We start from the raw sequence: 57671 nt of genomic DNA, 5'->3' as shown, positions 1-57671 counted from the left end.
GATCCGGTCGACGCGCTGGATGCGCGCGTGCTGCTCGCCGACCGCGCGGACCGGTCGCTCGACCTTCAGTACTACATCTGGCACGACGATCTGACCGGGCACGAACTGGCCGACGCGATCATTCGCGCGGCCGATCGCGGCGTGCGCGTGCGTGCGCTGCTCGACGATCTCGGCACGAACGCGGACGACCGCAAGCTGCTCGAGATCAGCTCGCATCCGAACATCGAGATCCGGCTGTTCAACCCGGTGGCCACGCGCAACTTCAAGAAGATCGGCACGGTATTCGAGTTCTCGCGCGTCAACCGGCGCATGCACAACAAGGCGATGATCGCGGACAACCAGGCGGCGATCGTCGGCGGCCGCAATATCGGCGACGAGTACTTCGGCGCATCGTCGATGCTGGAGTTCGGCGATCTCGACGTGGTCGTCCACGGCCCGGCCGTGAAGGATATCTCCACCGAATTCGACACGTTCTGGAATTCCCCGTACGCGTATCCGATCGATGCGCTGGTCGGACACGACGCCGCGCCGGGCGGGCTGGACCGGGAGCGCGAACGCTTGCGCGACTACCTGAGGGCGATGGAGGACAATCCTTACGTGCTGGAGGCGAGGCAACGGCTCGACCAGATCGTGCACGGGCAGGGCACGGAACTGTCGTGGGGCCGCGCGACGGTGCTGTACGACGACCCCGCGAAGATCGCCCGCGCGCCGAAGGACAGCGACGGGCACCTGATGCCGCAGTTGCGGGCGCTCGCGCTGCAGCCCGAGCATGACCTGCTGATCGTGTCGCCGTACTTCGTGCCGGGCAAGGACGTCGTCGAGCGGCTGCGTGCGCTCACGGCGCGCGGCGTGCGCGTGACGGTGCTGACCAACTCGCTCGCGTCGACCGACGTGGCGGCCGTGCATGCCGGCTACCGGCGTTACCGGGGCGATCTGGTGAATGCCGGCGTGCGGCTGTACGAGCGACGGCCGTCGGGCGACAAGAGCATTTCGAAGCAGGTCATCATCGGGTCGTCACGTGCATCGCTGCATGCGAAGACCTACGTGTTCGATCGCAAGAGCATCTTCATCGGCTCGATGAATCTCGATCCGCGCTCGCTGAATCTCAACACGGAAATCGGCGTCTACTGCGAGTCTCCGGCGATTGCCTCGCAGGTGGCCGACAATCTGGAGTCGCGACTCGACCGGATCGCGTGGCGGGTCGAGCCGGGCGCCGATGCGGCGGGAACAGGGCGGCTCAAGTGGATTCAGACCGATTCGGACGGCACGGTCACCGAGTTCGATCACGAACCGGAAGTGTCGGCCCCGCGGCGGATGGAAGTCTGGTTCCTCGGGCTGTTTCCGATCGAATCGCAACTGTGAGCGACGAGGCGCCGCACGGCGCTCAGCCGTGCGTGCGGTCGAGCTGTTCGATAACGGCGGCGAGCTGCGTCGTCGCGGCTTCGATCGTCGTGCCGGTCAGCCCGGAATATCCGAGCACGAAGCCGTTGTACGGGCGGCCGTCGCCGACGCGGTAGCTGCTCAGCGGCTGAAGCAGCAGGCCATGCGCGGCCGCGGCGCGGGCGACGTCGGTGTCGTGCAGCGGCAGGGCGAGATCGGCCGACAGATGCATGCCGCCCGGGCTCTCCCGAACGTTCAACACGCCGCCGAGGTGGCGCGCGAGCGCTGCCTCGAGGCTGCCGCGCCGCTCGGCGTACAGCGCCCGCATCCCGCGCAGGTGCCGCGCAAAGAGCCCGGTGTCGATGAATTCGGCCATCGCCAGTTGATCGGCCGAATGACCGCGATGGACGAGTTCGCGCAGCGTTCGGGCGAAGCGATCGACCAGCGCCGGCGGCACCACCATGAACCCGAGCCGAAGGGCGGGAAACATCGTCTTGCTGAAGGTGCCGAGGTAGCAGACAGGAGCGTCGGCGTGCAAGCCCTGGATCGCCGGCAGCGGCTGGCTGCCGTGGCGGAACTCGCTGTCGTAATCGTCCTCGATGATCCACGCGCCGCAGGCGCGCGCACGCTCGACGAGCGCCGCTCGCCGCCGGGGGCTCATCAGCGCGCCGAGCGGGTATTGATGCGACGGCGTCGCATAGATCAGCCGGGGCGGCCGGGTGCGCCATTGTTCGTCGGTCGGCGCCATCCCCTCGCGGTCGACCTCGATCGGCACGATATCCAGGCCGGTCGACCGGAACGCGGTCCGCGCGCCGTTGTAGCAGGGGTTTTCGAGCCAGCCGGATTCACCGGGATTCGCCAGCATGCGCGCGCACAGCTCGAGGCTGCTTTGCGTGCCGTCGGTGATGAACACCTGATCGGTGTCGCAGCGCACGCCGCGCGAGACGCGAATGTAGGCGGCCACGGCGCGGCGCAATTCGGGCAATCCTTCGACCGGGCCGTATGCGAGCTGTGCGGGCGTGATGATCTTCCATGCGCGCTCGATGCAGCGGCGCCATTGGGCAACGGGGAATTCGTCGAGCGACGGGAGGCCGGGCACGAACGGCAGCATGCGTTCGGGCTCGGGGTCCGCGTGCTCCAGCCCGCGCACGCGCTCGGACAGCCGAACCGGGGCCGGGCCGCTGTCAGGGGCGGCGCTTGCACGGCCGCGTCCGTCCCAGCGCGTGATCGTGCCGTTGCGCGTGGCCGTCACGAAACCCTCTTCGGCAAGGCGCTCGTACGCGTAGACCGCCGAATTGCGCGCGATGCCCAGCTCCGCCGCGAGTACGCGCGTCGGCACGAGCCGCGTGCCCGGCGGAATGCGGCCGTCCAGCAGCATGGCGCGCAGGCTCCGGTAGAGGGCTTCCTGCCGGCTGTGCCGTGTCGTGCCGTCCTGTCCGGGAAGCGATGAGATGAGCAGCGCGAGATCCATGGGCTGGTTCCAGATATTTTCCTTGGGCTGGTTCTTTCGAAGATCCGATGTGCGCCGTATCGTTCAGGCTCTCGCGGCGGCGGCCGGCGCGCGGGCCTTTCCGGCGCTCGTCGCGGATCGTGGCGCGTGCGTATTCTGATCGATCCGGCGAGCGGCTGTCGATGGGCCGGTCGAGCGATCGGGCGGACATGGCGGGCGCACGTCCGATCCGTTTCCGGACGCGGGGCAAACATAACGACGAACGGATGACCGCGTGCTGCCGGCATGCGGACGATTCGACGCGCGCCAGGGCGCGCAAACAGGAAACGAAACATGAAAGACCAGACCGTCATCTCTCCCACATCCCGCACCACCATTCACCGCCTGCCGGAACTGGCGAATCGGGACCGCACGATGCTCTACCGTATCGTGGACGAGGCCTATGTCTGCCACATCGGGTTCGGCGCGGGCGCGGACACGCATTGCATTCCGACCGCGCACTGGAGGCGGGACGACGACCTCTACATACACGGGTCCAACGGCAGCCGGATGATCAAGGCGCTGTCGGCGGGCGCGCAGGCCGCCGTGGCGATTACGCTGCTGGACGGCCTCGTGCTGGCCAGGTCGGCCTTCAACCATTCGATGAATTATCGATCCGCCGTGATCTACGGGCGGTTCGACATGGTGGAGGGCAGTGCGGAAAAGCGCGTGGCGCTGGACGCATTGATGGACAAGATCGCACCGGGGCGCAGGCATGACGCGCGGCCCGGCAACGAGAAGGAGCTCAACGCGACCAGCGTGCTGCGGATTTCCCTTGCGGAAGCGGCCGTGAAAGTCAGCGATTCGATGCCGTCCGACAAGGATGAAGACCTCGCGCTCGCCGTCTGGACCGGGATCCTGCCGCTGACGACGACGCGCGGTGCGCCGGTGCACGCCGACGCCGACATGCCCGTGCCGGACTACGTCCGGAACTGGGGCGGTTGAGTCGCGCGGCGAGGCCGCGCGGCTTCGCGCAAGGCGGCGCACGTCGCTGCCGGCCGTGCGGCCGCCGCGAGCGCCCGGAGCGCGGGTTTCGCCGGTCGGCCGTGCGAATGCCGCACTGCCGCGACGGCGCGCCTGTCACTCCGCGTGGTTTTCATGCGGCTCGTGCTGAGCCTCATGCTCCGGATGCGGCTCGGCAGGGCGCGGATGCGGCGCAGGCTCGTGCTCGGAGGCCGGTTGCCGCGGCGGCTGCGCGTGCTCCTGCGGTTGCGCCTCGTTGCGCGGCGGCGCCTCCTTGTGCATCGGCGGCTGGGCCTCGTTGCGTTGCTGCATGGCTTCGTGCTGTTGCTGCTGGGCCGCATTGCGCTGCTGCACCTCCTCGCGCTGCTGCTGGGCCGCATTGCGCTGCTGCGCCTCCTCGCGTTGTTGCTGCTCGTTGCGCTGTTGCGCGGCCTCGCGTTGCTGCATGGCCTCGTTGCGCTGCTGTTGTTGCTGCTGCTGTTCCTGTTGCGCAATCGCGCGGTTTTCCTGCGCGGCGCGTTCCTGCTGCATCGCCTGCTGTCGCGCCTCTTGTGTCGCACCGGGCGCGTGCTGCGCCGGCGCCTCGGCACGCGGCTCGTTCGCGCGGTTCTGCGCGAATGCGTCAGGCGTTGGGCGGGCGCCGGGGCGTGTGTCGTTCGCGGTGAAGTGCGGCATGCTCATCGGCGCGGCGCCCGGGCGTTGTTCCGCGGCCTGTCCGCGCATTGCTTCCGCACCCGGCTGCACCGTATTGCGTTCGATCGTCGTGTTCGTCGTGTTGTTGGTGACGTTGCCGCCGTAGTTGTTCGTGATGCGCGTGTTGCGGATGTTGGTGATGTTGTTGATCACGGTGGTCGACTTCGTGACATACGTGGTGTGGTTGTACACCACGGCCGGGCGTTGCCAGCCGCCGTTCCAGCCGGGGCCTTCCGGACGCGGCGCGCCCCAGTTCATGCCCCATGCATGCCAGCCCCAGTCGTGATGCCCGAAGATCGCGGCGCCGACGGCAATGCCCACGCCGAACGTGATCACGCCGGCGGCAACGACTTCCCCGGTGCTGTATGCGGGCGCCCGATACACATAGCCGGGGTAGGCCGAAACCGGTTCGCCATAGACGACGGTCGGGTTGTACGACGGGACATAGACCAGGTCGGGCTGCGCCGATTCGATCTCGATTGCCTGCACGGGCGGCGGCACGATCGCCGGCCCGGTGTAGAGCACCGGCGCATCGGCGGCCGGCGTGTAGCCGGACGGCGCGGCCTGCGCGACTTGCGTGACCCGCAACTGGCCGCCCGAGCGGAGGTGGCCGGAGGTCTGCGCGCGCTGGCGCATCACCTGGATCGCGTTCATCACGTCGGTCGGATCGTTGTAGTAGGCCTGGCCGAGCGACGTGGTCCAGGCCGGGTTCGACGCCATCTGCGACAGTACCGCGGGGAACGCGGTCAACGCCTTGATGGACGGGTCCCACGGTTGCGTGTCGGCGGCCGTGGCGAGTGCCTGCCCCTTCAGCGACGGGTTCTGCGTCACCCAGTTGTTGGCGGCCGTGACCTGGTCCGGATAGGTTGCGCCCGCCAGTACCAGTGCGACGAGCTTGTCGGGGAACAACGCGATCGGCGCGACCATCTGGTAGAGCTGGTCGGCGGTCGGCGGCGTGTAGGCGACGGGCGTCGACGCCGGTTGCGCCGCCGCGGCCACGCTCGCGTCGCTGGCTGCGGCGGCCGCGCTGCTGTCGCCGCTCTTGTTGCAGGCGGAGAGGCCGAGCAGGGACACGATGAGGGACGATGCGATCAGGGTGCGGACAGGGCGGTGTGCGTTCTTCATGTGGTGGGTTCGATGGTGTGTCGGCGTTGGCAGGCGCGGGGCGATGCGTTCGGCCCGGGCACTGTGCCACGACCGTCCGCGCGTCGAGGATGCTTCGGCTGGAGCGGTCGTGTTCGTGGGGTGGCCGTCCCGCGACGAATCGATATATCCAGTAAAACGCACGACACGCGCGGAGGTTGTCGGGTGTTATGTAACAGTGTGTACCTTGCAGTCCGTAAGCGGCAGGGCGCCGCCTGGACAAGCCACATGAAAGTTGTTTGTGCAACGATTGCAAGGCCGGGGCGCTGCACCGGATGCCGCGCGGCAGGGCGGCGCCATGCAGAAAACCCGCGATGGCCGGGCAGCCATCGCGGGTCGGTTACGCGGTTGCGTGCGGTTCCGGGCGTGCGCAACCGCGCATGCCCGGAACCGGGGCGGTCATCGGCTCGTCAGCGCGCGAAATCCGACGTGCCCTGGATGAACGCGTTCAGCCTGGAGATGTTGACGCTGCCGAAGCCCGTCGTCGCGTCCCAGCCGGCCTTCGCCTTGTAGCCGTAGGTGCCGCTGCCGTTGTTGCCGGACGTGACGTCGTGCACCAGTGCCGCGTTGGACGGGAAGTACTTGTAGATGCTCGACGCGGGGAAGCCGAGCGCGTTGTTGTTCGCCGACTGCAGCCGCGCCCAGATACCCGTGAAGATCGGCGCGGCGAGGCTCGTGCCGCCTTCGTTGTTCAGGTAGCCCGAACCCCACAGCGTGTCGGACGTCTGGCCGTTCACGACGAGGATGGCGCCGGTGCGCAGGTCGGCGTCGAAGCCGACGTCCGGCAGCGCGCGCTTGGTCGACCCGGTGAGGCTCGACGATTGCCACGACGGCGCGGCTTCGTACTTGCTGTAGCCGCCGCCCGTCGACCACACGGTGCCCGACTGCCAGCTCGGATCGTTCCACACGATCTCGCTGTTGTACGCGTTGGTCGACGTGTTCGTGAACAGCGTCGTGCCGCCGACGGCGATGACGTACGGCGACGTTGCCGGCTCGCTCACCGTGTAGGTCGAGCGCGACGGCGCGCCGCCCGCGCATTCGTACGCGCCATGGTCGCCGGCGGATACCGAGAAGGTCTGCCCCTGCGCGACCGCCTGCTTGAAGATGGTGTCGTCGGTTGCCTGCGAGCCGGTGCTGTTCGCGGACGATTCGCACACGCCGAGCGACACGTTGATCACCTTCGCGACGTTGTCGGTCACGGCCTTGTTGTACGCGGCGGTGATCGCCGTGAGCGTCATCGACGGCGCGACGTAGAACACGACCTGCTTCACGCTGCCGCCGGCCGAGCCGACGATCGACTGGCTGTCGAGGTTCCACTCGACGGTCCCGTCGGTGTCGGTGTACGAACTGCCGGACGGGCCCGTCTTCACGATGCTGCTGTTGATCGTGCCGAGGCCGTTGTTCGCGGCGAACGTGTTGAGGTCGCTCACCGTCTGCGACAGGTCGCCTTCGGAGATGATGCCGACGGTGGTCTGCGAGGCGGTCGGCGTGCCGTCGCCGCCGTAGATCGACGAGAACTCGGTCGGGTTGTGCGGCACCGCCGAGGCGCCCGCCGGAATCGTCAGGTTGCTGGTGTTGCCTTGCGGCTTGCTGCCCGCACCGGTATGCATCAGCTCGACGTTCTGCAGGCCCAGCACCGCGCCCACGATGCCGCCGATCGCATTCGGCACTTGCGCGGCGTCGGCATTCGCATAGACGCTGCGGCCGTTGTGCGTGAAGCGCTTGAGTGTCGTGCGGAAGGCCGACTTGATGGTGGCCGCGGTACCGGACGCGGATACCAGCAGGCGGTTCGGTGCGACCACGATATTCACGAAGCCTGCCTTGCGCAGATGCGCGACGACCGAGGCGACCTGCTGGTCGGTCGGCGCATATTGCGCGGCGAACTGCGACGGCGTGAGGAACTGCCGGTAGTGCGGCGAGCCGGGCGTGCGCAGATCGTGCAGATACTGGTCGAGTTGCGTTTCGTTGCGCAGGTTCAGCCCGAGCACGATGTCCACCGATTCGCCGGGCGCCAGTTCGACTGCCGCGGCGGCGGCCGCCGCCGTGCTCGCGGCAGGCGCGCCGGCGGCGCCGGCTTCGTTCTGCTGCACGAGCGGCAGGAACCCCTTGGTGCGGGTTTCAGTCCAGCCGGCCGCCGGGGCGGCATGGACGGTCGCCATGCCGAACGATGCAGCCGCGGCGGCGGCGAAAGCGAGTCTGACGATGCGAATGTGCTTGTGTTTCTTGTATGCAACCTGATTCATTTGGATTACCCCTCCGGTTGAACATCGAACGGCACGAACAACAACGGTCGACAGCGGTGCGGATCGTGCACCGCCGCTTTCTGTCGCACGCGTGCGGATGGCACGGATGCGACAGGGCCTTCCGCCCGATCGGGAAAGCGGTTTTTTCCCGGGGCGAAATGCGGAAAACACGGTAACGGGAGAGCTGCGCCGCGATGCGGGGCAGGCGCGCCGGACATGACGCGGGCGGAAGTGCTAGAGCAAAAGCTTCGTTGTCCTGCTCATCTTGTTCGGTCCTTCGGCCCGCTGCCGGATGGCAGCCGTCCAATGTGATGCATCGGAATGTTGCATGCGCCGGCGCGCGAGCAATACGGCCGGCGGCGAGGACTTCGGTGCGGCGGAAGCGAAAAAACGTGGAGCGCGAAATCGATTGCGTAGCAGGCAATTCGTCTGATTGCGTGCATTGGACGGTATCAAGAACGAAAGCAGAGTGTCAAACTTTTTTTGATTATATGAAATTAAATTAAATCGAATAAGTGAAATGTTTTTGAAAAGATTGGATGTAATTTGTAATGTTCGGAACCGAAAAGGAAAGTAATGCCGGATTCGGCAGCCCGATCATTTCCGCTGCGTTCCGGAATGGGCCGGTGGCGTTCGAATGGACACTCGGTTCGTCGGCGCGCGCCGGAGCGTCAAGATCGGGCCCGGCATGTCGATCCGGCGCCGTGCGACAGCGGGTTCGTTTCCGATGCGCGGGGCCCGTCAGCGCCGGGTTGGCGCGACGGCCGCCGGCGCATGCGTCGGCGGCCGGGCGCCGTCAACTCGCGCCGGCCTGCCACCCGAGCCCGAGGCTCTTTTGCAGCGACACGTAATCCTTGATCAGTTCGGCTTGCCCGGCGATCACGTTCTGTTGCGCGGACAGCGCTTCGCGCTGCGTATCGAGCAGGTCGATCATCGACGCGACGCCGGCGCGATAGCGCTCGTCCATCAGCGAACGGGAGTGCACGGCCGACGTGCTGACCCTGGTGAGCGCCACGACGTGTTCGCGCTGGTGCCCGTAGCGCTGCAATGCCGTATTGGCGTCCTGCAATGCGCCGAGCACCGCCTTCCGGTAGTTCGCTTCCGCCTCGTCGCGCGACGCCTCGGCCGCGCGCACGGCGCCGCGCGTTCGCCCGAAGTCGAGGAGGTTCCATTGCAGATACGGCGCGCCGACCCAGGTGAAGTTCTGCTTGCGGAGCAGATGGCCGGGGTCCGTCGCGCTGAAGCCGAGATCGCCGAGCAGCGTCACTTTCGGGAAGTAGTCGGCGACGTGCTCGCCGATCTGCGCATTGCTCGACGCGAGCCGGCGCTCGGCGGCGCGAACGTCGGGACGCTGCTTGAGCAGCGTGGCCGGATCGCCGACCGCGATGCTGGCGGGCAGCGTCGGCAGCGGCGCGTCCGGCGTCGACAGCGCCGCGTCGAGCGCGCCCGGCGCTTGGCCCGTCAGGATCGCGAGCCGGTCGAGCGATTCCGTCACCTGCGCGTCGAGCGGGATCAGCGACGCGCGCGTGTTCTCGACCTGTGTCGTCAGGCGTTCGATGTCCGCATCGGCCGCGACGCCGCGCGCTTGGCGCTGCCGGGTGAGTTCGAGCATCTTCTGCTGCAGTTCGGCCGTGCGTTGCGACAGCGCAAGCCGCTGCTGCTGGTCGCGCAGGTCGACATACGCATTCGCGACCTCGGCCGCGATCGACACCTGCGTATCGGCGAGATCGGCGTCGACGGCCTCGGCCTGCGCGGACGCGGCCTCGACCGCACGGCGCGTGCCGCCGAACAGGTCGATTTCCCAGGTCGCGTCGAAGCCGGCCGAATAGAGCTGCAGCGGGCCCGAGCCGCCGAGCGACGGCGACGTGCCGCCCGACGCGTTCGAGCTGTTCGACGGCAGCAGCGAGCCGAGCGCGCTGAGGTCCGGTTCGCGCATGCGGACGGCCGCGACGGTGGCCGACGATTTCGGCAACTGCGCCGCGCGCTGTTGCGAGAGCTGCGCGCGGGATGCGCGCAGGCGCGCCTGCGCGGCGTGCAGATCGGGGTTGTAGACGAGCGCTGCGGCGATCAGCTCGTCGAGCCGGCGATCGTTCAGCGCATGCCACCACGCGCTCGGCGCGGGCGCGGCGGTATCGACGCCGGCGGCCGGCGCGCGCACGAACGTCGGCGCATCCGGCGCCGCCGGCGCACCGCGGTAGTCGGGGCCGACCGTGCAGCCGGCGAGCAGGCAGGCGGCTGCGCACAGCGTGAGCGCAGGGCGGCGGGGCAGGGCAAAGGGTTTCATCTGGGCAGACGGTTCAGTGGCCGGACGACATCGGCTGCGGTGCGCGCGGCGTTTTCAGCAGCAACGCGAGCGGCACGCAGGCGAGCAGTGCGAGGCCCAGCAGGTAAAAGGTTTCGGAGTAGGTCATCACGACGGCCTGGACCTGGATCTGCTGCGCCAGTTGCCCGAGCGCGCGCAGGTTCGAATACGCGAGGTCGCCGGTGTGCGTGAACCAGTTGGCCGCATAGGCCGACAGCCGGTCCTGCCCGATCAGCGAGTTGGCGGTGACCGATTCGCGGAGCGCGGCCGTATGGAAGGTCGTGCGCCGGTCGATCACGGTGCCGATGATCGCGAGCCCGATCGAGCCGCCGAGGTTGCGCGCCATGTTGTAGAGCCCGGCCGCATCGCCCGAGTCCTCGCGCGCGACGGCCGCCATCGAGGCCTGGTTGAGCGGCATCATCGCGAGCATCTGCGCGACGCCGCGGATCAGTTGCGACCACACGAAGTCATGGCCCACGCTCTGCGCGGTCAGGCCGATGTCCAGCATGCAGCTCAGGCAGAACAGCAGCAGCCCCGAGATCACGAGAATGCGGAAATCGACCTTGCCGAGCAGGCGCGGCAGGATCGGCATCACGAGAAAGGCCGGCAGCCCCGACAGCAGCATGATCCCGCCGGCCTGTTCCGCGTTGTAGCCGGCGACGATCGCGAGAAACTGCGGCAGCAGGTAGGACACGCCATACAGCCCCGCGCCGACCGCGGACACGATCACGATCACGCTCGCATAGCGCGGGTTGCGCATCAGCGACAGGCGCATGATCGGCCGCTTCGCGAAGCGTTGCGACAGCGCGATCAGGATCATCCCGGCGAGCGACACGAGACTCAGCGTGACGATCATCTGCGATTCGAACCAGCGTTCGCGCTGGCCTTCCTCGAGCACGACGGTGAGCGAACTCAGCCCGATCGCAAGGCCGGCGATCCCGAGCCAGTCCGCGTTGAAGAACGTGCTCCATTGCGGGCGGTCCGACGGCAGCCCGAACCACAGCAGCCCCATCAGCAGCAGGCACACGGGCAGGTTCAGGAAGAAGCACCAGCTCCAGTTCACGTTCTCCGCGAGCCAGCCGCCGAGCACGGGGCCGAACAGCGGGCCGAGCAGCACGATCAGGCCGAACAGCGTCATGCCGACCGGCAACTGCGACAGCGGCAGCCGCGTGCGGATGATGGTCTGCGCGGTCGGGATCAGCGCGCCGCCGGTGAAGCCCTGGCCGATCCGGCCGGCGATCATCATCGGCAGCGAATGCGACCAGCCGCACATCATCGAGAACGCGATGAACAGCGCCGAATTCGTCAGCAGGAAATTGCGCAGCCCGAACACGCGCGTGAGCCACGCGGCGAGCGGGATCATCACGATTTCGGACATCAGGTAGCCGGTCGAGATCCACGTGCCTTCGGTGCCCGTCGCGCCGATCTCGCCCTGGATCTGCGGCAGCGCCGAATTCGTGATCGAGATGTCGAGCGTCGCCATCAGTGCGCCGAGCGCGCCGGCCGCGACCGCGATCCAGTCGGTCACGCTTGCGCGGCCTTCGTGCGGCGGCGCGGGGGTGGTGGCGGGTGTGTCAGCCATGATGCTGCCCGTCGCCGGCCGGGTGCGTGTCGACGTCGACCGTGACCGACAACCCCGGCAGCAGCATGTGCTGCGCACGGGCGTTCGCGGCGAGGCGGATGCGCACCGGCACGCGCTGGACGATCTTCGTGAAGTTGCCGGTTGCGTTCTCGGGCGGCAGGAGTGCGAACTGCGCGCCGGTGCCGGGCGCGAAGCTGTCGACGACGCCCGACAGCGCGCCGTCCGGCAGCGCGTCGACGTGCAGCGCGACGGGCTGGCCGATGCGCATGTTGGCGATCTGCGTTTCCTTGAAGTTCGCGACGAGATAGATCGAGTCGACGGGCACGACGGTCAGCAGGCGCGTGCCGGGCTGCACGTACTGGCCGACGCGCACGGTGCGATCGCCGACGCGGCCGGCGAGCGTGCTGCGCACGGTCGTGTTGTCGAGGTCGAGCTGCGCCTGCGCGGCGCTGGCCTGGGCGGCCTCCAGCTGCGCGCGCGCCTGCTGGAGCTGGGCGGTGAACGACGCGATCTGCGTGCGTGCGGCGGCCACCGACGCGTTGTTTGCCGCGAGCGTCGCTTGCGCCTGGTCGCGCGTGCTCTTCAGGTCGGCCACGCGTTCGTGGGTTTCGGCGCCGGTCGCCGCGAGCGGCGCATAGCGTGCGTATTCGTCGCTCGCGTGCCGCGCGTTGATCTGCGACACCTTCGACTGGGCGTCGGCCTGTTCGAGATTCGCGTGCTGCTGGTGGATGTCCGCTTCGGCGCGCGCGATGTCCGCGCGGCGCGCATCGACGGTCGCGAGCGATTGGGCGAGCGCGACCTGGTACTGGCGGACGTCGAGCCGCACCAGCGGGTCGCCGGCCTTCACGGGCTGGTTGTCGCGGACGTAGACGTCGGTGACGTAGCCGGCCACCTTCGGCGCGGCGGTCATGCTGTCCGCCTGCAGGTATGCATCGTTGGTGCTTTCGATGAAGCGGCCGACCGTCCACCAGCGGCCGAGCCAGACGGCGCCGCCGATCGCCGCGAGCACCGCCGCGACGAGCAGGATGCGCCGCTTCGAGCCGTTGCCGTTGCGCGGCGTTGTTCCGTTTTCCTGACGATCTGCTTTCTGTGGCGGGTCTTGTGGCGTCGACATTCGGGCATCCAAATTATTCCAAGTGGAAGAATTATTCCACTTGATAAAATTGTGTCAAGTAGAATGTCTGTCGATCGAATGACGAGGAAGGCATGAACGAAGCGAAGAAGCTGCGCCGCACGTCGGCGGGCGGCTACGCGCGCGGGGACGAAACGCGCCAGCGGATCATCGAGGCGGCGATCGAGCTGTTCGGCGAGCGCGGGTTCGCGGGTGCGTCGACGCGCGAGATCGCCGCGATGGCCGGCGTGAACGCCCCGGCGCTCCAGTACTACTTCGAGAACAAGGAAGGCGTCTACCGCGCGTGCGTGGAGACGATCGCCGAGAACGGCTGGGAGGTGTTCGCGCCGGCGGTCGCCCACGCGTGGGCGGTGCTCGATGCGCACGCCGAGGTCGACGAGCTGATCGACGCGTTCATCGGGCTGCTGCGCGCGCTGTCGGACCGGATGTTCACGTCGCCGAAGACGATGAACCAGCGGATGTTCTTCGCGCGCGAGCAGGGCGGCCAGGAGCCGGCGAACGCGAGCGAGATCCTGATGCAGCGCATGCGCAAGCCGCTCAACGACGTGAGCGCCGAACTGATCGGCCGGATCTCGGGGCGGGCCGCCGACGATCCCGTCACGCGGTTGCGTGCGCTGAGCCTGTTCGGGCAGATCACGGTGTTCCATATCGCGCAGCGTTCGGCGCTGCAACTGCTCGAATGGGACGCATTCGACGGCGAGCGCGCGGCCTTGCTGAGCGGGACGATCGCCGACCAGACGCGCCTGCTGCTCGAGCAATGGCACGCGCGGCGCGGCGCGCCGGAGGCCGGCCCCGGACGGGGGGCGAGCGCCGTGGCGAAACGCACGGCGAAGGGGGGCGCGGCGAAGCCCGCCGCCAAAGGCGCGCGGCGCGCGAACAAGCCTGCCCAGGGTTGAGCGCGGCGGGCCGCCGGTTCCGGCCGGTCAGCCGGGCTTGCGTTCCGGTTCGGCGCTCGGCGATGGCCGGGATGCCGTCGCGGCAGCCGGGCCGTTGACGTCGTTGCCGCCGCTGTCGCGGTTGCCGGCGGGCTGCGATCCGCCCGCGTACGTGACGGCGCTGCGCTGCGGATCGGCGATCCGGATGCCGCGCTCGCGGAACGTCTCCGCGATCCGTCGGTTGAATTCGCGCTGCACGCTCCAGCGCGTCGAGTCGGTGCACTGCATCTGTCCGGCCAGCGCGAGCGCCGCGCCGTCGACCTGGTCGATGCCCCAGTAGCTGAAGTCCGACAGTATGCCGTCGCGGTAGGCCGGATCGTCGCGCAATGCGGCCCCGATCTCCTTCAGCGTCGCGATCGCGCGATCGATGTCCTCGCCGTAAGCGATGCTGACCTTGACGGCCGCATTGCCGAGCCCGCGATTCGTGTTGTTGACGGTCGTCACCGAGCTGAACGGGATCGTGTACAGCGACCCGTCCCCCGCGCGCAGCCGCACGGTACGGATCGACAGGTACTCGACCGTGCCCGACACGCCGGCGAGCGTGACCCAGTCGCCCACCTGCATCGCGTTTTCCATCAGCAGGAAGATCCCGGTGATGAAATCCTGCACGAGCTTCTGCGAGCCGAAGCCGAGCGCGACGCCGAAGATGCTCGCGCCGGCAAGCAGCGGGCCGACGTTCACGCCGAGCTGGCTGAGGCCCGTCAGCACGACGACGAGCGCGATCATCACGAACAGCAGCGAGCGCAGCATCGGCAGCAGCGTGCGCAGCCGCGCCGCGCGCACGAGATTGCCTTCGCGGGTCCAGCGCTGCAGGCGGCGCTCGATCGCGATGTTCGCCGCTTCCCATACGACGAGCGCGACGACGGCCGCGATCGCGATCGTCACGAGCGCCGACGCGAGCCGGTGGCCGATCGTGCCGGTTTCGAACGCGCGGAAGATCGGCACGCCCCAGATCTGCAGCAGCAGCACGACGGTCACGACGCCGATCGCGCCCGACACGATCTGGCGCAGCAGCGGGTAGTAGCGGGATGCGTGCAGATGGACGAGCGTGCGATCCTCGTCGCTGCCCTGGAACAGCCGCGCGAGCGCGCCGAACACCACGATCGACACGATCCGCATGGCGATCATCACGGCGATCGAGCGGCCGCCGAGCGTGATCAGCACGCGGTAGCCGTTGTGGACGTCGAGCGCCCACACGAACCAGAGCGCCATCACGACGAATACCGATACGGGCGCCCATGCGTCCGCGAGCGCGTTGCCGAGCATCGCGAAGGCCGGACGTTGCGCGCCGGCCGCGCGGATGCGCTCGGCGACCGGCCGGCGGCATGTCAGGATCAACGCGGAGACCATCAGGTGCGCGGCGAGCGCGACGGCTTTCAGCAGCGCGACGTGACCGGCCTCGCTGAGGCCGAAGTTCGCGGCGATCTCGACGGCGGCCGTGCAGGCGCCGACCACGATCACGATCCGGGCGATCGAGCGCTGCGCGAAGCCGGCCCCTGCGTCGCTGACATGCAGCAAGCGCAATTGCCGCGCATCGGGCTGGAAGAACAGCCGGCTGACGATCGTGACGAGCCGGCAGATCACGTAGATGTCGATCAGCGCTTCAAGCGCGGATTCGACCGGGGTGCCCGCGTCGCCGATCGCCGACATCGTCAGGCTCGCGACGCCGACGAACACCAGCAGCGGCACCGTGCGCAGCGCGAGGCTGACGAGCGCGCGCGGCATCCGGTGCAGCAGCGTGGTGTGGCGTCGTGCGTGGCCGCGGCCTTGCGACGACGCGGGCGCGGCGTTCGACGCGCCGGGTGCGGCCGGTGCGTCCGGCGGCGCTGCGTTGCCGTTGCCGGCCGGGCCGGAACGGGGCGCGGCGCGGCGCGACGTGTCGGCGCGCCGCGCGGCCACCGTGGCCAGCGCGCGTCGCAACAGCCGCTTCGCGAACCATTCGACGAGGAGCGCGGGCGCGAGCACGACGACGATGAGCCAGAGCGCGTGCGCGAGATCCGCGCGCGCGTCGGCGCGCACCAGCTTGTCATGCCACCAGTTTCCGACCGAACCGACGTCGAGCAGCGAGTGCAGCGATTCCTTCAGCGCGCCGCCGATTTCGGTGGCCCACCGCGAGCCCTGGCGGACGAGCATCGATGCAAGCCCGTTCGACGTGAGCGCGGCGGGGGCCGCCGCCGGTGCGCCGCTGGCGGCGGCCGGCCCGCTCGCCGCCAGCGCGGGCGCGCTCAACGCGCCGACGGCCGCGATCGCGCGCAGCGTCGTTTCGACCTGCGCGCGATCGCGGGGATTCTCGAGCACATCCAGTGCCTGCCGGGCCTGTTGCGGCGTCAGTGCGGGCGCGGCGCCGGAGGCGGCCGGCGTGGGGGCGGGGGCGGCCGCGTGGGCGGCCGAGACGACGGCGGCAAGCAGCCAGCCGAGAAGGAAATGTCGCATGGAGTGGGCATGCGGGCGCGCATCGGGGCGCGGCCCGCCGGGCTGAACGATGGACGGAAGTTAACATGATCGCGGCGGGAACCGAATAGTTCCGCAGACGAATCGCCGGATCGGGCGTGCGCGAGGCGGTGCGGGCGCATGCGGCCGGCTCGCGCGTCGCATCGCCGGTTGTGCGTTCGGGCACGCATGCGTCGGGCGCAAACGGTGGTCGGTCCGGCAGGCGGGCACGTCACGTCTGCCTGATCGCGGGACCGGAAGCGCGTGTTTTCCGGTCACGACCGGCGCTGCGCGTATCGCACCGTATTAATCAGGAATGCTTCTCGATCGTGCTTCCCTTCGCGAAGGACCGGACGCGCGCATGCTTCGGTTGCTTCCGCGATGTCATGCACGGGCCGTGTCGATCCCGGCTTCGACGCGACCTGACAGGCGCCGGCCACGTGCATGCCCGGTGAATACGTGCGACGTTGCACGGCGGCTGCGAAGCACGGCATGCGCGAATGCCGCCGAGGCTGGACAGGTCGCTTCGACGCAGCGGGGCTGAAAGCGGCGGGGCGTGCATAATCGGTGCCCTCTGTCATTGAGCGGCGAATCCGGATGAATGCACGGCGGCAAGTAACGATGGGTCTGGTGGCGGGCGCGGCGCTCGCCGTGGCGATATCCGGTGCGCGCGCGGACGAAGCGCAGCGTGACGGGATCTGCAGGACGGCCGAGGAAACGGGCTACACGGCCGATATCCGCAATTGCCTCCGGCTGAAATACGACGCGGCCGACCAGCGGTTGAACGCCGTCTACCAGGCGAAGATGGCGAGCCTCGATGCCCAGGACAAGTTGCGGTTGCGTAACGACGAGCGCCGCTGGCTCGCGGCGAGGGACGCGACATGCGCGGAGTCGCGGCAGCCCGATGCCGGCGGCACGCTCGGGCTCGTGGAGCACGACGGTTGCCTCGTCGACGAAACCGAACGTCGCATCAAGGTCATCGCCGCCTTTCGTTGAGGTGCGGCGCCGCGCCTTGCGCCGCGTGATCCGCAGTGTCGTGCCCGCGCAGCGCGCGACCAGAACGTGGCGCTACGCGTCACGACGGGCGGTCGTGCCGTACCGGCTTCGAATGCGGGCGTCCGGACGGACGAGGGCGGGCCGCGCACGGGCCGCAAGTGCGTGCGGCCGGCGTGAAGCGTTTGCAAGCCGATCGACGTCGACGCACGGATGCAACGGCGCAACGCCGTGAAGCCGTGAAGCCGTGACGGCGGCGCGGCAGGCGCGGTCGACCGTCATCGAACCAGCGGGTGTTTCAGTTTCGAAACGTTCGTGCATCCGGCCGGTGCGCGAGTCGCGCCGATCGCAGGGATTCGGCCCGCGCGGCCTTGCGGCACGAAGCATGGTGCGCTCCTTGCATGTGTGTACGCGCCGTGAGCGCGGTCGAGGACGCAGTCGGTCCGGCGATCGCTTCAGTGGGTCGGACGCACCGGAGACGGGGACAAGAGAATGAAAAGAGACCGAATCGCAACGTATCGTGTCGCAAACATGAATCGCCGACCTGCCAGGATATTCGCCTCGCCGTTGATTGCGGCGACGTGAGTGCGGCTTTCCGTTCCATCCGAGCAATCGGGTTCGTTCTGAACGACGACGTGCAGGCATGACGCACGAGGCCGACTGGTGCCGGTCGGCCGTCGGGGATGAACCACGAGCGCCCGCGGATGGCCCGGTTTCGATTCCGGATCGTCATTCCGCCGCGCGCAACGCGAGTCGCCGCGCGACGCATGCGTTCGCTTGCCGTGCCCGGCAGCGGCGCGACGGGCACGGACCGGATTCGCACCGGGGAGCCGGCGGCGCAGCGATGCGCGCGGCATCCCGGGACCCGCGCAGTTCAGGGGGAGCGTTCGCCGGCCGTGGCGAGGCGGACGCAGCGGAATCGTGCTGTCAGTTGATCCACTACCCCGATGGATCAATTGTTGAAGCGCCCATCGCCCGGTGGCGGATGGGCGTCTTTTTTTGTGCGCCGGCGCGTGTCGCGGGCTCCGGCCCGATCGTGCGGCGTTCTGTATGATGTGCTGGCGTGCCTGGCCGCCCGTGCGGGCGCACGGCTTGCCGGCGCGCCCGATTACGCGTTGCCGACATGAACGATACAACCCTGCACGACCCTTCGACCGCCAGCATCGATCCCGCCGCGCTCGATGCGCTCCATACGTTCGTCGAACGTCATCCACGCCTGCTCGTGCTCACCGGCGCGGGCATCAGCACCGATTCCGGCATTCCCGGCTATCGCGACCGCAACGGGCAATGGATGCGCTCGCCGCCGATCCAGCTCCAGGAATTCCTCGGCTCCGATGCCGCGCGGCGGCGCTACTGGGCGCGCAGCATGATCGGCTGGCCCGTCGTCGGCCGCGCCCGGCCGAACGGGTCGCACGTCGCGCTGGCGCGGCTCGGCGGCGCGGGACGGATCGAGCGCCTCGTCACGCAGAACGTCGACGGCCTGCACCAGCGCGCGGGCAGCGGCGACGTGATCGAACTGCACGGCGGGATCGACGGCGTCACGTGCCTCGGCTGCGGCGCGCATCATGCGCGCGCGACGATCCAGGTCATGCTCGAAGCCGACAACCCCGACCTGCTGGGCGCGCAGGCCGAACCGGCGGCGGACGGCGACGCGCATCTCGAATGGGCCGCGCTCGACACGTTCCGGATCCCGGCGTGTCCCGCGTGCGGCGGCCTGCTGAAGCCGGCGGTCGTGTTTTTCGGCGAAAACGTGCCGCGCGAGCGCGTGGCGCTCGCGTCGCAGGCGCTCGATGCGGCCGATGCGCTGCTGGTCGTCGGCTCGTCGCTGATGGTGTATTCGGGCTACCGCTTCTGCGTGTGGGCGCAGGCGCAGCACAAGCCGGTCGCCGCGCTCAATCTCGGCCGTACCCGCGCCGACCCGATGCTGGCGCTGAAGGTCGAGGCGCGCTGCGCCCCCGCGCTCGACGCACTGGCGGCGCGGCTGGGGCTTGCGGGCCAGGCGGCGGGGCAGCCGTCATGACCGGCGCGACACCTTCGCACGACGATCCGTCCGCGCGGCTGTCGGCGCCGGCGGCCGAGCGCAATCGCGGGCCGATCCTCGACGTGTTGCGCCGCGTCCTGCCGGCGAGCGGCGCCGTGCTCGAGATCGCGAGCGGCACGGGCCAGCACGTGGTCCACTTCGCGCAGGCGCTGCCGGGCCTCCACTGGCAGCCGAGCGATCCCGACGCGCAGGCGCGGCGCTCGATCGCCGCGTGGGTGGCGCACGCGGGCCTCGGGAACGTCGCCGGGCCGCTCGCCTTCGACGTGCGCGATGCGACGTGGCCGGTCGCGGCGCTCGACGCAATCGTCTGCATCAACATGATTCACATCTCGCCGTGGGCCTGCACCGACGCGCTGTTCGCGGGCGCCGCGCGCCTGCTGCGGCCGGGCGGCGTGCTGTTCCTGTACGGGCCGTACCGCCGCGAGGGGCGGCACACGGCGCCGTCGAACGCGGCCTTCGACCTGCAGTTGCACAGCCGCGACCCGTCGTGGGGCGTGCGCGATCTCGAGACCGTCGTCGCGCTGGGCCTCGATCGCGGGCTCGACTGCGTGGAGGTGGTCGAAATGCCGGCGAACAACCTGAGCGTCGTGTTCCGGCGGCTGCCGCACGCGGAGCAATGACACGCAAACGCGCATCGCAGCCGGGTTTCCACTATCCTTTCGCCTGTGCGCGCGGCCCGGTTCGGGTTGCGCCCCGTTTTTTCCGGAGAATTGACTAATGGGCAAACAAGCAATCGGTGTGATCGGGCTGGCGGTGATGGGCCGCAATCTCGCACTCAATATCGAGAGCCGCGGTTACGCGGTGTCGGTGTACAACCGCAGCCGCGAGAAAACCGACGAACTGATCGCCGAATTCCCCGGCCGCAATCTGGTGCCGACCTACACGCTCGAGTCGTTCGTCGAATCGCTCGAGACGCCGCGCCGGATCCTGATGATGGTGAAGGCCGGCGAGGCGACCGACGCGACGATCGCGTCGCTCAAGCCGCTGCTCGAGAAGGGCGACGTGCTGATCGACGGCGGCAATACGCACTTTACCGACACGATCCGCCGCAACCAGGAGCTCGCGCAGTCGGGCCTGCATTTCATCGGCACCGGCGTGTCGGGCGGCGAAGAGGGCGCGCTGCGCGGCCCGTCGATCATGCCGGGCGGCCAGCGCGACGCGTATGACCTCGTCGAGCCGATCCTCAAGGAGATCGCAGCGAAGGCGCCGTCGGACGGCGAGCCGTGCGTCGCCTACATGGGGCCGGACGGTGCGGGCCACTACGTGAAGATGGTCCACAACGGCATCGAATACGGCGACATGCAGCTGATCGCCGAGAGCTATGCGGTGCTGAAGGACGTCGCGGGCCTGACCAACGACGAGCTCGGCGCGGTGTACACCGAATGGAACCAGGGCGAACTCGACAGCTACCTGATCGAGATCACGTCGAAGATCTTCGGCAAGAAGGACGAAGAGACCGGCAAGCACCTCGTCGACGTGATCCTCGATCGCGCCGCGCAGAAGGGCACCGGCAAGTGGACGAGCCAGAACGCGCTGGATCTCGGCGTGCCGCTGCCGCTCATCACCGAGTCGGTGTTCGCGCGCGTGCTGTCGTCGCTGAAGACCGAGCGCGTCGCGGCCAGCAAGATCCTGTCGGGCCCGGCCGCCGCGCCGTTCGACGGCGATCGCGCCGCGTTCGTCGAAGCGGTGCGCCGCGCGCTGTACCTGAGCAAGGTGATCTCGTACGCGCAAGGCTTCGCGCAACTGCGCACGGCGTCCGGCGAGTACGGCTGGAACCTCGATCTCGGGACGATCGCGAAGATCTTCCGCGCGGGCTGCATCATCCGCGCGCGTTTCCTGCAGAAGATCACGGATGCGTACGCAACGGATCCGGCGCTCGCGAACCTGCTGCTCGATCCGTACTTCAAGGACATCGCCGCGAATTACCAGGCGTCGCTGCGCGACGTCGTGGTCGCGGCGGTGAAGGCCGGCGTGCCGGTGCCGGCGTTCGCGTCGGCGGTCGCGTACTTCGACAGCTACCGTTCCGAGCGGCTGCCGGCGAACCTCGTGCAGGCGCAGCGCGACTTCTTCGGCGCGCACACGTTCGAGCGCACCGACAAGCCGGGCAGCTTCCACGCGAACTGGTCGTAACTGCCGGCGAGCGAAGCATTGTTGCGAAAATCTATTCTTTGAATAGGGTTTTTCTATCCCGGATGCCGACATTGTTGGCTCCGGGGAAACAGTGTTTTCGTTCTTTCATGGTTTTCCCTAGGGGACGCCGGGACTAAACTCTGTTCCATCGCTGCAGACATGGTGTGTGCGGCGGAGCAAAAAAATCCCGGAGGTAATCATGAAATCGCTGATCGCAACGTTCGCCGCAGCTGCCGTCCTCGCCGTTCCCGCCGTCTCGTTCGCCCAACAGAACGTACCCGTCACCCGTGCTCAGGTGAAGGCCGATCTGGTGGCCGTCCAGCAGGCAGGCTACAAGCTGGGCAGCGACCGCACGAACTACCCGGCAAGCATCCAGGCCGCTGAAGCCCGCGTGAACCCGCAACAGAACGTCGCCGCAGCCGACACGACCGGCTATGGCGCGCAACCGGCCGCCGCGCAGGAATCCGGCTCGCCGGCCAAGGCGAAGACCGGCTGGCAAGTCAAGCGCATCGCTGACGACGCCCCGATCTACAAGGGTCGTTAATGGTGCGGCCGCTGCGGCGGCCTGATCCGACCCCTGAAGTACAGGCAGCCCGCCGTTCCGTCATCCGGAACGGCGGGCTGTTTCATTTGGGGGGCGCGTCGCGCGCCGGGGTCAGTGCAGCGGGCGCTTGCCGCGCCCGATATCCCGGAACAATGCTTCGGCCGGCTCCAGCACCTGCAGCCACGTTTCGTCGTAGCCGCTCAGCGTGTCGAGCGCATCGCGCAGCCGCTCGATCGCGAGGACCGGCAGTTCGACGCTGTGGCGCGTGGCGCCGGTCAGGTGCGCGACGCTCGCCAGCTGCACGAGCGCATCGGCCGCCTCGGCGACGTCGTTCGCGAACAGCAGGTGCCGGTTGAGCAATTCGACCAGGCCGCTGGAACCGGCGAAATCGTCTGCGTTGAGCTGCACGGAAAGAAACGTCGCGTTGTTCATCGTCATGCTCCTCGTTGTCGTTGGGTCGCGTTGCGCACCACCGAGTATAGGCGTCGATCGAAGGGGAGAATGTGACGCGGCCGGGGCGGCGGGCAACGGCGGCGCGGCATGGGTCGGACCCGCGCCGGGCCGGCCCGGCGGCCCGCGCGGCGGGCCTGGCGGGCGTCCGGCGCGCCGGTTCGGCGCCGGAAGATTGTTGCCGGAACAGCCAACTGTCGCGGTCATGACCGCCACAAATGGTATCTTTGCCGGTCGGGACGACGCGAACAAGGGGCCGGTGAGCCCATTCGCGCCGACGTTCCGCAGTGGAAACTGACGGCCGCGCGAGCGGTCGGAAACTGGTTGACCCGGCCGTTCGGCCGGACATCGTGCGTCGTGCGCCGGGGGGCGGCGGGCGGCGCGACGACGCAAATCCGGGAGGACCCTTGAGAGAAACTTTTCCCATCCACGATGCGCTGACGCGCTGGTTGCCGCCGGCGGCGCTCGTCGCCGCGGCCATCGCGCTGACAGGCTGCACACTGACGCCGTGGACCGACACCTGGCAGCCGGCTCGCCAGCCGGCACCCTCGTCGGCGGCGACGCCGGGCGTGATCGCCGGTTATTACCGCGTGAACCCGGGCGATACGCTGGCGAGCATCGCGAATGCCTACGGGCAGCGCGTGCAGGACGTGGCCGGCTGGAACCACATGGCGCCTGCCGATGCCGTGTATCCCGGCCAGGTGCTGCGCGTCGCGCCGCCGGCCGTCGCGGCCGCCCCGCCCGGGCAGCCGCCCGCCGCGGCCGCGCAGCCGGGCTCGCTCGCCTGGCCGGCCACGGGTGTCGTGGCGGCGCCGTTCTCGGCCGGCAAGACGCGCGGCATCGTGATCGCGGCATCCGGGCCCGACCACTCGGTCCGGGCCGCGGCCGCCGGGCGCGTGGTGTACGCCGGGTCCGGCGTGAAGGCCTACGGCCCGCTCGTGATCCTGAAGCACGAAAACGGGCTCATCACGGCCTACGGCCACAACGACAAACTGCTCGTCAATGAAGGCGACGCGGTGCGTCAGGGCCAGCCGGTCGCCGAAATGGGCATCGACGCGAGCGGCCGGTCGACGTTCGAGTTCGAGGTTCGCCAGAACGGCAAGGTCGTCGATCCGATGAACTTCCTGCCGCGCAACGGCGGCTGACGGCGCCTGGCGCCACGTGTGCGCCGGGCGGCGCACACGCTCCCGCCGCTTCTCCCTTTCAACCTTCCCTGAGCGTCGCGGCGCCGGGTCGTCGCACGTGATTGCCGAGCCAGCGGATGCCCAGTGCGAGCGCGGCCGCGCCGAGCGCGATCAGCGAGCACTGGATCGCGACCGGCAGATAGCCGTGCGGCCGCGGATCGACGAACGGGTAGGGGTACCAGTTCTCCAGCGCGCCGCGCACGAGCGTGTAGCCGAGGTAGACGACCGGAAAGGCGAGCCACGCGAACGCGCTGCGCCGCGGAATCGGCAGGCGCGGCTCCACGTACAGCCAGTCGCACAGCATGACGAACGGCACGATCCGGTGCAGCACCCAGTTGTTGAACGCCGGCGTGATGTGGCGCAGCGCGTCGAGCCGCGCGAGCAGGAGTTCGTAGACGATCGCGGTGATCAGCACGTACAGCACGGCGGCGCCGCGCATCGACTCGTAGCGGGCGGAGCCGGGGCGCGCGATGCGCCAGAGCCCGGCGGCGAGCATCGCGGCCGCGTAGAGGCTGCTCAGTTGCGTGAAGTAGCTGAGGTAGTTGCCGAGACGGAAATCCGGCAGGTGCCAGTAGTTGGCGACGCTGTGCAGCGTGGTGGACACCGCGAGCAACGCGGCGGTCAGCCGATAGGCCGCTACGAAGAACGCCTTGCTCATGATGCCCGCGCGCCGTCGCACCAAAGCTCCATCGTGCCACAGCGGCCCCGGCGCGCGATGCGTACTTTCCATATGAGCACCGGGCCCGCCGCGCCCCGGCGATTCGTCGGATATTTGCGCGCGTCGGGCAAAACCGGGCGCGCGTGCGGCTACAATCGGGGCAGCCTTGCCGGCCTGCCCGGGCCGGTTGCGCCATGCGCCCATTCCCCGCACACAACACGAGACGAAGCATGAGAAACATCCTCGCGAAACAGACGCGCTACAGCTCGCCCGCGATCTTCTTTCACTGGGCCGTATTCCTGCTGGTGGCGCTGGCCTATCTGGCCATCGAGATCCGCGGGCCGAAAGGCAGCGACAGCCGTGTGTTCTGGATGAACGTGCACCTCACCGCGGGCACGCTCGTGCTCGTGCTGTCGGTGCTGCGCGTGCTGTGGCGGGCCGTCAGCCGCGCGCCGCAAGCCATCCCGCAAGCGGCGCTGCTGCGCTGGCTGTCGAAGCTCGCGCATGTCGCGCTCTACGTGTTCATCATCGCGCAGCCGCTGCTCGGCATCATGATGATCAACCTGGGCGGCAAGCCGGTGTCGCTCGACTGGCTCGGCGTGTCGTTCACGCTGTTCGGCCCCGACAAGGCGCTGCGGCCGACGATCAAGGAAGCCCACGAACTGATCGGCAACGCGTTCTACTTCGTGATCGGCCTGCACGCGCTGGCCGCGCTCTACCATCACTTCATCCGGCGCGACGACGTGCTGCGGCGCATGGCGCCCTGAACGCCGCCGTCCGGCAGCTCGCGGCAAGCGGGGGCGCATGGTTGCGTTGACAACCATGCGCCCCCGCTTCGTTTACCGCTTTCCGCACTGGCCTTCGCGGTAAACATTCTGTAACATCTCGGCTGTTTTTACATTCCGCTTACTCGCCGCCGAGCATGCTGCACCGACATCGTCACCTGACCGCCTGGCTTGGCGTGCTCGCGATCTGGTTCGCGATCGCGGCGCCGCTGGTGTCGCAGTGGCGCGTCGCGCAGGCGGCCGCGCCCGACGCGATCGTTTGCAGTACGGAGCATGGCGCGCATCCGTCGAGCGATGCGGGCCGCATGCACGATCATGCGCCGCATCTCGATGCATGCGGCTACTGCGGCTTCTTCGCACACAGCCCCGCGATCGGCGCGCCCGCCGTCGCGCCGGTCGCCACCGTTCCCGACTTTGCCGTTTCCGCCGCCGCGCCGCCTGCCGTCGCGGCGCGCGCCGACCGCTATCCGCGCGCGTACCCGCGCGCCCCGCCCGAGCGCGCCTGACGCGCTGTTTCCGTTCTTTTCACCGCCACTATCCGTGCGGCCCGTCGAGGCCGCGTGGAGGGCGTCACTCGGGCTTTTGATCATGACCATTTTCCAGTTGCGTGCGCCGCGGGCGTCACGCAATACCTGTGCGCGGCGCCTGCCGCGGATGCTGAAACTGACCGTTCCCGCGCTGGCCGTCGGCGCGCTGGCCGCGAGCGCTGCCGCCGCCGAGACGGCGCACGCGGCGGGCACGCCCGCGGACGAGACGGCCGCGCCGCTGCCGGCCATCGAAGTCGTCGCAACGCCGCTGAAGACGCCGCTCGTCGTCGTCACCGATCCGAAGACCCCGCGCCAGCCGTTGCCGGCCAGCGATGGCGCCGACTACCTGAAGACGATTCCCGGTTTCACGTCGATCCGCAGCGGCGGCACCAACGGCGACCCGGTGCTGCGCGGGATGTTCGGCTCGCGGCTGAACATCCTCGCGAACGGGATGTCGACGCTCGGCGCATGCCCGGGCCGGATGGACGCGCCGACGTCGTACATCGCGCCGGAGAGCTACGACAAGGTCACCGTCGTCAAGGGGCCGCAGACCGTGCTGTACGGCCCGGGCGCATCGGCCGGCACCGTGCTGTTCGAGCGCGTGACGCCGCGCTTCGACAAGCCCGGCATGCGCTTCGAGGGCAGCCTGGTCGGCGGATCGTTCGGCCGCAACGACCAGAACGTCGACGTGACGGCCGGCACGCCGGACGTCTATGGCCGCGTGACCGCGAACCACGCGCATTCGCAGGACTACAAGGACGGCAACGGCAACACCGTGCCGTCGCAGTGGGACAAGTGGAACGCCGACGCGGCGCTCGGCTGGACGCCGGACGACCGCACGCGCGTCGAACTGACCGCCGGCACCGGCGACGGCTACGCCCGCTATGCGGGGCGCGGCATGGACGGCGCGCATTTCCGCCGCGAGACGTTCGGCCTGTCGTTCGACAGGAAGCATCTCGGCGACGTGCTCGACCGGATCGAGGCGCGCGTGTACTACAACGAAGCCGATCACGTGATGGACAACTACACGTTGCGGCAACCGGACCCGACCAGCAGCATGCCGATGCGGATGGCGTCGGAAGTGCGTCGCCGCACGATCGGCGCGCGCGCGGCGGCGACCTTCCGTTTCGGCGACGCGTTCAAGCTCGTGACGGGCGTGGACGCGCAGTCGAACCGGCTCGACTCGCGCTCGGCGATGGGGCGGCAAAACTACGGCGACATGCCGTGGGATGCGCAGGCGACGATGTGGAACGCGGGGACGTTCGGCGAGCTGACGTGGTACGCGAGCGACGTGTCGCGCGTGATCGGCGGCGCGCGCGTCGACTATGCGAGCGCGCGGGACAAGCGCGCGACGACGAGCGGCATGATGATGACCATGCCGAATCCGACCTTCGACGACGATCGCTCGCGCGTGCTGCCGAGCGGCTTCGTGCGCTACGAGCGCGATCTCGCGTCGCTGCCCGTCACGTGGTACGCGGGGCTCGGCCATACGGAGCGCTACCCCGACTACTGGGAGCTGTTCTCCGCGACGCGCGGGCCGGCCGGCTCGGTCAACGCATTCTCGGCGGTCCAGCCGGAGAAGACCACGCAGCTCGACATCGGCGCGCAGTACAGGAGCGACCGGTTCGATGCGTGGGTGTCGGCCTATGCGGGCTACGTGCAGGACTTCATCCTGTTCAACTACGCGGCCGGCATGATGGGGCCGACCACGCAGGCGACCAACGTCAACGCGCAGATCATGGGCGGCGAGGCGGGCCTGTCGTGGCGGCCGGTCGCGCCGCTGCGCGTCGAGACGTCGCTCGCGTATGCGTGGGGGCGCAACGTCGCAAGCGGCGATCCGTTGCCGCAGATCCCGCCGCTCGAGGCGCGCTTCGGGCTCGAATACACGCGCGGCGCATGGTCGGCCGGCGGCCTGTGGCGCATCGTTGCGCCGCAGCATCGCTATGCGCTGAACGAGGGCAACGTGGTCGGCAAGGACTTCGGGCCGAGCGCCGGTTTCGGCGTGCTGTCGCTGCATACGCAATACAACGTCAGCAAGACCGTGCAGATCTCGGTCGGCGTCGACAACGTGCTGAACAAGGCCTACACCGAGCATCTGAACCTGGCCGGCAACGCGGGCTTCGGCTATCCGGCGAATTCGCCGGTGATGGAGCCGGGCCGGACCGCGTGGGTGCGCGTGAGTGCGAAGCTGTAACGCATCGCGGGTGTGCGTTGCAGCATGCGCATGCACTGGCGCGGCCCCGCCCGAACGGGCGGGGCGCGTCAACCGATTAGAGAACCGTATCTAGTCGGGGCGCAAACGTTCGCGACTCGTGATTCACTCCCGCATTCGACGCACACGGCGTTCGCGAGGCTGGCGACGCATGATGGGCGTCGATCCGGCTGCATTCGCACCGGCAGCACAATAATCAGGAGAACATGCATGGCCAGATCGATGCGTTCCAGGGTGGTGGCAGGGGCAGTGGCATGCGCGATGAGCGTCGCGCCGTTCGCGGGGGCGACCGCCGTGATGACGCTCGCGACGACACACGCGGCGATGGCGGCGACCGCCGCCGACAACTACGCGGCGACGCGCTATCCGATCATCCTCGTGCACGGGCTGTCGGGCACCGACAAGTACGCGGGCGTGCTCGAGTACTGGTACGGCATCCAGGAGGATCTGCAGCAGCATGGCGCGACCGTCTACGTCGCGAACCTGTCGGGCTTCCAGAGCGACGACGGCCCGAACGGGCGCGGCGAACAGCTGCTCGCCTACGTGAAGACGGTGCTCGCCGCGACGGGCGCCACCAAGGTCAATCTCGTCGGTCACAGCCAGGGCGGGATGACGTCGCGCTATGTCGCGGCCGTCGCTCCCGATCTTGTCGCGTCGGTGACGACGATCGGCACGCCGCATCGCGGCTCGGAATTCGCCGACTTCGTGCAGGGCGTGCTCGCGTACGATCCGACCGGCCTGTCGTCGACGGTCATCGCCGCGTTCGTCAATGTGTTCGGCATCCTGACGAGCAGCAGCCACAACACGAACCAGGACGCGCTCGCCGCGCTGAAGACGCTGACGACCGCGCAGGCCGCCGCATACAACCAGAACTATCCGAGTGCGGGCCTCGGTGCGCCCGGCAGTTGCCAGACGGGCGCGCCGACGGAAACCGTCGGCGGCAGCACGCATCTGCTGTATTCGTGGGCCGGCACGGCGATCCAGCCGACGCTGTCCCTGTTCGGCGTCACCGGCGCGACGGATACGAGCACCGTGCCGGTCGTCGATCCGGCCAATGCACTCGACCCGTCGACGCTCGCGCTGTACGGCACCGGCACCGTGATGATCAACCGCGGCTCGGGCCAGAACGACGGGCTCGTATCGAAGTGCAGCGCGCTGTACGGCAAGGTGCTGAGCACGAGCTACAAGTGGAACCACCTCGACGAGATCAACCAGTTGCTGGGCGTGCGCGGCGCGTACGCGGAAGATCCGGTCGCGGTGATCCGCACGCATGCGAACCGGCTGAAGCTGGCGGGCGTGTAACCGATGACGGCACGAGGAGGACGCGCGCCGCTCACGCGGCGCGCCGTGGTGTACGGCGTGGTGGGGCTGGCGGCGATCGCCGGCGTCGCGTTGTGGAGCGGCGCCGGGCGGCATCGCGCGACGGGCGCCGCCGGCGATTCCCCGGAGGCTGCGGCGGTGGGCGGCGGGGCTGCCGCCGCGCCGCAGGCCGCCACGCCGGCGAGCGACGGCCTGCCGCCGTCGCTCGCCGGTTCCAGCGCGCCGCGGCTGCCGCTCGATGCCGGCGGCCATCTGGCGAAATCGCGCGCGGTGCGCGATTTCTTCGACTACTGCCTGACCGCGCAGAGCGACCTGGGCGCGGCCGCGCTCGATGCGTTCGTCGCGCGCGAGATCGCCGCGCAGCTCGATGGCACGCCTGCGCAGGTCGAGGCGCTCGACGTGTGGCACCGGTATCGCGCGTATCTCGATGCGCTCGCGAAACTGCGCGATGCCGGCGCGGTCGACAAGTCCGACCTGGGCGCGCTGCAGCTCGCGCTCGACCAGCGCGCGTCGATCGCGGCCCGCGCGCTCGGCGACTGGAGCCAGCCGTTCTTCGGCGCGGAGCAGTGGCGGCAGCGCTACGATCTCGCGCGCCTGAAGATCGCGCAGGATCCCGCGCTGACGGACGCGCAGAAGGCCGAGCGCCTCGCGGCGCTCGAGCAGCAGATGCCGGCGGAGGAACGCGCCGCACAGCAGCGGGTCGACCGGCAGCGCGCCGCGATCGACCAGATCGCGAACCTGCAGAAGAGCGGCGCGACGCCCGACGCGATGCGTGCGCAACTGGCGCAGACGCTCGGCCCCGAAGCCGCCGCGCGTGTCGCGCAGATGCAGCAGGACGACGCCTCGTGGCAGGGCCGCTATGCGGACTATGCGGCGCAGCGCGCGCAGATCGAGGCGGCGGGCCTGTCGCAGCAGGATCGCGATGCGCAGATCGCGGCACTGCGGCAGCGCGTGTTCACGAAACCCGGCGAGGCCGTGCGCGCGGCCTCGCTCGATCGCGGGGCGGGCGGTGCGCCGTGACGCCGGCGCGCCGCGGGCGATCGCCGGCTATGCCGCGCGCGTGACGTGCCGCGGCAGATGCTGCTCGATGGTGTTCGCGAGCGTGTCGAATGCCGGGCCGATGTTTTCGTGCGGGACGCACGCGTAGCCGAGCAGCAGGCCGCGCTGCGCGGTGTCGAGGTTGCTGTAGTAGCTGGTGAGCGGGCGCACGATCACGCCCGCATCGAACGCGCTCTGCGTGACCGCGCGATCGTCGCAGGCGTCGGGCAGGCCGAGCACGAGATGCAGGCCGGCCTCGTCGCCCATCACCGGCAGCGCGTCGCCGAAGCGTGCGCGGATCGCGTCGATCATCAGTTGCCGGCGCTCGCCGTACAGCGTGCGCATCCGCCTGACGTGCGAAGTCAGGTGGCCGTCCATGATGAATTCGGCGAGCACGGCCTGCTGCATCAGCTGGCCCTCGCGATACAACTCCGACAGCCCGGTGCGGAAGGTGTCGACCAGATGCTCGGGCACGACCATGTAGCCCATCCGCAGCCCCGGGAACAGCATCTTGCCGAGGCTGCCCACGTAGATCACGCGGCCGCTGTCGTCGAGCCCCTGTAGCGACGCGAGCGGGCGGCTGCCGTAGCGGAATTCGCTGTCGTAGTCGTCCTCGATGATCCAGCAGCGGTGCTGGCGCGCATATTCGAGCAGCATGCGCCGGCGGGCGAGGCTCATCACCATCCCGAGCGGATACTGGTGCGACGGCGTGACCAGCACGAGTCGCGGCGGATGCTGCATGTCGCCGGCGCGCGGGGCCAGCCCCTCCTGGTCGACCGGCACCGGCGCGAGCGTGAGGCCGGCCGCCTGCAGGACACTTCGCACCCCCCAGTAACAGGGCTCCTCGACCCACGCGGGATCGCCGATGTCGGACAGCAGCCGCACCGCGAGATCGATCGACTGGTGGATGCCCGTCGTGATGACGACCTGGTCGGGCGAGCACTTGACCGAGCGCGCGACGCGCAGGTAATCGGCGAGCGCGCGCCGCAGCGGCCGGTAACCGCCGCCCGGCGCATAGGTCAGCAGCTCGGGATTCGCCTCCTTCCACAGCCGCGCCTGCAGGCGGCTCCACGTGCGGCTCGGGAATTCCGACACGTCCGGCACGCCCGGCATGAATGCCCCCCACTGGCGCCGCGACACGCCCGCATGCTCGATCAGCCGCCGGCCGCGCATCGACAGCCCGCCCTGCGCGTCCGGCTGCGGCGGCGCATCGGCGCTCGACGGCGCCGGCGCCCCGCCCGGCGCGGGGATCGCGGCGGCGTCCGGCCGCGTGTCCGCCACGTACGTGCCGCTGCCGGTGGTCGTCAGCACGTAGCCCTCGGCGGTGAGCTGGTCGTACACGTGCAGCACGGTATTGCGCGCGATCGACAGGTCGGCCGCGAGCGTGCGCGAGCTCGGCAGTTTCGTTCCTGGCCCCAATTCCCCGGTCAGGATGGCTTGCTGCATCAGCTGCAGCAACTGGCGATACATCGGCTCGGGCGAGCCACGGTCGAGGCGGGCGGAGAGCCAGTCGGCGACGATCACGGTGTCCAAAGTGGTCCCACGCGGAATATTGAAATGGTTCCCTATTGTAGAACCGTACGCGCCGTATAGTGGCTCGCATCTTGAAAACGTATGTCGCGGAGCAAGGGGACAGCCACGATGAAGTCAGATGATGTGATCGTCAGTTTTCGCGGCGTGCGGAAGACTTACGACGGCGAGACGCTGGTCGTCAAGTCGCTCGATCTCGATATCCACCGGGGGGAATTCCTGACGCTGCTCGGGCCGTCGGGCTCGGGCAAGACGACCTGCCTGATGATGCTGGCCGGCTTCGAATTCCCGACCGGCGGGGAGATCCGCCTCGACGGCGAGCTGCTGAACAACGTGCCGCCGCACAAGCGCAACATCGGCATGGTGTTCCAGAACTACGCGCTGTTTCCGCACCTGACGGTCGAGCAGAACGTCGCGTATCCGCTGACCGTGCGCAAGCTGCCGGCCGCCGAGCGCGCGGAGCGCGTCGCGCACGCGCTGAAGATGGTGCAGATGGAGCGCTTCGCGAAGCGCTATCCGGCGCAGCTGTCGGGCGGCCAGCAGCAGCGCATCGCGCTGGCGCGCGCGCTGGTGTTCGAGCCGAAGCTCGTGCTGATGGACGAGCCGCTCGGCGCGCTCGACAAGCAGCTGCGCGAACACATGCAGTACGAACTGAAGGCGCTGCACGAAAAGCTCGGCGTGACCTTCGTGTACGTGACGCACGACCAGGGCGAGGCGCTGACGATGTCCGATCGCGTCGCGGTGTTCGACAAGGGCATCGTGCAGCAGCTCGACACCGTCGACCGCCTGTACGAATCGCCGTGCAACGAATTCGTCGCGAACTTCATCGGCGACAGCAACCGGCTGCGCGGCACCATCGCGCGCGTCGACGGCGATTTCTGCGAATTCCGGCTCGACGACGGCACCCGGCTCGTCGGCCGCCGCATCGGCGAGGCCGCCGAAGGTGCGCCGGCCGTCGCGTGCATCCGCCCCGAGCGCATGAGCCTCGCAGCGCACGGCGGGGCCGGTCCGGCCGCGAACCGGCTGAGCGGCGAGGCGCGCAGCCTCATCTATTTCGGCGATCACGTGCGCATGCGCTGCGCGCTGCCGGGCCAGGACGAATGCTTCGTGAAGGTGCCGCTCGGCACCGGCGCGCTCGACAGCTTCGCTCCCGGCGCACCGGTCGCGCTCGCGTTCGCGCCCGAACACCTGCGCGTATTCGCGTAAGCCGGCTTTCCCGATTTTCCGCAGCACGTCGTCCACAACAACTGCCCACTTCCACTACAAGAGGAGAGGAACCACCATGAACCGAGCAAGCTTTACCGCGCGTCGCACCGCGCTGGCACTGGCGCTCGCCGTCGTCGGCGCATCGGCTTCGGCCGCCGAGCTCACGGTCGTCAACTTCGGCGGCGCGAACGGCGACGCGCAGAAGGCCGCGTTCAACCAGCCGTTCGAGAAGACCACCGGCAACAAGGTCACGGCCGTCGAATACAACGGCGAGCAGGCCAAGGTGAAGGCGATGGTCGAGGCGAAGCACGTCAACTGGGACGTGGTCGAAGTCGAGTCGGGCGACCTGAACCGCGGCTGCGACGAAGGGCTGTACGAGAAGCTCGACTGGTCGAAGATCGCGAAGAAGTCCGACCTGATTCCGGAAGCGCCGCAGGTGTGCGGCGTGGGGTTCTTCGTGTGGTCGACGGCGCTGTCGTACAACGCGGACAAGCTGAAGACGGCGCCGACCGGCTGGGCGGATTTCTGGAACGTGAAGAAATTCCCGGGCAAGCGCGGGATGCGCAAGGGCGCGCGCTATAACCTCGAATTCGCGCTGATGGCCGACGGCGTCGCGCCGAAGGACGTCTACAAGGTGCTCGGCACGAAGGCCGGCCAGGACCGCGCGTTCAAGAAGCTCGACGAGCTGAAGCCGAACATCCAGTGGTGGGAGGCGGGCGCACAGCCGCCGCAGTTCCTCGTCGCCGGCGACGTCGTGATGTCGACCGCGTACAACGGCCGCATCGACGCCGCGCAGAAGGAAGGCAAGAACCTGAAGGTCGTGTGGACCGGCAGCATCTACGACCTCGACTACTGGGCGATTCCGAAGGGCACGCCGAACAAGGCGCTGGCCGAGCAGTACATCGCGTACTCGCTGACGCCGAAGCCGCAGCAGGCGTATGCGCAGCACATCGCGTACGGCCCCACGAACCTCGCGGCGATCAAGTCGCTCGACGCGAAGACGCTCTCGAACCTGCCGAACTCGCCGGCCAACGGCAAGAACGCGGTGCTGGAGGACATCGGCTTCTGGACCGACCACAGCGACGAGCTCGAACAGCGTTTCGCCGCGTGGGCGACGAAGTAAGCGCCGTTCAGGTGTCCTGATGCAACCGGCCGCGCGACGCGTCGATCGCGTCGTGCGGCCTTCCGCCGAAACCTGTCCGGCCGGAGAGAACCGTTGAATACGATGACGATCGCGCCTGCCCAGCCGTCGACCGCCGCGCTCAAGCGCGAGCTGAAGGCCGCCGAAGCCCGCAAGCGCTCGATGGCGCTGCTGCTGGTCGCGCCGCTTGCGATTTTCCTGCTGCTGATCTTCGTCGTGCCGATCGGCGCGCTGCTCACGCGCGCCGTGCAGAATCCCGAGATCGCCACCGCGTTGCCGAACACGATCGCCGCGCTGTCGGGCTGGGACCGCAAGGCGTTGCCGGCCGATGCGGCGTACGTCGCGCTCGCGGCCGACATGACGAAGGTGGCCGACAGCGAGGCGATGGGCGCGCTCGCACGGCGCCTGAACACCGAGATTCCCGGCTATCGCTCGCTCGTCGCGAAGACGGCGCGCGCGATGCCGTTCAAGGGCGACAGCGACGCGGCGCTGACGCCTGCGCAGACGCGCGCGAAATTCATCGAACTCGATGCGCGCTGGGGCGACGTCGCGTACTGGCAGTCGATCGCGAAGAACGGCAGCCAGGTGTCGCCGTTCTACCTGCTCGCCGCGCTCGATCACAAGCAGGACGGTTTCGGCCACGTCGTGCAGGCCGATCCCGACCAGTCGATCTATCTCGCGATCTTCGGCCGCACGTTCGTGATCGGCGTGGCCGTCACGCTGTTCGCGCTGCTGCTCGGCTATCCGCTCGCATACTGGATCTCGACGCTGTCGGAGCGGCGCGCGAACCTCGTGATGATTCTCGTGCTGATCCCGTTCTGGACCTCGGTGCTCGTGCGCGTCGCCGCGTGGATCGTGCTGCTGCAGAGCGAAGGGCTCGTCAACAAGGCGCTGATCGGCAGCGGGCTGATCTCGCAGCCGCTGGCGCTGCTGTTCAACCGCGTCGGCGTATACATTTCGATGACGCACATCCTGCTGCCGTTCATGATCCTGCCGCTGTACAGCGTGATGAAGTCGATCCCGCCGACCTACCAGCGCGCGGCCGTGTCGCTCGGCAGCCATCCGTTCGCGGCGTTCTGGCGCGTGTACGTGCCGCAGACCTATCCGGGCGTCGGCGCGGGCGCGCTGCTCGTGTTCATCCTCGCGATCGGCTACTACATCACGCCCGCGCTGCTCGGCGGGCCGAACGACCAGATGGTCAGCTACTACGTCGCGTACTTCACGAACGTGACGATCAACTGGGGCATGGCGTGCGCGCTCGGCGGGCTGCTGCTCGCGGCGACGCTCGTGCTGTACGCGGTATACGGGCGCTTCACGCGCACCAGCGTGAGCCTCGGCTGAACGCCGGACCCGGCAAAAACGCACGGAAACGGGAAGGAGAATCCGACCATGAAACTCGCCAGGCCGCTGTTCGCGCCGCACATGTCGTTCGTCGAGCGCGCGTGGTACGTCGCGCTGCGCGTGCTCGTCGTACTCACGCTGCTGTACCTGATCCTGCCGGTGCTCGCGATCGTGCCGCTGTCGTTCTCGTCGAGCACGTTCCTCGTCTATCCGATTCCGGGCTTCTCGCTGCGCTGGTACGAGAACCTGATCGCGTCGGACGAGTGGCGGATGGCCGCGAAGAACAGCTTCATCGTCGCGCCGTCGGCGACCGTCGTCGCGACCGTGCTCGGCACGCTGGCCGCGATCGGCCTCACGAAGGCCGATTTCCGCGGCAAGGGGGTGCTGATGGCCGTGCTGCTGTCGCCGATGATCGTGCCGGTAGTCGTGGTCGGCGTCGGCATGTACCTGTTCTTCGCGCCGCTCGGGCTCGCCAATACCTACACGGGGCTGATCGCCGCGCACGCGGCGCTCGGCGTGCCGTTCGTCGTGACGACGGTCGCCGCGACGCTGCAGGGTTTCAACCAGAACCTGGTGCGCGCGAGCCTGTCGCTCGGCGCGAATCCCGTGTCGACCTTTTTCCGCGTGACGCTGCCGGTGATCGCGCCGGGCGTGATGTCGGGCGCGCTGTTTGCGTTCGCGACGTCGTTCGACGAAGTCGTCGTCACGCTGTTTCTCGCCGGCGCGGACCAGACGACGCTGCCGCGCCAGATGTTTACGGGCATCCGCGAGAACATCAGCCCGACGATCGCTGCGCTCGCAACGATCCTGATCATTTTCTCGACGAGCCTGCTGCTTGCGCTCGAATGGCTGCGCGGGCGCAATGCGCGGCGCGCGATCACCTGACGGCGCCGGCACGCGCGGCCTGCATCGCCGTGCGCGAGGCTGGGCGCCGCCGCTTTCATTTCGCTGACTGACGAGGCGGCCGCCTGCACGTTCGATGCGGCTCTGCAACAATACGGGGGCGCGGCGGCGGCATGCGGTGCGGTTCGACCGGAATGCCGCCGCGACTCCAATCCGCGACGTGGCGTCATGCGTCGCTCGTCAGCCGAGCCTCATCTTGTCCGAATTCGCTTCCCCTGCCGGCGCGCCTGAGCCGGCCGTCAACTGGCGCGCGCTGTCCGCCGTGCTGCTGGCCGTGGCGCTCGCGACGCTCGACACCGCGATCGCGAACACCGCGCTGCCCGCGATCGCCGCCGACCTGCATGCCACGCCGGCCGCGTCGGTGTGGATCATCAATGCGTACCAGCTCGCGATGGTGGCGACCTTGCTGCCGTTCGCGTCGCTCGGCGACATCGTCGGCCACAAGCGCGTCTATATCGCCGGGCTCGCGGTGTTCACGCTGGCGTCGCTCGGCTGTTCGCTCGCCGCGACGCTGCCGATGCTGACGGCCGCGCGGATCGTGCAGGGCTTCGGCGCGAGCGCGATCATGAGCGTCAACGTCGCGCTGATCCGCGGCCTGTTTCCCGCGCACCGGCTCGGGCGCGGCGTGGGCTTCAACGCGCTCGTCGTCGGCGTGTCGTTCGCGGTGGGGCCGACGATCGCGTCGCTGATCCTGTCGGTCGCCGCATGGCCGTGGCTGTTCGCGGTGAACGTGCCGCTCGGCGTGTTCGCGCTCGCGGTGGCGATTCCGTCGCTGCCGCAGACGGCGCGCGGCAAGCATGCGTTCGATCCGGTCGCCGCGCTGTTCAACGTGATCACGTTCGCGTCGCTGATCTTCGCGCTCGGCGAATTCGCGCAGCGCGGCCCGCTGCACGTCGTGCTGGCGGCGGCGGGCGTCGCGCTCGCGTTCGGCTGGCTGCTGATCCGCCGCCAGGCCGGGCACCCGGCGCCGATGCTGCCGGTCGACCTGTTTCGCCGGCCCGTGTTCACGCTGTCCGCGCTGACGGCCGTGTGCGCGTTCGCCGCGCAGGGGCTCGCATTCGTGTCGCTGCCGTTCTATTTCGAGACCGTCCTGCATCGCGACGCGGTCGAGACGGGATTCCTGATGACGCCGTGGTCGGCGATCGTCGCGCTCGCCGCGCCGATCGCGGGGCGCTTGTCGGATCGTTATCCGCCCGGTCTGCTCGGTGCGATCGGCCTGGCGTTGCTGAGCGCGGGCATGGTGTCGCTCGCCGCGTTGCCGGGCGCGCCCGGCGTCGTCGACATCGGCTGGCGGATGATGCTGTGCGGCGCGGGCTTCGGCTTCTTCCAGTCGCCGAACCTGAAGGCGCTGATGTCGAGTGCGCCGCCCGAGCGCAGCGGCGGCGCGAGCGGGATCATCGCGACCGCGCGGCTGATCGGGCAGGCGACGGGCGCCGCGCTCGTCGCGCTGTCGTTCGGGATCGCGGGTCGCCACGGGCCGACGCTCGCGCTGATGCTCGGCGCGGGCTTTGCCGGGGCCGCGAGCGTCGCGAGCGGGTTGCGGCTCTTTGCGCCGTCGCATCGGGCCGGCGTGCCGGCCGCGCCGGAGCGCGCGGGCGAGGGCGCGGCGAAGTAGGTGGAGCAGGCGGCGCGCGCGGATGCGCGCAAGCCGGTAACCGGCGACCGTCGCGGGACGGTCGCGGCCGGCGCGCGGCGACCCTCCGCCGCGCGCCGGTTTTCACGCATCGCTCAGAACCCGCCCGACTTGATCAGCTGGTTGAGGTTCGAGATGTTCAGGCTGCCGAAGCCGGTCGTGTAATCCCAGCCGGTGCCTGCGTTGTAGCCATACCCCTGATAGCCGTTGTTCCCCGAGACGACGTCGTAACGCACGAGCGACGGGTTCGACGGAATGTCGGCGTAGAAATTGCCGGCCGGGAAGCCGAGGCCCGTGCCGTTTGCCGCGAGCAGGCGCGCCCACAAGCCGGTGAAGATCGGCGCGGCGAGGCTCGTGCCGCCGATCTGCTGCAACTGGCCGTAGTTGTAGATGTACGCCCCCGTGCTTTGCGCGGCGTCGAACGCGACGTCCGGCAACTGGCGGTTGCTGCCCGACTGCCACGACGGTGCGGGCAGGATCGTGCTGACGCCGCCGCCCGTCGCCCACAGCTTGCCGTTGCCGTCGAGCCCTTCGTTCCACACCGTTTCGCTCGAGAACGCACCGGCCGACGTGGTGTAGAGCGTCGTGCCGCCGATCGCGAGCACGTGCGGCGACGAAGCCGGCCACGACACCGTGTAGTTCGAGCCGTCCGGATAGCCGCGGTTGTTGCACTCGTACACGCCTTCGTCGCCCGACGACACCGAGAACGTCTGGCCCTGCGCGACGCCGGTCGTGAAGATCTGCTCCTCGGCGTTGAGCGTGCCGTCCGCGTTCGCGTCGGTCTCGCACCAGCCGAGCGACACGTTGATCACCTTCGCCGTGTTGTCCGACACCGCGCGGTTGAACGCCTGCGTGAGGCCCGTGTTGCCGGATGCATTCAGGTCGGCCATGTAGAACACCAGCTTGCCGACCTGGCCGCCGGCCGAGCCCACGATCGACTGGCTGTCGAGATCCCATTCGCCCTGGCCGTCCTGGTCGTCGCTGTAGCTGCCGCTCGTGCCGGCGCCATTGGTCTTGACGGTCTGCGTCGAGACCGTGCCGTAACCGTTGCTCGACGTGAACTGCTTCAGGTCGGTGAGGGTCTGCGAGACGCCGCCGATCGTGATGATGCCGACGGTGACGCCGGCCGCGGTCGGCACGCCGGTCGCGTTGTAGAGGCCCGGGAATTCCTTCGGATAGTGGCCGGTCGCCGTGCCGGCTGCGAGCGCCTGCGGCTTCGACACGTTGCCGATGCGCAGCAGCGGCCGTGCGCGTGCGACGTTCTGCAGCCCGAGCACCGAGCCGACGACGTCGCCGAGCGCGCGCGGCACCTGGGCGGTCGACGCGTTCGCGAAGCCCGAGCGGCCCGCGTAATCGAAGTGCACGAGCGACGTGTTGAAGGCCGCCTTCACCGTGCCGGCCGTGCCGCGTGCGGACACGAGCAGCCGGTTCGGCGCGACCTCGATGTCGACGAAGCCGCTCTTGCGCAGATAGTCGACGACCGACTTGACCTGTGCTTCGGTCGGCGCGTAGTTCGCCAGGAACTGCTCGTGCGTGAGGAACCGGCGATAGTGTGCGTTGCCGGGGCGATTCACGTCGCGTGCGAGCTGCTTGAGCTGCGCGGCGTTGCGCAGGTTCAGGCTGACGACGACGTTGGTGGTTTCACCGGCCGCGAGTTCGAGCGACGGTGCCGCGCTGCGCGCCATCAACTGCGGGCCGGTCAGAAAGGCCTTCGTGTGAGTATCGACCCAATCCGTTGTCGCATGCGCCGCCGCGGCGGCGAACACGAGCGGTGCCACACACGCGAGGCGGCGGGGCGACGGAAGGGGAAGGGCAAACCAGGTGTTCCTTTTCATCGGGAGTCCTTTTTAGGAGAAGCGACGCTACTGGAACCCCCGGCCCTTGTGGGGCCGCGAGCGGAGACGAGCGTAGGGCGTCGGTGCCGTTCGGGTAGCTGCCATTTTCCATAGCTGTCAGTTCTGACATCGGCGCACGCGCACGCACGCGTTGCGTCGCATGCGCAAGCGACCGCGGCCGCGCGCGTGGAACCGGTCCGGGGTACGCCGGCGCGGCAAGGCGTGACGTTCGCGCGCACGAGTCGCTCGTCGCCGCATCGGAACGTGCGCGATCGCGGAGCGGGGCGCCGCGCGGATGCATCGCGCGTGTCCGGCAGGCTGCGGCGTGCTGCGTCGCACTATGTGGTCAAACGAAGCGGCGCGGCCGAAACGGATTCGCACGTGCACAAAAACGGGGCCGGTCGGGAGCCGGCGTTTCCCGAACTGTGGAACGGCGCATCGGGCAGTCTTGCAGACGCCTTTCGGATTGCGCGCCGCGATGTCCGATTAGAGGGAATACTCGAATTCGAAGGCGGGCATACGCCGATGCGATTGGGCGCGCGCCCGCCGTGCAGGATCGCGCGATGCGGCTCGCCCGGGCCTCGTAGCGGGGAGCCCGCGCAGGCGCGAGCGGCGATGCCGGAGACGGGGTGTGCGGCGCTTGCGTGAGCCCGCGATCCGATGCCTCGCTCGGCGCATTCATTTGCGTGACGTGTTCAGCGACGGCCATGCGCGATCGCTGCGCGCGGCGCCTGACCGCCATCGCCCGGCATGCCGGCAGCGGCGGCTTGGCGAAGCCAGGGGCGGAAGCGAGCGCGAACGCCGTTCCCGGAGCCGTCGCCGGGCCGTGGCGGGCCTACTGGTTCGTCGACGACGGCCGCTCGAGGACGATTTCCCAGGCCGCCTTGGGCTGGCGATATTTGTCGGTCATGACGTGCTCGAGCGCGAGCGTATTCCAGCCGTCGGCAAACAGCCGGCGCACCGCGTTTTCGTCGAAGAACCGTTTCGGCTGCCCGTCCACCAGAAAATAGCCGGGCTCGATTTCCTCGTGTCCCTCTGCACCGAAGTTGCTGTCCAGCGTGGAATTCAGTCGGCAAAGCAGCACGCCGCCCGGGCGTATCGCCGACCTGACTCGATCCACGATCGACACGGTTTCGTCCCAGGAGAAGTAGTGAAGCGACAGGCTCGCCAACGCCACGCCTACGTCCGTCGCGTCGTCGGGCAGCGGATCGCGAATGTCGCGTCGTGCGATCTTCGCGGAAGGCACCCTGATTTTCGTCGCCGCCACTGCCGCGAGGGAGAGATCGAAGCCGATCACGTGCAGGCCGGCGCTGGCCAGGGTCGCGGTGTCGTCGCCGTAGCCGCAGCCGATCTCGAGCACGGGCCGGTCGGCGGCGCGTGCGTTGATCAAGGGTAACCATCGGTCCAGCCAGGGATCGGGAAACATGCGTACGTATTCCGGAGTAGGTTGTTTGAACGATTTCGGTTGCGGGCCCGACGTCGCGTCGAAGCCGGTGAAGCGGATTTCGAGCATACCCGATGTGCGTGTGAAATACGGGTCAGTTGGCCGCCTGCGGCAAAATGCTCGGAGCGGCCGACGTCGTCGGCATCCGGCCGGACGCGAACCCGCTATCGCGCGGCCCGGAATGCCGCGACGAAAAAAAAGCCCGACACGAGGTCGGGCATCCAAATCGGCCGCAACCGCCGCGAGGCGGCTGCGGCACCTGCAAAAGCAGGCCGCTTACGCTGCGAGCAGCGAGCGCAGCACGAACGGCAGGATACCGCCGTGCTTGTAGTAGTCGACCTCGATCGGCGTGTCGATGCGCAGCAGCACCTGCACGCGCTGCGTGTCGCCGTTCTTGCGGTTGATCACCAGCGTGACGTCCTGCTGCGGCTTGAAATCGTCGCCGAGGCCTTCGATGTCGAACGTCTCGTCGCCGGTGATGCCGAGCGACTGGACGCTGTCCGCGCCCTTGAACTGCAGCGGCAGCACGCCCATGCCGACCAGGTTCGAGCGGTGGATGCGCTCGAAGCTGCGTGCGATCACGGCCTTCACGCCGAGCAGCTGCGTGCCCTTCGCGGCCCAGTCGCGCGACGAGCCCGTGCCGTACTCTTCGCCCGCGAACACGACGGTCGGCGTATCGGCGGCGACGTACTGCATGGCCGCGTCGTAGATCGACTGCTGTTCGCCGCTCGGCTGGTGAATCGTCAGGCCGCCTTCGACGCGCGTGCCGTCCGCCTTCACCGGGATCATCAGGTTCTTGATCCGGACGTTCGCGAACGTGCCGCGCATCATCACGTCATGGTTGCCGCGGCGCGAGCCGTAGCTGTTGAAGTCGGCTTTCTGCACGCCGTTTTCCTTCAGCCACTTGCCGGCCGGCGAGTCTTCCTTGATCGAGCCTGCCGGGCTGATGTGGTCGGTCGTGACGGAGTCGCCGAAGATGCCCAGCGCGCGGGCGCCCTTGACCGTCGGGATCGACGCGGCCGGCTCCATCGAGAAGTCGCTGCCGAAGAACGGCGGCTCCGCGATGTAGGTCGACTTCGGCCAGTCGTAGACCTGGCCCGATTCGCCCTCGATCTTGCTCCAGAGGTCGCCCTTCTTGGTCAGGTGCGCATAGTTCTTCTCGAACTTTTCCGGATCGAGCGCGAACTTGAGCAGCGCGTGGATTTCCTCGCTCGACGGCCAGATGTCGCCGAGGTAGATGTCGTGGCCGCCCTTGCCCTTGCCGACCGGTTCGGTCATCAGGTCGCGCGTGATGTTGCCGGCGATCGCGTACGCGACGACCAGCGGCGGCGACGCGAGGAAGTTCGCGCGGATGTTCGGGTGAATGCGCGCTTCGAAGTTACGGTTGCCCGACAGCACGGCCGCCGCGACGATGTCGTTCTTCGTGATCGCGTCGTTCAGTTCCGGCGTCAGGTCGCCCGCGTTGCCGATACAGGTCGTGCAGCCGTAGGCGGCGACTTCGAAGCCGAGCTTCGACAGGTAGGGCAGCAGGCCCGTCTTCGTCAGGTACTCGGTGACGATGCGCGATCCCGGCGCGAGCGAGGTCTTGATCTTCGGGTCGACCGTGAGGCCGGCCTCGACCGCCTTCTTCGCGAGCAGGCCGGCTGCCAGCAGCACGCTCGGGTTCGACGTGTTGGTGCACGACGTGATCGCGGCGATCAGCACGTCGCCGTTCTTCACGTTGACGCCGTTGCTCGTCGTGTACTGCGTGTCCAGGTCTTCCGCCTTCTTCGCGAAGCCGTTCTCCGCGACCGGCTTCGAGAACAGGTCGGTGAACGTCGACTTGACGTGGCCGATCTCGATGCGGTCCTGCGGACGCTTCGGGCCCGCCAGCGACGGCGCGACCGTCGCGAGATCCAGCGTCACCGTCTTCGTGTAGTCGATCTCGCCGGCCTTCGGAATGCCGAACAGCTTCTGCGCCTTGAAGTAGTTCTCGAACGCGGCGATTTCCGCCTTCGTGCGGCCCGTGCCTTCGAAGTAGTCGATCGTTTTTTCGTCGACCGGGAAGAAGCCCATCGTCGCGCCGTATTCCGGCGCCATGTTGCCGATCGTTGCGCGGTCCGGCAGCGACAGCGACTTCGTGCCTTCGCCGAAGAACTCGACGAACTTGCCGACGACCTTCTCCTTGCGCAGCATTTCGGTGATCGTCAGCACCAGGTCGGTGGCCGTCACGCCTTCGCGCAGCTTGCCCTTCAGTTCGACGCCGACGACGTCCGGCGTCAGGAAGTACACCGGCTGGCCGAGCATGCCGGCTTCCGCCTCGATGCCGCCCACGCCCCAGCCGACCACGCCGATGCCGTTGATCATCGTCGTATGGCTGTCGGTGCCGACGAGGGTGTCCGGGTAGTACACGGTGTCGCCGCCGTCCGCCTTCTTGTGGACGCCGCGCGCGAGGTATTCGAGGTTCACCTGGTGGACGATGCCGACGCCCGGCGGCACGACCTTGAACGTGTCGAACGCCTGCATGCCCCACTTCATGAACTGGTAGCGCTCGTTGTTGCGCTGGAATTCCAGCTTCATGTTCAGGTCGAGCGCGTCTTTCTGGCGGAAGTAGTCGATCTGGACCGAGTGATCGACGACGAGATCGACCGGGACCAGCGGTTCGATCTTCTTCGGGTTCTTGCCCGTGCGCTCCGCGACGCCGCGCATGGCCGCGATGTCGGCGAGCAGCGGCACGCCCGTGAAGTCCTGCAGCACGACGCGCGACACCACGAACGGAATCTCGTCGACGCGCTTCGCGGCCGGCTTCCAGTTCGCGAGCTGCTCGATGTGCTCTTCGGTGATTTTCTTGCCGTCGTAGTTGCGCAGCACGGACTCGAGCACGATGCGGATCGACACCGGCAGGCGTTCGATCTTCGTCTTCAGCTCCTTGCCGAGTTGCGGCAGCGAGTAGAACTTGCCTTTGCCGGAACCGCTGTCGAATTCCTTGAGGGTCTTGTGGAGATTGTGGGCCATGGTGATTTTCCTGGGTTTAAGGCTAGGAAACAACGTGTCCTGTATCTGACGGCTATATCACATACAAGTCGACGTACTCATCGACCGGCATCGCTTCGAGCTTTGCCTGGTCCAGCGACACGTCGAGAATCGCTTGTTGCTGCTTTGCCGGAAAACGACGGGCAAGGTTGGTCCTGAACTTCTCGACCAGGAGCGGGATGCCTTCCGTGCGCCGCCGCCGATGGCCGAGCGGATACTCGACCGCCACTTCGGCGAGCGTCGAGCCGTCCGTGAACTCGATCGTCAGCGCATTCGCGATCGAGCGCTTGTCCGGATCGTGGTAATCCTTCGTGAACTGCGGATCCTCGACGCAGACGGTTTTCGCGCGCAGCGCGTCGATGCGGGGATCGGCGGCGGCCGATTCTTCGTAGTCGGCCGCGGTCAGCCGGCCGGACAGCAGCGGCACGGCGACCATGTACTGGATGCAATGGTCGCGGTCGGCCGGATTGGCGAGCGGGCCCTGCTTGTCGATGATGCGGATCGCGGCCGCGTGCGTGCGGATCGTGATCCGGCCGATGTCGTCGGTCGTGCGGCCGGCGGCGGCGAGCTGCGCGTGCAGCTGCAGCGCGGCCTCGACGGCCGTTTGCGCGTGGAATTCGGCGGGGAACGCGATCTTGAACAGCACGTTTTCCATCACGTACGTGCCGTAGGGGCGCTGGAAGCGGAACGGCCGCCCGTCGAAGAGCACGTCGTAGAAGCCCCAGGTTTTCGCGGTGAGCGCCGACGGGTAGCCCATTTCACCCGTTTTCGCGATCAGCGCGAGGCGCACCGCGCGGGCGGTCGCGTCGCCGGCCGCCCATGACTTGCGCGAGCCCGTGTTCGGCGCGTGGCGGTAGGTGCGCAGCGCCTGGCCGTCGACGAAGGCGTTGGACACGGCGTTGATCAGCTCGTCGCGGGTGAGCCCGAGCAGCCGGCCGACGACGGCCGTCGACGCGACCTTCACGAGCAGCACGTGGTCGAGCCCGACCGCGTTGAACGAATTCTCGAGCGCGAGGCAGCCCTGGATTTCGTGGGCCTGGATCATCGCGACCAGCACGTCGCGCATCGTGAGCGGCTTCCGGCCGGCCGCGACGGCCGTGCGGGAAAGCCAGTCGGCCGTCGCCAGGATGCCGCCGAGATTGTCGGACGGATGCCCCCATTCGGCGGCGAGCCAGGTGTCGTTGAAGTCCAGCCAGCGGATCATCGCGCCGATGCCGAAGGCGGCCTGGACGGGATCGAGCTGGAAGGACGTGCCGGGCACCTTCGCGCCGTTCGGCACGATCGTGCCGGGCACGACGGGGCCGAGCAGCTTGGTGCAGGCAGGGTAGGAGAGCGCCTCGAGTCCGCAGCCGAGCGTGTCGATCAGGCAATGGCGCGCCGTCTCCAGCGCGGGCGCGCTGTCGATGCCGGCATTCAGCACGTAGTCGACGATGTCGACGAGTACCGTATCCGGAGCAGGGCGGGCGTTGGAGACCGGGGCGGACATCGAGGGGCCGATGGGAACGCGCTTAGTTCGTGGCCGGCTTCAGTTCGTTCGACTGGGTCGGTGCCGGCGTGCCTTGCGCCATTTCCGGCGTCACGCATTCGTCCGCGAGGCGTTCGCCGCCGTTCGCGTCGGAGAACAGCATTGCCTTGGTCGGGATCACGACCAGCTTGAAGCCGGCTGCCGGATCGTAGAACGTGTCCGCGCCCGTGGTCGTGGCCTGACGCGGCAGCTTGTAGTTCTTCTTCGCCCAGTGAACCGTGACGACCTGGTCGCGCTTCATGTCGCCGGCGAGGTCGAACGACAGGCCTTCCTTGCAGGACCACTTGACCGCGCCGTCCGGTACCGGATCGACCTTGGCCGCGGCACGCGCCTGCGCCTTCTTGCTGCGCGGGATGATGCGCTTGGCCGGCGCCGGGCGCTTGGCCGTGGCCTTTTTCGCGGCCGGAGCCGAAGCCTGGGCGAACGCGCTCGGAGCCGAGACCAGCATCGTGGCGGACAAGGCGCCGATGGCGGTGGCGATCAGGAGTTTCTTCATGGATTCAGAACCTTTCGATAATCAGTTGACAAGGGCCGGCAATCCACGCTGCCGGCCGGTTTGAAACTGCACGCGCCCCGAAAGCGCGCAGCGGCCGCTATTTTCACCTATTTGGCCGTGCATTCATCAGGTTTTCGGGCTCCGTTACGTTTTTTGTCGTTTCTCCGGCCACGCCGCGGTTCGCGCCTCGTCGAATGCGCGAAGCTCAGGCGGCGGCCGGCGGCGCGCCGTCCGTCGCGGCCGGGCCGAACAGCGGCGCGGTTTCGGCCGGTACCGGCTGGCCGGCGGCCCGCGCGCGGCGCAGCACCGACCAGTAATAGCGATAGCTCGCGCGATCGTGCAGCGTATCACCGTGGCGTGTCGGGCCCCAGTCGGCGGCCTGCGCGGCCAGCAGGATCTCGGCGGCCAGCGCGACCTCGTCGGCGCGCGGCGCGAATGCGTCGACGATCGGACGGATCTGCGCGGGGTGGATGCTCCACATCCGCGTGAACGCGAATTCGTCGCGCGCGCGGCGCGCATCGCCGGCGGCGACGCTCATGTCGCGCACTTCGGTGGTGACGTTGTGCGACGGCGTCTTGCCGTGCGCATGGCAGGCCGCGGCGATTTCCAGCTTCGCGCGGCGCACGAGCGGGTGGTCGAACTGGCCGGGCGAGCGCATCGCGGAATCGGGAATCGCGCCGTGGTGCGCGGAGACGAAATCCATCAGCCCGAAGCTCAGCGTGCCGACCGTCGGCAGCGCGGCGAGCGCGGCCGCCTGCGCGAGCGCGCCGTGGGTCTCGACCAGCACGTCGACCGGGATCGGCTGCGCGATGCCGAGCTCGCGGCGCGTGCCTTCGATGAAGGCGGTCATTTCGGCCGCGTCGGCGGCGCTGGCGATCTTCGGGAGCGTGACGTAGGCGGGCGCGCGCGCGGCGCGCAGCACGATGCGCACGTCGTCGCGCCAGTGCGGGTGGGAAAAGTCGTGGATCCGGACGCCGACGCGGCCGAAGCGGTTCTCGGCGCTGCCGAGCAGGTCGGCGACGAGCGCCGCGTGCGCGGCTTCCTGGCCGACGGACGCGCCGTCCTCGCAGTCGAGCGTGATGTCGAATACGGGGCCCGTTTCGGCCTGCAGCGCGAGCGACTTGCGCATCAGCTTTTCGCTGCCCGCGTAGTGATCGCAGCAGGGCAGGATCGCGGGCGGGGACGCCCCGTCGTACAGCACTTGTGCAGGAGTGAGCGCGGCCATCTCTTCGACGTCAGGGAAGCGGGTCAACGTGGAGCAAATCGGATTCGGGCGCGTTCTGGGCCGGTGCGCGGCGGGCGCGAGGCGGCAAAACGTGCACGGATCGGATCGGTCGGCAGGGCCGGCGAGGCCGGCCCGGGCCGAAACCGTACGGCCCGCGGGCCGCACGGCAACGTGCAGGATGCTTAGTTCTTCAGCAGGTGGGCGACGCCATCGCGCTCTTCGAGCAGCTCGGCCAGCGTGCCGTCCATCTTCTCGCGCGAGAACGCGTCGATTTCCAGGCCTTCGATGCGCTTGTATTCGCCGTTTTCGCACACGACCGGCACGCCGTAGATGATGTCTTCGGGGATGCCGTACGAGCCGTCCGACGGGATGCCCATCGTGACCCACTTGCCGTTCGTGCCGAGCACCCAGTCACGCACGTGGTCGATCGCCGCGTTGGCCGCCGACGCTGCCGACGACAGGCCGCGCGCTTCGATGATCGCCGCGCCGCGCTTGCCGACGGTCGGGATGAACGTGTCGCGGTTCCACACGTCGTCGTTGATCAGCTTCAGCAGCGATTCGCCTTCGACGGTCGCGAAGCGGAAGTCGGGGTACATCGTCGGCGAGTGGTTGCCCCACACGGCGAGCTTCTCGATCGATGCGACCGGCTTGCCCGACTTGGCCGCGAGCTGCGACAGCGCGCGGTTGTGGTCGAGGCGCAGCATGGCCGTGAAGTTCTTCTTCGGCAGGTCCGGCGCCGACTTCATGGCGATGTACGCGTTCGTGTTGGCCGGGTTGCCGACGACCAGCACCTTCACGTCGCGGCTCGCGACTTCGTTCAGCGCAGCGCCCTGAACCGTGAAGATCTCGGCGTTCGCCGACAGCAGGTCCTTGCGCTCCATGCCCTTCGAGCGCGGACGTGCGCCGACCAGCAGGGCGACGTCGGCATCCTTGAATGCAACCTTCGGATCGTCGGTGATCACGACGCCCGCGAGCAGCGGGAACGCGCAATCGTCGAGTTCCATCACGACGCCTTTGACGGCGGCTTGGGCTTGCGGGAGGTCGAGCAGTTGCAGGATGACCGGCTGGTCCTTGCCGAGCAGGTCGCCGTTCGCGATGCGGAACAGCAGGGAGTAAGCGATTTGACCTGCGGCGCCGGTGACGGCAACACGCTTTGCGGGCTTAGCCATTGAAAATCTCCAGGACGGGTGAAGCGTTGGACGCTAGCGAAAACGCCATTCTATGCGCGTTGTGCGTAACGTTGCATTGAAGCAGGGCGGAGGACTCGCGATGGCAGACGCGGTGAACCTGGAGACGGCCGTGGCACGTAGCCGGGGACGCGCTTTTGCACCCGCGAACCCTTGCTCGACCGGGAGTGTAGGAGCCGTCGCGCGCAAAGTCAAACGGTATCATATGTCTTATATAAGACAGATGTTTTGCGGAAATTGAGTGGACGAAAAAGTGCGGTTTGTGATGAAATGCGCGCCATGACATCGAACCAGGCGAATACCGCGAATCAGACCGGCGCAGGCGGCCCAGGGCAGCCGGGCGCGAGCGATCCCGCGCCGTCGCCTGCGGCCGCGCCGTCGCCGACGTTCAGCCCGTTATACCAGCAGATTAAGTCATTGATCACGCAAAGTCTCGAATCCGGTGAATGGAAGCCGGGCGAGATCATCCCGAGCGAGGTGGAGCTCGCGGCCCGCTACAAGGTCAGCCAGGGCACCGTCCGCAAGGCGATCGACGAGCTGGCCGCCGAAAACCTCGTGGTCCGGCGCCAGGGCAAGGGCACTTTTGTTGCAACGCACAATGAGGATCGCGCGCAGTTCCGCTTCCTGCGTCTGCTGGCCGACGACGGCGCCGAGCACCCGCACGTGAGCCGGCTGCTCGAGTGCCGGCGCCTGCGCGCGCCGGCCGAGATCGCGCGGCAGCTCGACCTGAAGCCGGCCGATCCCGTCGTGCAGGTGCGCCGCCTGCTGGAGTTCGAGCGCGAGGCCACGGTGCTCGACGAGATCTGGCTGCCGGGCGCGATGTTCCGCGGGCTCACGTTCGAGCGGCTGAGCGAGTACAAGGGGCCGCTCTACGCGATGTTCGAGACGGAGTTCGGCACGCGGATGATCCGCGCGACGGAGAAGATCCGGGCGGTGGCGGCGGAGCCGGCGGTGGCCGACCTGCTGCACGTGCCGGCGGGTTTCCCGTTGCTGTCGGTGGAGCGTGTGTCCTATACATACGGAGACCGGCCGGTGGAAGTGCGTCGCGGCTGGTATGTCACAACCGGGTATTACTATCAAAACGACTTGAGCTGACGACGTATCGGTGCAAGCCGTGTGCATTCGCGTTCCCCACGCTCGCGAAGCACGTTTTGGGCCGCCTTTGTTCTTGTTCGCGCAATTATCCAGAGCAGACTTTCGCTGCAGCGCGATATAAAAAGGCGCTAAAATCGCGGATTAGTGTGACAACATAGTAGGGGTCTAGCATGACTGACGCTGTAAGAAAACCGAGACCGGAATATCGGAACATCGGAATCGTCGACATCACGATGAATTACCGCCTCCCGCCGGCGGCGATATTGTCGATTCTCCATCGAGTCAGCGGCGCGCTGCTGTTCCTGTTCCTGCCGTTCCTGCTGTTCCTCTTCGACCAGAGCCTCACCTCCGAGCTCAGCTTCGAAGTCTTCAAGGCATTCCTCTCCAACATCGTCGTCAAGCTGGTCGTCCTCGCGCTGTCCTGGGCCTTCCTCCACCATTTCTGCGCCGGCATTCGCCACCTGCTGATGGACGTCAATCACGACGCCGTCACCAAGGAAGGCGGCAAGCGCACGGCCGTCGTCGTGTTTGCCATCTCGATCGCGCTGACGATCGTCGTTGCGCTCAAACTGTTCGGAGCATTCTAAGAAAATGGCCACCAACAACCGAATCGGCTCGAAGCGCCTCGTCGTCGGCGCGCACTACGGCCTGCGCGACTGGCTCGCGCAACGCGTCACCGGCACGATCATGGCCGTCTACACGATCATCCTGCTTGCCCTGTTCTTCGGCGCACGCGACTTCTCCTACGAAGGCTGGGCATCGATCTTCGCGGCGCAATGGATGAAGCTTGCAACCTTCGTGACGCTGCTTTCCCTCTTCTACCACGCATGGGTCGGCGTGCGCGACATCTGGATGGACTACGTGAAGCCCGTCGGTGTGCGCCTGCTGCTGCAATCGCTGACCATCGTCTGGCTGCTCGCATGTGCGGGCTACGCTGCGCAGATTCTCTGGAGAGTGTAAAGAATGGCTGCAATCAAAACTTCCCTTCCGCGTCGCAAGTTTGACGTGGTGATCGTCGGCGCGGGCGGCTCCGGCTTGCGCGCAGCGCTGCAACTGTCGCGCGCGGGCCTGTCGGTCGGCGTGCTGTCGAAGGTGTTCCCGACCCGCTCGCATACGGTGGCCGCGCAGGGCGGCATCGGTGCGTCGCTCGGCAACATGAGCGAAGACAACTGGCACTTCCACTTCTACGACACGATCAAGGGTTCCGACTGGCTCGGCGACCAGGACGCGATCGAGTTCATGTGCCGTGAAGCGCCGAACGTCGTGTACGAACTCGAGCACTTCGGCATGCCGTTCGACCGCAACGCGGACGGCACGATCTACCAGCGCCCGTTCGGCGGCCACACCGCGAACTACGGCGAGAAGCCGGTGCAACGCGCCTGCGCGGCCGCCGACCGTACCGGTCACGCGCTGCTGCACACGCTGTACCAGCAGAACGTCGAGGCGAAGACGCAATTCTTCGTCGAATGGATGGCGCTCGACCTGATCCGCGACGCGGAAGGCGACGTGCTTGGCGTGACGGCCCTCGAGATGGAGACGGGCGACGTCTACATCATGGAAGGCAAGACGACGCTGTTCGCGACGGGCGGCGCAGGCCGGATCTTCGCGGCATCGACCAACGCGTTCATCAACACCGGCGACGGCCTCGGCATGGCCGCCCGCTCGGGTATCGCGCTGCAGGACATGGAGTTCTGGCAGTTCCACCCGACCGGCGTGGCCGGCGCGGGCGTGCTGATCACCGAAGGCGTGCGCGGCGAAGGCGGCATCCTGCGCAACTCGAACGGCGAGCGCTTCATGGAGCGCTATGCGCCGACGCTGAAGGATCTGGCGCCGCGCGACTTCGTGTCCCGTTCGATGGACCAGGAAATCAAGGAAGGCCGCGGCGTCGGTCCGAACAAGGACCACGTGCTGCTGGACCTGTCGCACATCGGCGCCGAGACGATCATGAAGCGTCTGCCGTCGATCCGCGAAATCGCGCTGAAGTTCGCGAACGTCGACGCGATCAAGGAACCGATTCCGGTCGTCCCGACGATCCACTACCAGATGGGCGGCATCCCGACCAACATCCACGGTCAGGTCGTCGGCACGTCGCGCGGCCACAAGGATCCGGTCAACGGCTTCTACGCAGTGGGCGAGTGCTCGTGCGTGTCCGTGCACGGCGCGAACCGCCTCGGCACGAACTCGCTGCTGGACCTCGTGGTGTTCGGCCGTGCGGCCGGCAACCACATCGTCGAGCACGTGAAGAACCAGAAGGATCACAAGCCGCTGCCGGCCGACGCAGGCGAATTCTCGCTGGCGCGCCTGGCGAAGCTCGACAAGTCGACGTCGGGTGAATACACGCAGGACGTCGCGAACGACATCCGCTCGACGATGCAGAAGCACGCGGGCGTGTTCCGTACGTCGGAACTGCTGAAGGAAGGCGTCGACCAGATGGCCGGCCTGAAGGCGCGCGTGGAAAACATCCACCTGAAGGACAAGTCGAAGGTGTTCAACACCGCGCGCGTCGAAGCGCTCGAGCTGGAGAACCTGATCGAAGTCGCCCGCGCGACGATGGTGTCGGCGGAAGCGCGCAAGGAAAGCCGCGGCGCGCACGCGCACAGCGACTACGAACACCGCGACGACGACAACTGGCTGCGCCACACGCTGTGGTACAGCGAAGGCGATCGCCTCGACTACAAGCCGGTTCAAATGAAGCCGCTGACGGTCGAATCCGTGCCGCCGAAGCCGCGCACGTTCTAAGCCGAGTCCAAAGGAATCCGAAATGGCAAAACGCATTTTTGAAGTCTACCGCTACGATCCGGACAAGGACGCAGCGCCGCGCATGCAGACGTACGAACTCGAGATCCAGCATGAACGCATGCTGCTCGACGCACTGGTCAAGCTGAAGGCCCTGGACGAGACGCTGTCGTTCCGTCGTTCGTGCCGTGAAGGCGTGTGCGGCTCGGACGCGATGAACATCAACGGCAAGAACGGTCTGGCCTGCCTGACCAACCTGAACGACCTGCCGCAGAAGATCGTGCTGCGTCCGCTGCCGGGCCTGCCCGTCGTGCGCGACCTGATCGTCGACATGACGCACTTCTTCAACCAGTATCACTCGATCAAGCCGTACCTGATCAACGACGCGCCGCCGCCGGAGAAGGAACGCCTCCAGTCGCCGGAAGAACGCGACGAGCTCGACGGCGTGTACGAGTGCATTCTGTGCGCGAGCTGCTCGACGTCGTGCCCGAGCTTCTGGTGGAACCCGGACAAGTTCGTCGGCCCGGCCGGCCTGCTGCAGGCTTACCGCTTCATCGCGGACAGCCGCGACACGGCGACCGGCGAGCGTCTCGACAACCTGGAAGATCCGTACCGTCTGTTCCGTTGCCACACGATCATGAACTGCGTCGACGTTTGCCCGAAGGGCCTGAACCCGACGAAGGCGATCGGCAAGATCAAGGAACTGATGGTTCGCCGCGCGGTTTAAGGTCGAGATGAGCGACGATTCGCATCAATCCGACCCGCACCGTCGCGCGCGCCTTCGCTGGCGCGCGCGGCGGGGTCTGCTGGAGAACGACATCATTTTCGAGCGTTTCTTCGGCAGATACGAGCATGACCTCACCGATGCAGACGTAGGCGCGTTGTCGCGCCTGCTCGATCTGAGCGACAACGACCTGATGGACTTGCTCCTCGCGCGCAAGGAACCAGAAGGCGACCTAGACAGCCCGGATATTCACCGGCTGTTGGAGATGCTGCGCAACGTGTAACGCGTTACGCCCGTTATCGAATCCCGTTTCTTTATTTCGATTGAGGATGTGCCATGACTCCGTCTGATGTTAAAGCCACGCTATCGTTCAGCGACAACTCGCCGAGCGTCGAACTGCCGATCTACAAGGGCACGATGGGCCCGGACGTAATCGACATCCGCAAGCTGTACGGTCAGACCGGCAAGTTCACGTACGACCCGGGCTTCATGTCGACGGCAGCTTGCAATTCGGCGATCACGTACATCGACGGCGACAAGGGCGAGCTGCTGTACCGCGGCTACCCGATCGACAACCTCGCGCAGAACGCGGACTTCCTCGAAAGCTGCTACCTGCTGCTGAAGGGCGAGCTGCCGAACGCGGCGCAGAAGAAGGAATTCGTCGACACCGTCACGAAGCACACGATGGTGCACGAGCAGATGCACTTCTTCTTCCGTGGCTTCCGCCGCGACGCACACCCGATGGCGATCCTGGTCGCCGCAGTCGGCGCGCTGTCGGCGTTCTACCACGACTCGCTCGACATCAACGATCCGCGTCACCGTGAAGTGTCGGCGATCCGCATGATCGCGAAGCTGCCGACGCTCGTCGCGATGGCGTACAAGTACAGCATCGGCCAGCCGTTCGTGTATCCGAAGAACTCGCTGTCGTACAGCGCGAACTTCATGCACATGATGTTCTCGAACCCGTGCGAAGAGTACAAGGTCAACGACGTGCTGGTTCGCGCACTCGACCGCATCCTGATCCTGCACGCCGACCACGAGCAGAACGCATCGACGTCGACCGTCCGTTTGGCCGGCTCGTCGGGCGCGAACCCGTTCGCATGTATCGCGGCCGGTATCGCCTGTTTGTGGGGCCCGGCGCACGGCGGTGCGAACGAAGCCGCGCTGAACATGCTCGAGCAGATCGGTTCGCCGGACAACATCCCCGAATTCATCAAGCAGGTGAAGGACAAGAATTCGGGCGTGAAGCTGATGGGCTTCGGCCACCGCGTGTACAAGAACTACGACCCGCGTGCGAAGCTGATGCGCGAGACGTGCTACGAAGTGCTGAACGAACTGGGCCTGCACGACGACCCGCTGTTCAAGCTCGCGATGCAGCTCGAGAAGATCGCGCTGGAAGACGAATACTTCGTGTCGCGCAAGCTGTACCCGAACGTCGACTTCTACTCGGGCATCGTCCAGCGCGCGCTGGGCATCCCGACGTCGATGTTCACGTGTATCTTCGCGATGGCACGTACGGTCGGCTGGATCGCACAGTGGAACGAAATGATCGGCGATCCGGAACAGAAGATCGGCCGTCCGCGTCAGCTGTTCATCGGCGATACGCCGCGCGAAGCGAAGCCGCTCAACGCACGTTAAGCCGTGCGCGGCGCGAACGGCCGGCAGGCCGCTCGCGCCGGGTGGAACGCAACGCCACGACACCCCGACGGGTCACCCCGTCGGGGTGTTTTCATTTGCGCGCCGGATCGGCGCGGCGCTCCAGCGACGGCGGGCGGGTGTCGAGCGCCGGCGCGTCGTCGTCGGGCGCGCGGCCGTGCCGCGCGAAAAACTGCCGGTATGCGCGAGGCGTCATCCCGCGCGCGGCGAGGAACTGGCGGTTGAAGTTCGCGGGATTCGGGATGCCGCAGCGCGCGGCCACCGTCGCGATCGGCCAGTCGGTGCCGACGAGGTGACGGCACGCGTGCGCGAGCCGCAGCCGCTGCACGTAGCGGCCGACGCTTTCGCCGAGATGCCGGACGAACAGGCGCTGCAGCGTGCGTTCGGACAGGTGCGCGGCAGCGGCGAGCGCGTCGATGCGCAGCGGCTCGTGGAAGTGCCGGTCGATCGCGTCGAGCACGCGGTCCAGGCGTTCGGCTTCGGGCGCCGTCGCGTCGGCGTGCGGCGGCGCGCCGTCGGCGCTCTCTCGGGCGTACGCGGTGGCGAGCGGCTCGCCGCCGGCTTCCGCGAGACCGGCGAGCGTGTCGAGCGCGGCCGCGAGCCGCGCGCGCGGCGACGGATCGAGCAGTCGCGGCAGCGCCGCGCGCATCGCGCGGGCGGCATCCGCGTCGAAGCGCAGGCCGGGCGCGGCCCGGCGCAATAGCGAGCGCAACGGCGCGTATTCGGGGCAGCAATCGGCGAGCCGGCGCACCCAGTCGCCGTCGAACCAGATGACGACCGCGACTTCGGGTGCGTCGCGATCGATGCGCGCATTCGACGACCAGGTATGCGGCAGGTTGGGCGGCACCAGCACCAGGTCGTCGTCCGCGTAGCGCGCGACATGATCGCCGATGAAGCGCCGGCCGCGGCTGTTGAGCGTCAGCGTCAGTTCGTACTCGGGGTGGCGATGCCATTCGAACGGAATGCGCGCGAGCTGCCGGTGATACACGCGGATCGAACAGCCGGGGGCGAACGTCACGTGCTCGTACTGCGGTTTCATCGCGGCCTCCGGGCAAGGTCGGGCATCGAGCCGTGGCATGATCGTGAGCACTCTTCACGACGGAGCGATGCGATGTTTTCACATGTCTGCGTGGGCGTGAGCGATACGGCGCGCGCCTACTATTTCTACGCGCCGCTGTTCACCGAACTCGGGCTGCGCCTGAAGTTTCGCGAGCCGGACGGCTGGTCGGGCTGGATGCCGGCCGACGCGGATCGCCCGCTGTTCTTCTTCGGCCTGCCGCTCGACGGCCGCGCACCCGAACCGGGCAACGGCCACACGATCGCGTTCGTCGCGCCGACACGCGCGCACGTCGATCGCTGCCATGCGCTTGCGCTGCGCCACGGCGGCGCCTGCGAAGGGCCGCCCGGCCTGCGGCCGGACTATCACCGCGACTACTACGGCGCGTATTTCCGCGACCCGGACGGCAACAAGCTCTGCGTGGTCTGCCATCGTCCCGAGTGACGCACGGTTGTCAGGATTGTATCGATAGTTGGCGGGATAGAGGTGATCGCCGCGAAGCGCCGGCCGTACGCTGGCTGCACGTCGCGACCCATGCCGGCGAGGAGACCCCGATGCAACTGACGATTGACGATCTGCCTGCCGCGATCCGCGCGGCGAAACGGGCGCTGCGCGCCGGCCTGCCGGGTTACGCGGCCACGTTCCGCGAACTGGAGGGCGACATCGCGCGGCAGGTCGACGCGATCCGCCGCGCGCATGCGCATGGCCATGACGCGATTCCGGTGGTGCCGTTCGCGGATCTCGCCGGCGGCGCCGTCGCGCCGCACGCGATCGATGCGATCCGCACCCGGGGCGCGGTCGTGATCCGCGGCGTGTTCGATGCGCGGCAGGCGCGCGACTGGAACGACGAGATCGGCGCCTATCTGGACGCGAACCGCTTTGCCGAGCGGTTGCATGCACGCGCGGAGGATCGCTATTTCGGCAACCTCGCGTCGGGCAAGCCGCAGATCTACGGCGTCTACTGGTCACGGCCGCAGGTGGCCGCACGCCAGTCGCCGGCCCTGACGCAGGCGCGCGTGTTCCTGAACCGGCTGTGGCGGCACGCGGACGGCGCGCGCACGCACTTCGATCCCGAGCGGGTGCCCGCCTATGCGGACCGGATTCGCCGCCGGCCGCCCGGTTCGGCGTCGCTCGGGCTGTCGCCGCATGTCGACGGCGGGTCGGTCGAACGCTGGCTCGGCGCGAACTTCCGGCAGGTCTACCGTCACGTGCTGGCGGGCCGCTGGCGCGACTACGATCCGTTTGACGCCGCGTTCCGTCCGGAGGCCGAGGAGATCCCGTCGCCGGCCGTGTGTTCGATGTTCCGCACGTTCCAGGGCTGGACCGCGCTGACGCCGCAGGGGCCCGGCGACGGCACGCTGCAGTTGATTCCGGTCGCGAACGCGATGGCCTATGTCGTGCTGCGCGCGTTGCAGGACGATGTCGCGGACGACGATCTGTGCGGCGCGCGCCCGGGCCGCGCGCTGTCGATCCGGCCCGAATGGCACGCGCTGCTGCTCGACGCGCTGGTGCCGATCCCGCACATGGAGCCGGGCGACGCGGTGTTCTGGCACGGCGACGTCGTGCACGCGGTGGAGGACGCGCACGGCGGCACGCACGACAGCAACGTGATGTACATCGCCGCCGCGCCCGGATGCGCGAAGAACGACGCGTACCTGCGACGCCAGCGGGACGCGTTCCTGCGCGGCGAGAGCCCGCCGGATTTCCCGGCCGATCATTTCGAGGCCGGATTCGACGGGCGGGGCGGGGAG

The 57671-nt window shown here is 68.1% G+C and carries 47 protein-coding genes (1 of these 47 running past the window's edge); 29 read left to right on the top strand and 18 right to left on the bottom strand.

Annotated features, from left to right (window positions below):
- Positions 1–1362, top strand: partial view of a phospholipase D family protein gene (locus GQ57_RS23480; RefSeq protein WP_034199151.1) — the 3' portion only. 189 nt of this gene lie to the left of the window's left edge; only the last 1362 of its 1551 coding nucleotides appear in the window; the start codon falls outside the window, past its left edge; it ends in the stop codon at positions 1360–1362.
- 22 nt (positions 1363–1384) lie between these two features.
- Here the strand turns inward: GQ57_RS23480 and pdxR (GQ57_RS23475) are convergent, their stop codons facing one another.
- On the bottom strand, positions 1385–2851 hold the full coding sequence (pdxR, locus tag GQ57_RS23475) for a MocR-like pyridoxine biosynthesis transcription factor PdxR (protein WP_031400630.1): 1467 nt from the start codon (positions 2849–2851) through the stop codon (positions 1385–1387).
- On the opposite strand from pdxR (GQ57_RS23475), the gene GQ57_RS43110 reads away from it, so the two are divergent.
- Together GQ57_RS43110 and GQ57_RS23470 are read left to right on the top strand one after the other, a co-directional pair.
- On the top strand, positions 2850–2990 hold the full coding sequence (locus GQ57_RS43110; RefSeq protein ID WP_160257550.1) for a hypothetical protein: 141 nt from the start codon (positions 2850–2852) through the stop codon (positions 2988–2990). The genes pdxR (GQ57_RS23475) and GQ57_RS43110 overlap by 2 nt on opposite strands.
- 173 nt (positions 2991–3163) lie before the next feature.
- Positions 3164–3814: a pyridoxamine 5'-phosphate oxidase family protein gene (locus tag GQ57_RS23470; RefSeq protein ID WP_031400631.1), complete on the top strand. Its 651-nt coding sequence runs from the start codon at positions 3164–3166 to the stop codon at positions 3812–3814.
- 135 nt (positions 3815–3949) lie between these two features.
- Here the strand turns inward: GQ57_RS23470 and GQ57_RS23465 are convergent, their stop codons facing one another.
- The 5 genes from GQ57_RS23465 to GQ57_RS23445 form a co-directional block, all read right to left on the bottom strand.
- Positions 3950–5650, bottom strand: coding sequence for a DUF3300 domain-containing protein (locus GQ57_RS23465; RefSeq protein WP_034199150.1), 1701 nt, complete (start codon positions 5648–5650; stop codon positions 3950–3952).
- Between the two features lie 428 nt (positions 5651–6078).
- The gene (locus GQ57_RS23460; protein ID WP_031400633.1) at positions 6079–7911 is read right to left on the bottom strand and encodes a S53 family peptidase; all 1833 of its coding nucleotides are present in this window, start codon (positions 7909–7911) and stop codon (positions 6079–6081) included.
- 796 nt (positions 7912–8707) lie between these two features.
- Positions 8708–10195: an efflux transporter outer membrane subunit gene (locus GQ57_RS23455; protein ID WP_034199149.1), complete on the bottom strand. Its 1488-nt coding sequence runs from the start codon at positions 10193–10195 to the stop codon at positions 8708–8710.
- 13 nt (positions 10196–10208) lie between these two features.
- On the bottom strand, positions 10209–11795 hold the full coding sequence (locus GQ57_RS23450) for an MDR family MFS transporter (RefSeq protein WP_031400635.1): 1587 nt from the start codon (positions 11793–11795) through the stop codon (positions 10209–10211).
- Positions 11788–12909: an HlyD family secretion protein gene (locus GQ57_RS23445; RefSeq protein WP_031400636.1), complete on the bottom strand. Its 1122-nt coding sequence runs from the start codon at positions 12907–12909 to the stop codon at positions 11788–11790. Before GQ57_RS23445 ends, GQ57_RS23450 begins: the two co-directional genes overlap by 8 nt.
- Positions 12910–13001: 92 nt before the next feature.
- On the opposite strand from GQ57_RS23445, the gene GQ57_RS23440 reads away from it, so the two are divergent.
- Positions 13002–13823 carry a CerR family C-terminal domain-containing protein gene (locus GQ57_RS23440; RefSeq protein ID WP_034199148.1) on the top strand — a complete coding sequence of 274 codons (822 nt, stop codon included), beginning with the start codon at positions 13002–13004 and terminating at the stop codon, positions 13821–13823.
- 27 nt (positions 13824–13850) lie between these two features.
- Here GQ57_RS23440 and GQ57_RS23435 read toward each other — a convergent pair whose 3' ends face one another.
- A complete protein-coding gene (locus GQ57_RS23435; protein WP_034199147.1) occupies positions 13851–16295 on the bottom strand; it encodes a mechanosensitive ion channel domain-containing protein in 2445 nt (814 codons plus the stop codon).
- A gap of 618 nt (positions 16296–16913) precedes the next feature.
- Between GQ57_RS23435 and GQ57_RS38280 the strand changes: the two genes are divergently transcribed.
- From GQ57_RS38280 to GQ57_RS23410, 5 genes are all read left to right on the top strand, one after another.
- Positions 16914–17288, top strand: coding sequence for a lysozyme inhibitor LprI family protein (locus tag GQ57_RS38280; protein WP_052001443.1), 375 nt, complete (start codon positions 16914–16916; stop codon positions 17286–17288).
- 1120 nt (positions 17289–18408) lie between these two features.
- On the top strand, positions 18409–19305 hold the full coding sequence (locus tag GQ57_RS23425; protein ID WP_034199146.1) for an NAD-dependent protein deacetylase: 897 nt from the start codon (positions 18409–18411) through the stop codon (positions 19303–19305).
- The gene (locus GQ57_RS23420) at positions 19302–19946 is read left to right on the top strand and encodes a DUF938 domain-containing protein (RefSeq protein ID WP_034199145.1); all 645 of its coding nucleotides are present in this window, start codon (positions 19302–19304) and stop codon (positions 19944–19946) included. The genes GQ57_RS23425 and GQ57_RS23420 overlap by 4 nt, the downstream gene beginning before the upstream one ends.
- Positions 19947–20043: 97 nt before the next feature.
- On the top strand, positions 20044–21456 hold the full coding sequence (gene gndA, locus GQ57_RS23415; RefSeq protein ID WP_031400642.1) for an NADP-dependent phosphogluconate dehydrogenase: 1413 nt from the start codon (positions 20044–20046) through the stop codon (positions 21454–21456).
- 199 nt (positions 21457–21655) lie between these two features.
- The gene (locus GQ57_RS23410) at positions 21656–22000 is read left to right on the top strand and encodes a DUF4148 domain-containing protein (RefSeq protein ID WP_031400643.1); all 345 of its coding nucleotides are present in this window, start codon (positions 21656–21658) and stop codon (positions 21998–22000) included.
- A 111-nt stretch (positions 22001–22111) separates the two neighbouring features.
- Here GQ57_RS23410 and GQ57_RS23405 read toward each other — a convergent pair whose 3' ends face one another.
- On the bottom strand, positions 22112–22432 hold the full coding sequence (locus tag GQ57_RS23405; protein ID WP_031400644.1) for a hypothetical protein: 321 nt from the start codon (positions 22430–22432) through the stop codon (positions 22112–22114).
- A gap of 425 nt (positions 22433–22857) precedes the next feature.
- On the opposite strand from GQ57_RS23405, the gene GQ57_RS23400 reads away from it, so the two are divergent.
- The gene (locus tag GQ57_RS23400; protein WP_031400645.1) at positions 22858–23595 is read left to right on the top strand and encodes a peptidoglycan DD-metalloendopeptidase family protein; all 738 of its coding nucleotides are present in this window, start codon (positions 22858–22860) and stop codon (positions 23593–23595) included.
- Positions 23596–23653: 58 nt separating this feature from the next.
- On the opposite strand, the gene GQ57_RS23395 is transcribed toward GQ57_RS23400, so the two are convergent.
- Complete coding sequence (locus tag GQ57_RS23395; protein ID WP_031400646.1) at positions 23654–24292, bottom strand: Pr6Pr family membrane protein; 639 nt, start codon at positions 24290–24292, stop codon at positions 23654–23656.
- A 230-nt stretch (positions 24293–24522) separates the two neighbouring features.
- Here GQ57_RS23395 and GQ57_RS23390 point away from each other — a divergent pair, with 230 nt between their 5' ends.
- From GQ57_RS23390 to GQ57_RS23370, 5 genes are all read left to right on the top strand, one after another.
- Positions 24523–25059, top strand: a complete 537-nt coding sequence (locus tag GQ57_RS23390; RefSeq protein WP_031400647.1) for a cytochrome b — start codon at positions 24523–24525, stop codon at positions 25057–25059.
- 155 nt (positions 25060–25214) lie between these two features.
- On the top strand, positions 25215–25583 hold the full coding sequence (locus GQ57_RS23385) for a DUF2946 domain-containing protein (RefSeq protein ID WP_034199144.1): 369 nt from the start codon (positions 25215–25217) through the stop codon (positions 25581–25583).
- Positions 25584–25665: 82 nt separating this feature from the next.
- Entirely contained in the window at positions 25666–27798 is a 2133-nt protein-coding gene (locus GQ57_RS23380) for a TonB-dependent copper receptor (protein WP_034199143.1), read from the top strand.
- Positions 27799–28026: 228 nt separating this feature from the next.
- On the top strand, positions 28027–29118 hold the full coding sequence (locus GQ57_RS23375) for an alpha/beta hydrolase (protein ID WP_031400650.1): 1092 nt from the start codon (positions 28027–28029) through the stop codon (positions 29116–29118).
- Between the two features lie 3 nt (positions 29119–29121).
- On the top strand, positions 29122–30156 hold the full coding sequence (locus GQ57_RS23370; protein ID WP_034199142.1) for a lipase secretion chaperone: 1035 nt from the start codon (positions 29122–29124) through the stop codon (positions 30154–30156).
- 27 nt (positions 30157–30183) lie between these two features.
- Here GQ57_RS23370 and pdxR (GQ57_RS23365) read toward each other — a convergent pair whose 3' ends face one another.
- Positions 30184–31707: a MocR-like pyridoxine biosynthesis transcription factor PdxR gene (pdxR, locus tag GQ57_RS23365; protein WP_034199141.1), complete on the bottom strand. Its 1524-nt coding sequence runs from the start codon at positions 31705–31707 to the stop codon at positions 30184–30186.
- A gap of 108 nt (positions 31708–31815) precedes the next feature.
- Between pdxR (GQ57_RS23365) and GQ57_RS23360 the strand changes: the two genes are divergently transcribed.
- From GQ57_RS23360 to GQ57_RS23340, 5 genes are all read left to right on the top strand, one after another.
- Positions 31816–32910, top strand: a complete 1095-nt coding sequence (locus tag GQ57_RS23360) for an ABC transporter ATP-binding protein (RefSeq protein ID WP_034199140.1) — start codon at positions 31816–31818, stop codon at positions 32908–32910.
- Between the two features lie 76 nt (positions 32911–32986).
- A complete protein-coding gene (locus GQ57_RS23355; RefSeq protein WP_031400654.1) occupies positions 32987–34033 on the top strand; it encodes an ABC transporter substrate-binding protein in 1047 nt (348 codons plus the stop codon).
- Positions 34034–34135: 102 nt separating this feature from the next.
- The gene (locus GQ57_RS23350) at positions 34136–35392 is read left to right on the top strand and encodes an ABC transporter permease (protein ID WP_034199175.1); all 1257 of its coding nucleotides are present in this window, start codon (positions 34136–34138) and stop codon (positions 35390–35392) included.
- A 48-nt stretch (positions 35393–35440) separates the two neighbouring features.
- The gene (locus GQ57_RS23345) at positions 35441–36277 is read left to right on the top strand and encodes an ABC transporter permease (RefSeq protein ID WP_031400656.1); all 837 of its coding nucleotides are present in this window, start codon (positions 35441–35443) and stop codon (positions 36275–36277) included.
- 214 nt (positions 36278–36491) lie between these two features.
- Positions 36492–37910: an MFS transporter gene (locus GQ57_RS23340; protein ID WP_031400657.1), complete on the top strand. Its 1419-nt coding sequence runs from the start codon at positions 36492–36494 to the stop codon at positions 37908–37910.
- A 113-nt stretch (positions 37911–38023) separates the two neighbouring features.
- Here the strand turns inward: GQ57_RS23340 and GQ57_RS23335 are convergent, their stop codons facing one another.
- The 7 genes from GQ57_RS23335 to GQ57_RS23305 all read right to left on the bottom strand — a co-directional run bounded on the left by GQ57_RS23335 (position 38024) and on the right by GQ57_RS23305 (position 48634).
- Positions 38024–39763: a S53 family peptidase gene (locus GQ57_RS23335; protein WP_034199139.1), complete on the bottom strand. Its 1740-nt coding sequence runs from the start codon at positions 39761–39763 to the stop codon at positions 38024–38026.
- Positions 39764–40598: 835 nt separating this feature from the next.
- Positions 40599–41276, bottom strand: coding sequence for a class I SAM-dependent methyltransferase (locus GQ57_RS23330; RefSeq protein ID WP_235212728.1), 678 nt, complete (start codon positions 41274–41276; stop codon positions 40599–40601).
- A gap of 207 nt (positions 41277–41483) precedes the next feature.
- Complete coding sequence (acnA, locus tag GQ57_RS23325) at positions 41484–44201, bottom strand: aconitate hydratase AcnA (protein WP_034199138.1); 2718 nt, start codon at positions 44199–44201, stop codon at positions 41484–41486.
- Positions 44202–44253: 52 nt separating this feature from the next.
- Positions 44254–45705, bottom strand: a complete 1452-nt coding sequence (locus tag GQ57_RS23320; protein WP_034199137.1) for a bifunctional 2-methylcitrate dehydratase/aconitate hydratase — start codon at positions 45703–45705, stop codon at positions 44254–44256.
- 22 nt (positions 45706–45727) lie between these two features.
- Entirely contained in the window at positions 45728–46240 is a 513-nt protein-coding gene (locus GQ57_RS23315; RefSeq protein WP_031400662.1) for a hypothetical protein, read from the bottom strand.
- Positions 46241–46445: 205 nt separating this feature from the next.
- Entirely contained in the window at positions 46446–47465 is a 1020-nt protein-coding gene (locus GQ57_RS23310; protein ID WP_031400663.1) for an HpcH/HpaI aldolase/citrate lyase family protein, read from the bottom strand.
- Positions 47466–47647: 182 nt separating this feature from the next.
- Positions 47648–48634: a malate dehydrogenase gene (locus GQ57_RS23305; protein WP_014899969.1), complete on the bottom strand. Its 987-nt coding sequence runs from the start codon at positions 48632–48634 to the stop codon at positions 47648–47650.
- 288 nt (positions 48635–48922) lie between these two features.
- Between GQ57_RS23305 and GQ57_RS23300 the strand changes: the two genes are divergently transcribed.
- The 7 genes from GQ57_RS23300 to gltA all read left to right on the top strand — a co-directional run bounded on the left by GQ57_RS23300 (position 48923) and on the right by gltA (position 54845).
- On the top strand, positions 48923–49747 hold the full coding sequence (locus tag GQ57_RS23300) for a GntR family transcriptional regulator (protein WP_034199136.1): 825 nt from the start codon (positions 48923–48925) through the stop codon (positions 49745–49747).
- 170 nt (positions 49748–49917) lie between these two features.
- Positions 49918–50334: a succinate dehydrogenase, cytochrome b556 subunit gene (gene sdhC, locus GQ57_RS23295; protein WP_031400665.1), complete on the top strand. Its 417-nt coding sequence runs from the start codon at positions 49918–49920 to the stop codon at positions 50332–50334.
- Between the two features lie 4 nt (positions 50335–50338).
- Positions 50339–50707 (top strand): succinate dehydrogenase, hydrophobic membrane anchor protein, encoded by a 369-nt coding sequence (gene sdhD / locus GQ57_RS23290; protein ID WP_031400666.1) that lies wholly within the window; start codon positions 50339–50341, stop codon positions 50705–50707.
- Between the two features lie 3 nt (positions 50708–50710).
- On the top strand, positions 50711–52486 hold the full coding sequence (gene sdhA, locus GQ57_RS23285; protein WP_031400667.1) for a succinate dehydrogenase flavoprotein subunit: 1776 nt from the start codon (positions 50711–50713) through the stop codon (positions 52484–52486).
- A gap of 22 nt (positions 52487–52508) precedes the next feature.
- On the top strand, positions 52509–53210 hold the full coding sequence (locus GQ57_RS23280) for a succinate dehydrogenase iron-sulfur subunit (protein WP_006479352.1): 702 nt from the start codon (positions 52509–52511) through the stop codon (positions 53208–53210).
- 7 nt (positions 53211–53217) lie between these two features.
- The gene (locus GQ57_RS23275) at positions 53218–53490 is read left to right on the top strand and encodes an FAD assembly factor SdhE (RefSeq protein ID WP_031400668.1); all 273 of its coding nucleotides are present in this window, start codon (positions 53218–53220) and stop codon (positions 53488–53490) included.
- A gap of 53 nt (positions 53491–53543) precedes the next feature.
- A complete protein-coding gene (gltA, locus tag GQ57_RS23270; RefSeq protein WP_011355741.1) occupies positions 53544–54845 on the top strand; it encodes a citrate synthase in 1302 nt (433 codons plus the stop codon).
- 91 nt (positions 54846–54936) lie between these two features.
- On the opposite strand, the gene GQ57_RS23265 is transcribed toward gltA, so the two are convergent.
- Positions 54937–55902, bottom strand: a complete 966-nt coding sequence (locus tag GQ57_RS23265) for a helix-turn-helix domain-containing protein (protein ID WP_031400669.1) — start codon at positions 55900–55902, stop codon at positions 54937–54939.
- 72 nt (positions 55903–55974) lie between these two features.
- Here GQ57_RS23265 and GQ57_RS23260 point away from each other — a divergent pair, with 72 nt between their 5' ends.
- Together GQ57_RS23260 and GQ57_RS23255 are read left to right on the top strand one after the other, a co-directional pair.
- A complete protein-coding gene (locus GQ57_RS23260) occupies positions 55975–56364 on the top strand; it encodes a VOC family protein (protein ID WP_034199135.1) in 390 nt (129 codons plus the stop codon).
- 110 nt (positions 56365–56474) lie between these two features.
- A partial coding sequence (locus GQ57_RS23255) for a DUF1479 domain-containing protein (RefSeq protein ID WP_031400671.1) occupies positions 56475–57671 on the top strand: 1197 nt, incomplete at its 3' end.

The organism is Burkholderia sp. MSh2, from assembly GCF_000731655.1.
GTDB classification, from domain to species: domain Bacteria; phylum Pseudomonadota; class Gammaproteobacteria; order Burkholderiales; family Burkholderiaceae; genus Burkholderia; species Burkholderia paludis.
Note: the sequence above shows the minus strand (reverse complement) of the source record. Positions and strands in the feature narration are given on the sequence as shown.

Bases quoted from the DNA above. Each gene is read 5' to 3' on its own strand.
- GQ57_RS43110 (WP_160257550.1), top strand. From the start codon at position 2,850: ATGGGCTGGTTCCAGATATTTTCCTTGGGCTGGTTCTTTCGAAGATCC.
- pdxR (WP_031400630.1), bottom strand. From the start codon at position 2,851: ATGGATCTCGCGCTGCTCATCTCATCGCTTCCCGGACAGGACGGCACG.
- GQ57_RS23470 (WP_031400631.1), top strand. From the start codon at position 3,164: ATGAAAGACCAGACCGTCATCTCTCCCACATCCCGCACCACCATTCAC.
- GQ57_RS23465 (WP_034199150.1), bottom strand. From the start codon at position 5,650: ATGAAGAACGCACACCGCCCTGTCCGCACCCTGATCGCATCGTCCCTC.
- GQ57_RS23460 (WP_031400633.1), bottom strand. From the start codon at position 7,911: ATGAATCAGGTTGCATACAAGAAACACAAGCACATTCGCATCGTCAGA.
- GQ57_RS23455 (WP_034199149.1), bottom strand. From the start codon at position 10,195: ATGAAACCCTTTGCCCTGCCCCGCCGCCCTGCGCTCACGCTGTGCGCA.
- GQ57_RS23450 (WP_031400635.1), bottom strand. From the start codon at position 11,795: ATGGCTGACACACCCGCCACCACCCCCGCGCCGCCGCACGAAGGCCGC.
- GQ57_RS23445 (WP_031400636.1), bottom strand. From the start codon at position 12,909: ATGTCGACGCCACAAGACCCGCCACAGAAAGCAGATCGTCAGGAAAAC.
- GQ57_RS23440 (WP_034199148.1), top strand. From the start codon at position 13,002: ATGAACGAAGCGAAGAAGCTGCGCCGCACGTCGGCGGGCGGCTACGCG.
- GQ57_RS23435 (WP_034199147.1), bottom strand. From the start codon at position 16,295: ATGCGACATTTCCTTCTCGGCTGGCTGCTTGCCGCCGTCGTCTCGGCC.
- GQ57_RS38280 (WP_052001443.1), top strand. From the start codon at position 16,914: ATGGGTCTGGTGGCGGGCGCGGCGCTCGCCGTGGCGATATCCGGTGCG.
- GQ57_RS23425 (WP_034199146.1), top strand. From the start codon at position 18,409: ATGAACGATACAACCCTGCACGACCCTTCGACCGCCAGCATCGATCCC.
- GQ57_RS23420 (WP_034199145.1), top strand. From the start codon at position 19,302: ATGACCGGCGCGACACCTTCGCACGACGATCCGTCCGCGCGGCTGTCG.
- gndA (WP_031400642.1), top strand. From the start codon at position 20,044: ATGGGCAAACAAGCAATCGGTGTGATCGGGCTGGCGGTGATGGGCCGC.
- GQ57_RS23410 (WP_031400643.1), top strand. From the start codon at position 21,656: ATGAAATCGCTGATCGCAACGTTCGCCGCAGCTGCCGTCCTCGCCGTT.
- GQ57_RS23405 (WP_031400644.1), bottom strand. From the start codon at position 22,432: ATGAACAACGCGACGTTTCTTTCCGTGCAGCTCAACGCAGACGATTTC.
- GQ57_RS23395 (WP_031400646.1), bottom strand. From the start codon at position 24,292: ATGAGCAAGGCGTTCTTCGTAGCGGCCTATCGGCTGACCGCCGCGTTG.
- GQ57_RS23390 (WP_031400647.1), top strand. From the start codon at position 24,523: ATGAGAAACATCCTCGCGAAACAGACGCGCTACAGCTCGCCCGCGATC.
- GQ57_RS23385 (WP_034199144.1), top strand. From the start codon at position 25,215: ATGCTGCACCGACATCGTCACCTGACCGCCTGGCTTGGCGTGCTCGCG.
- GQ57_RS23380 (WP_034199143.1), top strand. From the start codon at position 25,666: ATGACCATTTTCCAGTTGCGTGCGCCGCGGGCGTCACGCAATACCTGT.
- GQ57_RS23375 (WP_031400650.1), top strand. From the start codon at position 28,027: ATGGCCAGATCGATGCGTTCCAGGGTGGTGGCAGGGGCAGTGGCATGC.
- GQ57_RS23370 (WP_034199142.1), top strand. From the start codon at position 29,122: ATGACGGCACGAGGAGGACGCGCGCCGCTCACGCGGCGCGCCGTGGTG.
- GQ57_RS23360 (WP_034199140.1), top strand. From the start codon at position 31,816: ATGAAGTCAGATGATGTGATCGTCAGTTTTCGCGGCGTGCGGAAGACT.
- GQ57_RS23355 (WP_031400654.1), top strand. From the start codon at position 32,987: ATGAACCGAGCAAGCTTTACCGCGCGTCGCACCGCGCTGGCACTGGCG.
- GQ57_RS23350 (WP_034199175.1), top strand. From the start codon at position 34,136: ATGACGATCGCGCCTGCCCAGCCGTCGACCGCCGCGCTCAAGCGCGAG.
- GQ57_RS23345 (WP_031400656.1), top strand. From the start codon at position 35,441: ATGAAACTCGCCAGGCCGCTGTTCGCGCCGCACATGTCGTTCGTCGAG.
- GQ57_RS23335 (WP_034199139.1), bottom strand. From the start codon at position 39,763: ATGAAAAGGAACACCTGGTTTGCCCTTCCCCTTCCGTCGCCCCGCCGC.
- GQ57_RS23330 (WP_235212728.1), bottom strand. From the start codon at position 41,276: ATGCTCGAAATCCGCTTCACCGGCTTCGACGCGACGTCGGGCCCGCAA.
- acnA (WP_034199138.1), bottom strand. From the start codon at position 44,201: ATGGCCCACAATCTCCACAAGACCCTCAAGGAATTCGACAGCGGTTCC.
- GQ57_RS23320 (WP_034199137.1), bottom strand. From the start codon at position 45,705: ATGTCCGCCCCGGTCTCCAACGCCCGCCCTGCTCCGGATACGGTACTC.
- GQ57_RS23315 (WP_031400662.1), bottom strand. From the start codon at position 46,240: ATGAAGAAACTCCTGATCGCCACCGCCATCGGCGCCTTGTCCGCCACG.
- GQ57_RS23310 (WP_031400663.1), bottom strand. From the start codon at position 47,465: ATGGCCGCGCTCACTCCTGCACAAGTGCTGTACGACGGGGCGTCCCCG.
- GQ57_RS23305 (WP_014899969.1), bottom strand. From the start codon at position 48,634: ATGGCTAAGCCCGCAAAGCGTGTTGCCGTCACCGGCGCCGCAGGTCAA.
- GQ57_RS23300 (WP_034199136.1), top strand. From the start codon at position 48,923: ATGCGCGCCATGACATCGAACCAGGCGAATACCGCGAATCAGACCGGC.
- sdhC (WP_031400665.1), top strand. From the start codon at position 49,918: ATGACTGACGCTGTAAGAAAACCGAGACCGGAATATCGGAACATCGGA.
- sdhD (WP_031400666.1), top strand. From the start codon at position 50,339: ATGGCCACCAACAACCGAATCGGCTCGAAGCGCCTCGTCGTCGGCGCG.
- sdhA (WP_031400667.1), top strand. From the start codon at position 50,711: ATGGCTGCAATCAAAACTTCCCTTCCGCGTCGCAAGTTTGACGTGGTG.
- GQ57_RS23280 (WP_006479352.1), top strand. From the start codon at position 52,509: ATGGCAAAACGCATTTTTGAAGTCTACCGCTACGATCCGGACAAGGAC.
- GQ57_RS23275 (WP_031400668.1), top strand. From the start codon at position 53,218: ATGAGCGACGATTCGCATCAATCCGACCCGCACCGTCGCGCGCGCCTT.
- gltA (WP_011355741.1), top strand. From the start codon at position 53,544: ATGACTCCGTCTGATGTTAAAGCCACGCTATCGTTCAGCGACAACTCG.
- GQ57_RS23265 (WP_031400669.1), bottom strand. From the start codon at position 55,902: ATGAAACCGCAGTACGAGCACGTGACGTTCGCCCCCGGCTGTTCGATC.
- GQ57_RS23260 (WP_034199135.1), top strand. From the start codon at position 55,975: ATGTTTTCACATGTCTGCGTGGGCGTGAGCGATACGGCGCGCGCCTAC.